Source organism: Halorhodospira sp. 9628 (assembly GCF_022228075.1).
GTDB classification, from domain to species: Bacteria; Pseudomonadota; Gammaproteobacteria; order Nitrococcales; family Halorhodospiraceae; genus Halorhodospira; species Halorhodospira halophila_A.
Genome location: NZ_JAJNRF010000009.1, coordinates 1 through 57,671, shown reverse-complemented (window position 1 = coordinate 57,671; position 57,671 = coordinate 1). Strand labels below are relative to the sequence as shown.

Sequence of the window (57,671 nt, the reverse complement as noted above, 5' to 3'; positions counted from 1 at the left end):
ACCTGGTCGCCGATCTGGCGCCGGCCCGCCTGGATTACGTCGGCTCCGCCGATCTGGTGGAGAACTACGACGCCCTGAGCCTCCCCGAGGCGGCACGCGCGGCCCTGGAGGACGTCGCCGATCCCCACTACCGCGAGCTGCTGCGCGACTACGCGGTGAACCGGGTATTCCGCCGGGACGTCTTCATCAAGGGCAGCCGCCGTGGCACGCCGGCGCAGCAGGACGCCGCCGTGCTCCAGACCGCGGTGGCGCCGCTGCTCACCCGCGCCGAGATGACCCCGGTCTTCCACACCCACCTCGGCGAGCTGACCGGGCAGGCGCGGATCTACCAGCCGCTGATGGATCGCATCGCCCGCGGTCCGACCACCCTCGGCGACCTGCGCCAGGCCACCGGGGTCGAGCTGCCGGCGCTGATCCAGGCGTGCGCCGTGCTGGTCGCCACCGGACAGGCCCACCCGGCGCAGCCACCGGCTGATCCCGGGCCCGCGGGGCGGTTGGCCGAGCTGCTCGCCGAGCGCATCCTCGAGGATGAAGCCCACGGCCATCTGCCCGCGCCGGCCATCGGCAGCGCCGTGGCCGCCTCGGACACCGAGATCGTCGCCCTGGCGGCGCTGCGCCAGGGGGCCCCGCAGCGTGCGGAGCGGCTGGCCGAGGCCGTCTGGTCGCGTTTTCGTCCAGTGGGTCGGCGCATGGTGCGCGATGGCCAGGTGTTGGAAGGCGAGCGGGCCAACCTGCGCGAGCTCCAGGAGCGCGCCCGGGGGGTCCTGCGCGAGCGCCTGCCGGTCTGGCAGGGCCTGGGGCTGATCGACGCCGGAAGCGACCGGCGCGGCGACTGAGGCGGCCGCGACACGGTGTCGCGCAGCCACACGAAACGCAAGGCAATGGTATGGTGCATCGGAGTTGAAACCGGTGGGCGGCAGCGCTGGCAGGGACTGTCATGAACGGATCGGAGCAGACCGAGGCGCAGCGGCTCTACGCCCGCATGTTCGCCGACAATACCGCGGTCAAACTGCTCATCGACCCGGAATCCGGGGCCATCCTCGACGCCAACCCCAGTGCCGTGCGCTTCTACGGGTACCCCCGGGCGGAGCTCTGCGGCATGCGCATCCAGGACATCAATACCCTCGATGATGCGCAGGTGCACGCCGAGATGGCCCGGGCACGGGCCGAGCAGCGTCGCTACTTCCGCTTCCAGCACCGCGTGCAGGGTGGCGAGGTCCGCGACGTCGAGGTCTACAGCGGGCCGCTGGAGCTCGGCGGCCGGCAGTACCTCTACTCCATCGTCCACGACATCAGCGAGCATGTGCGCCTGCAGGGCGAGCGCGACCGGCTGCTCGAGGCCATCAATGAGGGCGTCTGCGGGCTCGACCGGGCCGGGCGCTTCACCTTCCTCAATCCCGCGGCCCGGCAGCTGCTCGGCTTTCCCTCGGAGGAGGCAGCCCTCGGCCGGGACGCCCACGCACTGACCCACCACAGCCACCCGGACGGCAGCCCGTACCCCGCGCAGGCGTGCCCGATCTTCCGGGTGATTCGCACCGGCGAACCCCTGGAGGCGTGGCAGGACTACTTCTGGCGGATGGACGGCCGCGGTTTCGACGTGCTCGTCTACGCCGCGCCCCTGCGCGACGAGGACGATGGGATCACCGGCGCGGTGATCTCCTTCCAGGACATCAGCCGGCGCAAGCGCCTCCAGCGCGAGCGCGACCAGATGCTGGAGATTCTCGATTACCATCCCCATCTGATCCAGCGTTTTCTGCCGGATACCACGCTGCTCTACGCCAACCGCATGGTGGCGGAATTGTTCGGAGTGCCGGCGCCAGAGATGGATGGTCGGCGCTGGATCGAATGGCTGGCGCCGGAGCAGCGCGAGCAGCTCGAGGCCTTCCTGTGCCGTTTCAACCGCTCCGAGCCGGTGGGTACCTTGGAGCTGCCGGTTACCGCCGCCACCGGCGAGCAGCGCTGGGTGCAGTGGACCTGCCAGGCCTTCTTCGACGAGGACGGCCTGATCAGCCACTTCCAGGCCGTGGGCATCGACAACACCGAACGGGTCGCGGCCGAGCGGGCCCGCGCCCAGGCCGACCGCGACCGCCAGACCTTCCTCGCCGCGGTCAGCCACGACCTGCGCACGCCGCTCAACGCCATCTACGGCTTCACCGACCTGCTCCAGGCCACCGAGCTGACCGGGCAGCAGCGCGAGTACCTCGACCTGTGCCGCAGCGCCAGCGAGAAGCTGCTGGCGCTGATCGACACGCTGATGGATCTCTCGCGGATGGAGTCGGGGCGGTTGACCCTGCGCGACGAGCCCTTCGAGCTTGCCGAGGTGATCGAGCGGCAGGTGGCGGTCCTGCGCGCCGTCGCCGAGGAGGCCGGGCTGGCGCTTCGCGTCCGCGAGGCGCCGGGTACCCCGCAGTGGGTGCGCGGCGACGCCACCCGCTTCGGGCAGGTCGTGCACAACCTGGTCAGCAACGCCATCCAGTTCACCGAGCGCGGCGAGGTGGTGCTGGAGGTTGCGCCGGAGGGGACCGGACGGCTCTACGTCGCCGTCCACGATACCGGCGTGGGCATCGCCCCCGAGGATCGCGAGCACATCTTCAAGGCGTTCGCCCAGGGCAACCCGTCCTTCCGGCGCCAGCCCGGCAACGGCCTGGGCCTGCGCATCTGCCACGAGTTGGTGCGACTGATGGACGGGCGCCTGGCGGTGGCCAGCGAGCCGGGGCAGGGGTCCACGTTCTCCTTCACGGCGCGGCTGCCCCGCGCGGAGCCACCCCGCGCCGAAGGCCCCGGCGCAGCGGTCTCCGGGCAGGCCGCCGGCCTGCGCGTGCTGGTCGCCGAGGACGACGCCACCAACGCCCTGCTCATCCAGGCGCAGCTGGAGCTGGCCGGCGTCCATCCGACGCTGGTGGAGGATGGCCGCCAGGCGGTGGCCGCCTGGCGGGAGCAGGACTGGGACCTGGTGCTCATGGACGTGCAGATGCCCGGGCTCAACGGACCCGATGCGGTGCGGGCCATCCGCGCCGAGGAGGCCGAGCAAGCCTGTGCGCGCACCCCCATCGTCGCCCTGAGCGCCCACGCCGTGGACCAGGTCCGCGAGGAGTGTCTGGCCGCCGGCTGTGACGACTACCTGACCAAGCCGGTGGACCGGCAACGGCTGGCGGCCCTGCTGTCGGGGATCGCCGGCGACGGCTGACCCCGGCGCCGCGCGTTATCCTTGGCGGCAGGGGAGGCGGGGCCGAGGAGCAGCCATGTACTACGAGACCTACCGCGAGCCCGACGGGCGCTGGGCCTTCGAGCTCTTCCACCAGGACGGCACCCGGATCGCCCACGGCAGCGGCTACGAGCAGCAGCGCCAGGCCGAGGCCCACGCCGAGGAGCTGATGCGCCGGACCTACGAGCAGCAGTCCATGGGGCTGCCCTGGTAGGTCACCGGGCGTGGCGGTCAGCCGCCGCGGATGGCCAGAAAACCGCCGACCACCAACGGCAGGGTGGCCACCGCGGTGACGGTCTGCACGGTGAGGATCGAGGCCATCAGCGGGGCGTCGCCGCCGAGCTGGCGGGCGAGGATGTAGCACGACGCCGAGGCCGGTACCCCGGCGAAGAGCACGAGCACCGCCCCGGTGGTCGCGTCCAGGCCGGCGGCCAGGACTACGGCGCCGACACCGGCAGGCAGGAGCAGGAGCTTGATGGCCGATGATGCGATCAGCAGCCGCGGATGGCGTCCGATCTGCCCCCAGTACAGCCCGGCGCCCACCGCCATCAGGCCCAGCGGCAGCGCGGCCTGGCCCAGCGCATCGAGGAAGGCGGCCAGCGGTGCCGGCAAGCCCACCGGCAGCAGGCTGAGTGCGACGCCGAGCAGACAGGCGAGGATTAACGGGTTGCGCGCCAGGCTCGCCCAGAAGCCGGGTGCCTGACGTCCGGTGCGCCGGCCGTAGCGGATCAGGGCCGCCACCGCCAGCAGGTTCACCAGGGGGACGAGGACCGCCAGGCTGATCGCCGCCAGGGTCACCCCCTCGGTGCCGAACAGTGCCGCCGCCGTGGCCAGTCCCACGTAGGTGTTGGGCCGGAAGGTGCCCTGCAGCGCCGAGGTGAACCCGGGGCCGTCCGGCTCCAGCAGCGGCCGGGCGAGAAGCAGCAGGGCGCCGGCGACCGCCACGCCGCCGGCGAGGATGGCCACTACGGGCAGTAGTGGCATCTCGCGCAGCGGTGCCTCGGCCAGTCGTACCACCAGCAGCGCCGGCAGGGCGAAGTAGTAGGTCAGCCGCTCCGCCCCGTCCCAGAACAGGGGCGGAACGACCTCCTGACGGCGCAGCACGTGGCCCAGGGCGATGAGTCCGAAGACCGCCGCCAGGGCGCTGGCCAGGGCGCCCGCCAAGCCGGCCTAGCCGCCCTGGCTCGGCACCAGCGGCTGCCGTGAGGCGAAGCGGTACTGCCAGGCCATCAGCACCGCGCCTACCGCGATCCCGGCCAGGTCGCTGTAGATCCCGCCGTAGATCATCGAGATGGCACCGGCGAGCAGCACGCCGCGCAGCAGCCACGAGACGTGGCCGAACAGCCAGCCCTGCACCGCGGCGGCCAGCAGGAAGATGCCCACCGAGGCGGTCACGCCCACCCGGGCGATCTCCGTCCAGGTCCCTTCACCGAGCATGGCCGGGCTGTAGAAGAACATGAACGGCACGATGAACGCCGCCAGCCCGATCTTGAACGCCGTCACCGAGGTGCGCAGCGGATCGGTGCCGGCAATGCCGGCGGCGGCGTAGGCGGCCAGCGCCACCGGCGGGGTGATCGCCGAGATGACTGCGTAGTAGAAGACGAAGAAGTGGGCGATCAGCGGCTCCACGCCGAGCTGCTGCAGCCCGGGCGCCACCACCGAGGCGGCCACGGCGTAGGCGGCGGTCGTCGGCATGCCCATCCCCAGCATGATGGAGATGCACATGGCGAAGAACATCGCCAGCAGCATGGAGGCGTCCGCCACCCCCAGCAGCATGGACGAGAAGCGCGTACCCACGCCGGTGAGGCTGATCACGCCGACGATGATGCCGGCGCAGGCGCACACCGCCACCAGCGGGATGACCATGCGCCCGCCCATCTCCAGGGCGCGGAGGATGCGGCGGATGCCCATCGCCTCCGGGGTCAGCCAGCTGACCACCACCGCCGAGATCATCGCTACGGTGCCGGCCCGGATCACCGAGTAGCCCTGGAAGAGGGTGAAGATCAGCACCAGGATGGGGATGAACAGGTAGACCTGCCGCAGCATCCGCCCCAGCCCGGGCAGCTGCGCCCGCGGCAGCCCGCGCATGCCCATCTTGGCCGCCTCGTTGTCGACCATGAAGTAGACCGACAGGAAGTAGAGGGCGGCCGGCAGGATGGCGGCGGCGATGATCTCCACGTAGGGGATGCCGGTGATCTCCGCCATGATGAAGGCGCCGGCGCCCATGATCGGCGGCACCAGCTGCCCGCCGGTGGAGGCGGTCGCCTCGATGGCACCGGCGCTCTTGGCCGGGTAGCCGACCTTGCGCATCAGCGGGATGGTCAGGCTGCCGGTGGCCACCACGTTGCCGGCGGAGGTGCCGTTGATCATCCCCATCAGCCCGGAGGCGAAGATCGACACCTTGGCCGGGCCGCCGCGGGCCCAGCCGGCCACGGCGAAGGCGAAGTTGACGAAGTAATCGCCGACCCGGGAGACCTGCAGGAAGGCGGCGAAGGTGATGAACAGGATGATGTACGTCGAGGAGACCGCGGTTGTCGGGCCGAGGATCCCGCTGTCGGTGTAGAGGTAGGTGAAGAAGCGGGTGAAGGAGTAGCCGCGGTGCTCCAGGAAGCCGGGCAGCCACGGCCCGACGAAGGAGTAGACGAGGAAGATGGCGGTGATGATCACCAGCGCCAGGCCGGCGATGCGTCGGGTCAGCTCCAGGATCAGCAGCACGCCGGCGGCCGAGATCCACAGCTCCTGGGCCCCGGCAAAGGGGGTTCCGGCCGCTAGCTGCCAGCGGGTTAGCGCCAGGATGATGTAGGTACCGACCATCAGCGCGCCGAAGCCGAGGATCCAGTCCGGCCAGTGGACACGGTTGTCCGGACTGCGCAGGAACCAGCCGGCCAGGGTGGCGACGGCCACGCTGGCGAACAGGGTGTAGCCGAACTGCTGGGCCAGCCACGGCGGGAGCTGGGTGGAGGACATGCCATCCACCTGCAGCAGGTAGGCGATGTAGCCGAGTGCGCCCAGGGCCCATAGCATCAGGGCGGTACTGGCTAGCATCACCAGCCACTGGAGCATCCCGGTGGGCGCGGCCGGCGCGTCGCGGTCCAGGGTCCGCGCCGAGGTCAGCGCAAAGCCGATGAACAGGCCGCCGGCGATGTGCAGGATCCGGAAGGTCCAGGTCTCCAGCGGGATCACGTTCAGGGTGAAGATGTGGAATGCGGTATAGAGCGCGCACGCCCAGAAGAACAGCTGCTTCTGCCAGCCGGTGAGGGCGCGCTCGTTGCTGCCGAGGGGAATCTCCGTTTCGCCCTGGGTCTCGATCGTTGGCTCCGGATTCGTGGATCGATCGCTCATCGATGGGGATGCCTCGGCCTCGGTGATACCGGTGCGGGACCTGCTACCGGGCAGGCCCCCTGACACAGCCCGCCCCCGGTCGCACGGATGCGGCTCGGGGGCGGGGGATCAATGGGCTGTCCCGCTCGGGGTCAGCCGCGCAGGTCCTCGGGGATCTCGTAGCCGTTCTCCTCGAACCAGCGCACGGCGCCCGGGTGCCAGGGCATCCAGTCGTTGTACTGGTGGTTCTCCGGCAGGGTCTCGCGCGAGGCCCGGTGGATGTCCATCATCCGGTCGTGGTTCTCCATGACCGCCCGGGTGACCTCGTAGACCAGCGACTCGGGCATGTCCTGGTGGGTGATGGCGAAGTTCCAGATGGAGATCGCCGGGATGTCCGCGTCCAGGGAGCTGTAGAGGTCCGCCTCGATGTCCGCCGGGGAGAGCGCCGGGAATGCCTCGAGCAGCTGCTCCTGCTGCGCCTCGGTGACCGAGAAGATGTTGGCGTCGATCTCCGCCTCGAGCTGCGAGAAGGCCGAGATCGGGGTGCCGGCCGCGAAGGCGAAGGCGTCGATCAGGCCGTCCTGCAGCTGGCCGGCCAGATCCGAGGCGCCGCCGTTGCGGACGCGCACATCGATGCCGAGCTCATCGAAGAACTGCGGGAAGTACATATCCGCAGTGCCGCCGGAGGGGCCGACCCCGACACGCTTGCCCTCCAGATCCTCCATGGAGGTGAGTTCGTCGCCCTCGCGGGTGATGATGTGGAAGGTGGTCTGGTACATGGGGAAGACCGCGCGGATGTTGCGGTGCTCCATGCCCGGAGCCAGCTCGCTCTCGCCGTCCCAGGCGGCGCGGGCCGGTCCCATGGTGACCAGGCCGAACTCGTGGTCGCCGGTCTCGACCAGGGTGGCGTTCTGCACCGGCCCGCCGGTGACCTCGCCGCCGGCGCGGATGTCGAGCATCCCGGCGACCATGTCGGCCCAGCCGCTGCCGTAGATGTAGTAGGTGCCGCCCTGGCTGGCGGTGCCCACGGTGAAGCTGCGGGGCCAGTCGTCGCGGTCGGCCAGTGCCGGTGCCGACAGGGCCAGCGCCGAGGTGGCGCAGATGGCGAGTTGCCAGGTTTTCATTCTCATTCTGTTTGCTCCTCCTCCAGAGCCCGGGGAAGCCCTTTGGCGGGCGTTTCGGTGGTTGGCATAACCCGCACCCGTGACCGGGGCGCAGTGCGCTTTATCGCAGGGGGCACCGCTATTGTCAATTCCCAATCCGCCGTGCGGCGACCGGCGCGCCCCCGGTGAGCGGGGTGGTCAGTGAGTGGCCGGCCGCTGCGGAGCCGCATCACGCCAGGGGCTGCGGTGTTTCTCCGCAGGGTTTTCCACAGGTTTTGTGAACAAGCCCATCCCGGTCTATCTTGCCGGGGAGGACCGGCAACCAGAACCAGAAAGGAGGAGACCGGTATGGCCGACGATGATCAGAACCGCAAGGAGCAGCATGTCGAGGACATGAAGGCGCGCCTGTCCGAGTGGCAGGAGCAGATCGACCGCGTCCGTGCCCAGGCCGAGGAGGCCGGCGAGGAGATGCGCGAGCGCTATCAGGAGCAGCTCCAGGAGCTGGAGGAGAAGTACGAGGAAGGCAAGCAGCGCCTGCGCGAGATGCAGGACGCCAGCGAGGAGGCCTTCCGCGACATGCGCGAGGGCTCGGAGAGCGCGTGGGAGGCGATGACGCGGGCCTTCCGCGATGCGCTGAACCGTTTCCGCTCCTGATGACCCTGCCCGGGCGGGCCCGGTGGCCCGCCCGCACTGCTCCCGCTCACCCCCGCCCCCCAGGTAAACTGGCGCCATGCCAGACTCCGACATCACCGACGCCATCGCCACGGCCTACCGCCGCGTCCGGGACGAGATGCCCGGCTTCCGCGAGCGGGCCGCGCAGAAACGCATGATCTGGGAGGTGGCCAAGGCCCTCGCAGGGGAGCAGGACCACCGCCTGCTTGCCATCGAGGCGCCCACCGGCACCGGCAAGAGCCTCAGCTACCTGCTCGGCGGGGTCCCGGCGGCGCGCAGCCGCGGGCTGCCGCTGGTCATCGCCACGGCCACCGTGGGGCTGCAGGAGCAGATCCTGCACCAGGATCTGCCCAAGCTGGCCCGCTACGCCGGCATCGAGGTGGATGCCACGGTGGCCAAGGGGCGTGGTCGTTACCTGTGCCCGCGCAACCTGGGTGAGCTGGTCGGGCAGTCGGCCAGTGTCGAGGCCGGGGCGCAGCAGGCGTTGGCCGCCGACATCCTGGGCAGCGCCCGCTGGCCGCGCCCGCCTCAGCCGGGCGAGCCCGAGCAGCTGGAGTCCATGGCCGAGGCCCTAACCGAGGGGCGCTGGGGCGGTGACCTGGACGAGTGGGCCGACGGCGTGGCCGACGACCTGCGCCCGATGGTCACCTCCACCAGTCACTCCTGCTCAGGACGGCGGTGTGCCCACTTTGAGGGATGTCCCGTCTACGCCGCCCGCGACCGGGTGTCCCGCGCCGAGGTGGTGATCACCAACCACGACCTGCTGCTCGCCGACCTGCAGCTCGGCGAGGAGGAGGGCGGGGTCCTGCTGCCAGCGCCCGAGCAGGCGCTTTACGTCATCGACGAGGGCCACCACCTGGCCGCCAAGGCGGTGCAGCGCTTCGCTGCCAGTGCCCGCGTCCAGGCGGCGCGGACGTGGCTGGAGGAGGGCGAAGGCGTTGCTACGGACACCGCGGCGGTGCTACCGGACGATGCGGTCGGCGAGCCGCCGGACGCCGAGGCGCAACGGCTGCAGGAGCGTCTGGGCGAGGTAGCCACCGCGCTGCAGGAGGCGGATACCTTCCTGCAGCACAACTACCGGGCCGATGCCGAGGGTGAACGCTGGCGTTTCCGCGCCGGTCATGCCCCCGAGCCGGTGCGTGAGCTGGCCGGGCGCGTGGCCGGCCCGGCGCGGGGGCTGCACGACGCCCTGCAGGGGTTCTCGGACCGGGTTTACGCCGCCCTGGAGGCGCAGCGGGGCGACACCCAGGAGCTGGAGCGCCAGCTGCCGCGGCTTGGCTTCCTGCGTGAGCGGGCGGCGAACCTGGCCACCACCTGGGAGCTCCTCGCCGAGCAGGACAGTGCCGGAACGCCGCCGGTGGCCCGCTGGGTGGAACGCCAGGCGGAGTCCGACGGTGCCGTGGACCATCGGGTCTCGGTCTCGCCGGTCTCGGTGGCCGGCGAGCTCGCCCGGCGCCTGTGGGACCGGTGCGCCGGTGCGGTGATCACCAGCGCCACGCTGACTGCCCTGGGGCGCTTCGATCATCTGCGCAGTGACCTGGGCCTGCCCGACGGGGAGGCCATCCGCCAGGGCTGCCTGCCGTCGCCCTTCGACTACAGCCGATCCCTGCTGCACGTGCCGGCGCTGCGCAGCGATCCGCGCGACGCCGAGGCGCACCTGGCCGAGGTCTGCCAGTGGCTGCCCGAGCTCCTCGACCCCTACGAGGCGGCGCTGGTGCTGTTCACCAGCCGTCAGCGCATGGAGCGGGTGGCCCAGGCGCTGCCCGAGGGCCTGCGGGAGCGGCTGCAGTGCCAGGGTGAGCGCTCCCGCGAGGCGATGCTCCAGCGCCACCGCGAGGCCGTGGATGCCGGGCAGGGCAGTATCCTCTTCGGACTGGCGGGTATGGCCGAGGGGGTGGATCTGCCCGGGCGCTACTGCGATCATGTGGTCATCGAGCGCATCCCCTTCGGGGTGCCCACCGAACCGGTGACCGCCACCCTCAGCGAGTGGCTGGAGGATCAGCAGCGCTCCTCGTTCCATACCCTGAGCCTGCCGCGGGCATCGCTGCGCCTGACCCAGGCCTGCGGACGGCTGGTCCGCTCCGAGGATGACCGCGGGCGGATCACCATCCTCGACCGGCGGGTGGTGACCCAGCGCTACGGCCGCCAACTCCTCGACGCCCTGCCGCCGTTCCGGCGCCGTCTCGACTAAGGCAGGCATCCCGCAACGAAAAAGGCCGCCGATCCGGTGGATCGGCGGCCCGTTGCCGTGGGGATGGCGGAACGATCCCCTTGGGGTTACTGCTTCTCGATGACCGTGGTCAGCTCCACGCCGAGGGCCACCGGCAGCAGGAAGTAGACGAACACCGTGGTCAGCACGATGGTGACCAGGTTCAGCAGCAGCCCGGCGCGCGCCATATCCGGCACGGTCAGGGCCCGGCTGCCGAAGACGACGGCGTTCGGCGGCGTGGCCACCGGCAGCATGAAGGCGCAGGAGGCAGCGACGGCCACGGCGGCCATCAGCACCAGCGGGTTGAAGTTGGTGGCCACGGCCAGCGCGCCCATCAGCGGGATGAACACCGTCGCCGTGGCGGTGTTGGAGGTCACCTCGGTGAGGAAGACCACCAGGGCCACGCAGGCGGCGATGATCAGGAAGATGGAGACGCCGTCGAGCACCTGCAGGGCCTCGGCCAGGCTCTCGGACAGGCCGCTGGCGCCAAAGCCCGCCGCCAGGGCGAAGCCGCCGCCGAAGAGCAGGACGATGTCCCAGGGGATCTTCACGGCGGTGTCCCAGTCGAGCAGCCGCTGCCCCTTCTCCTTGCCCGAGGGCAGCAGGAACAGCGCCAGGGCACCGGCCATGGCGATGCTGGCGTCGCCGAACTCATCGAGCACGCCCTCGGGCAGGAAACCGCGCAGGACCCAGGCCAGGGCCACCAGCACGAAGACGCTCAGCACGCGGCGCTCGGCGGGGTCCATGCGGCCGATCTCGGCCAGCTCCTGGCGGATGGTCTCGCGGCCACTGACCAGATGCCCGATGCCGCGGCAGTGGCGGCTGAAAGCCAGATAGACCCAGGCGATGCCGAGAAAGAGCAGGGACAAGGGCAGGCCGAAGGCCATCCAGCTGGCGAAGGTGATCTCGATGTCGTAGAGCTCCTGGGCCTGACCGGCGAGCACCGCGTTCGGTGGCGTGCCGATCAGCGTGGCGATGCCGCCGATTGACGCGGCGTAGGCGACACCGAGCATGAGCACCACGCCAAAGCCGCGGGGCAGCTCCTGTCCGTTCTGCTCGGCTTCCTCCTGGCTCTGCTTGAGCACCGCCAGGGCGATGGGCAGCATCATCATCGCCGTGGCCGTGTTGCTGATCCACATGGACAGCCCGGCGGTGGCCAGCATGAAGCCGAGGATGATGCGCCGGGGCGAGGGACCGACGAGGTTGATGGTGTGCAGGGCGATGCGCCGATGGAGGTTCCAGCGCTGCATGGTCACGGCGATGAAGAAACCACCCAGGAACAGGTAGATCAGGTGGTTGCCGTAGGCCTCGGTGACATCGCCGACCTCCATGACCCCGAGCAGCGGGAAGGCGACGATGGGGACCAGCGCCGTGGCGGCAAGGGGCAGCGCCTCACTGATCCACCAGATGGCCATCAGGATGGCGACCAGGGCGACGTTCCACTCGGCCTGGGTCAATTCGCCGGGCGGGCCGACCAGCAAGCCGGCCAGGGCCACCAATGGCCCCAGGAACAGTCCAATGCGCTGCCGATAAGACTCCATGGATACCTCCATCAGCGTTCGAAGAGCGCATAAGGTGGACCACAAGCCCCCTCCCCCTCAATAGGTCAATAAAAACGGGGTCCGAGCATTGACCCGAACCCCGGCTCGGGTTCACGGCCGCCGCCCGGAAGGGCCTGCCGCTCGCCGTCAGGCCTCGGCGTCGTCGAGCCGTGCGCCGACCGGGGCGTCCACCGGGCGGACGATGGCCCGCGTGCCTTCCAGCCGGACGATGCGCACGGCACTGCCCGGGGCGATCTCGGGGTCGTCGGCGGGGTCGGGGATGGCCATCAGGTGGTCGCCGAAGGCGCGCACGCGCAGGTGGCCGCGCAGGTCGTAGTAGGCCTCGAAGGCGGTGCGGCGCAGGGCACTGTCATCCGCTGAGGGCGGGCCGCCGCCGCGGCCCATGCGCCGGAAGACCCAGACCATGAACGGCAGCGAGGCCAGCCCGGCGAGGATGGCCACGGCGATCTGCGCGACCAGCGGCGCGCCGAGCAGGGCCATGGCCATGCCGGCGAAGGCCATTACCGCCAGGGCCAGCAGCACCCCGGCGCCGCCGCCGGCGAGCAGGATCTCGACGCCGAGCAGCACCACCGCCAGGGTGAGCCATACCGTCCACACCGATTGCGGGTCGTTCATCGGGTCCATGGGGCCTCCGCGCAGGGTCCGGATCCCCAAGGTAGCGAGCCGGGCGGCGGGAGGCCAGCCCCGCCGCCATCAGCGCTGGTAGGCCAGCTCCAGGGTCTCGCCCTGGTGCAGGTCGTGGATCTCGTTGCGGTAGCCGATGCGCACCGGCGGCCACGGCCCCTCCTCCAGGCGCAGGGTGAGTCGGGTGTGATTGACCACCAGGTGGATCCAGTGGCCGCGATAATGGATCTTGTGCTCCACCTCGTGGAGCCCATCGGGCAGCATGGGATCGAGCCACAGGACGCCGTCCCGCGGTTCCATGCCGGTGTAGCCGCGCAGCGCCAGGTCCACGGTGCCGGCCATGGCCCCGAGGTGGATGCCCTCCTTGGTGGTGCCGCCCTGGATGTCGCCCAGGTCGCTGATCAGCGCGTTGCCGAACAGATCCCAGGAGCGCTGCCGGTCGGAGCGCGCCAGCACCCACGAGTGGACGATGTTGCTCAGCGTCGAGCCGTGGGAGGTGCGCGCCTCGTAGTAGGCGATGTTGCGCGGGATGGCCTCGGCGTCGAGCTCGTAGCCCATGTCGGCGAACAGGGTTTCGATCTGCTGCCGGGAGAACAGGTAGAAGAGCATCAGCAGGTCGGCCTGCTTGCTCGCCTGGTAGCGGTTGACGTCATCGCCCTCGGCCTCAAGGATCCGGTCGAGCCGCTGGATGTTGCCGTAATGCTCGCGGTAGCCGGCCCAGTCCAGTTCCTCGAGCTGGTCGTAGCCCTCGAACTGGCTGATGATGCCGTCGCCGTGGAAGGGGATGAACATCCGCTGGCTGATCTCCTGCCAGCGGGTGAGTTCCGCCTCGTCGATCGCCAGCCGGTCGAGGAGCTCGCTGCGTGGCGTCGGGCCGATGACCTCCAGGGCCTGGCGGGCGATGCGCAGGCACCAGGCGGCCATGACGTTGGTGTAGGCGTTGTTGGCCAGCCCGATCTCGTCGCTGCCCGGATAGCGCGTGTGGAACTCATCGGGGCCGACGATGCCGCGGATCTCGTAGCGCTGGCGCTGTGGGTTGTAGGTGGCCAGGCTGGCCCAGAACTGGGCGATGCTCAGGATCATCTCGGCGCCGGCGAAGGCCATGAAGTCGGTGTCGCCGGAGACCTCATAGTAGCGCCAGATGTTGTGGGCGATGGCGGCGTTGACGTGGCGCTGGCGGTGGGTGTTGTCCGGCAGCCAGCGCCCCGAGGCCGGGTTGAGGTGCAGGGTCTGCGTCTCCTCGCGGCCGCTGCTGCCGCTCTGCCACGGGTACATGGCCCCACGCAGCCCCTCGGCGGCAGCCGCCCGGCGCGCCTCGGGCAGGCGGCGGTAGCGGTACATCAGCAGGGCGCGGCTGATCTCCGGGCTGTGCAGATTGAGCAGCGGCAGGATGAACAGCTCGTCCCAGAAGATGTGCCCGCGGTAGGCCTCGCCGTGCAGGCCGCGCGCCGGAACGCCCACGTCCAGATCGGTGGTGTGCAGCGAGGTGGTCTGCAGCAGATGGAAGATGTGCAGGCGCAGGACCGTCTGCTCCTCGGCCTCGCCGTTGTTGTCGGTATGCAGCGTCACGTCCCAGCCGCGCCAGTAGCGTTCCCACGCCTTGGCGTGGGTGCGCAGCAGCTCGTCGAAGGCCGGGGCGCGCTCCACCGCGGAAGCCGCATCGATGCCCGGCTCGCAGATGGCCCGGTCCCGGCCGCTGTAGAAGGCGGCGACCTTCTCGACGCGGATCGGCTGCCCCGGCTCGGCCTGCAGGGTCAGGTCGTCACCGATGTAGTCGTCGGTCTCCAGCCGCTCGCGGTGCTCCGGCCCGCGGCCGTCGGCCTGCCAGGCCCGGGTGCGCACTGCGTGGGCCAGGTCGATGCGCGACTGATTGGTCATGCTGCGCAGCATGACCGCCTCGTCGCTGCAGCGTTCGGTGGCGAGGACATCCAGGTGGCGGGTCTCCAGGGCCCGGTAACGGGCCACGCCGAGGTTCTCGACGCCGCCGTCGATCCCTGAGCGGATGTGCAGCGCGCCGGTCCAGTTCACCGGTTCCAGCTCCCAGTGCAGCGCGGCCAGGTGGCTGTCGCCCATATGCACCAGCCGCCGGCTGGTCAGCCGCGTCTCACGCCCGTGCGGGTCGCGAAAGTGCAGGTGCCAGGTCAGCACCCCGTGGCGCATGTCCAGGGTCTGCCGGTGGTCCAGCCACTCCACGCCGTCGAAGTCGAACCAGTCGCCCTCGGCCGGGCGGAAGTTCAGGCAGAGCCAGTTGGGCAGATTGGCCAGATCCTCGTTCTCCACCTCGCGGCCGGAGACCAGGCTGGTGCGCCGGTTGTAGCCGCCGGCCATGTAGGTGCCGGGGTAGTGGATGTCGCCGGCGGCGGCTCCCTCGAAGGCGCCGCGGGTCGCGAAACGGCCATTGCCCAGCACGCAGATCGCCTCGCGATGCTGCTGCTCCTCGGGCAGCCAGCCCTGGTAGGTCAGTTGCCAGCCTTCGGTCTCCGGTAGCGTCATCGCTGAAGCCCCTTCACAGCATCTGCTCGAAGAATTGGCGGACGGCGGCCACGTCGGCCAGCCGGTAGTCGGCGGCGGTGGCGCGGTCGGGCTCGCCGACGAAGATGCCCACGCCGCGGCCCTCCAGGGCCCGGAAGGCGTGCTCATCGGTCCAGTCGTCGCCGATGTAGATGGGCAGGGTGTCGCCGTTGTTCAGCGACAGCGCCTCAAGCAGCCAGAGCACCGCGCGGCCCTTGTCCCAGGCGACGTCCGGCTGCAGCTCGAAGACGCACTTGCCCGGCCCGCAGCGCAGCTGCGGGTGGCGCTCAAGCACCCCGTCCACGGCGGCCCGGACGCGCTCGACCTGATCCTCCGGCGTATTCCGGTAGTGCACGGCGAGGGCGAAGCGCTTGCGCTCGAGCAGGGTGCCCTCGACCGCCGCGAGGGCGTCGTCGAGTTCCTCGGCCGCCGCGGCCAGGGCGTCCAGGCCGGCCTCGGCCTCTTCGTTGCAGCGGTGTACGCCGCCGGGGCCGACGATCTCGAAGCCATGGCTGCCCGCGTAATAGACCGACTCCAGACCGACGAACGCCTGCAGCGCCTGCAGGTCGCGGCCGCTGACCAGGGCCACGGTGTGGCGGGCGGCCAGCTGCTCCAGCGCCGCGTGCATGGCCGGATCCAGCCGCGCCTCGGCCGGGTCGTCGACGATCGGCGTCAGGGTGCCGTCGTAGTCGAGGAACAGCGGCGTGCTCCGCCCCTCCATGCGCGTGCGCAGTTCATCGAGCACCGCCGGTTCGAACAGCTCCGGGGGGGATTGCATCGCTTGCGCCTCCTGTGGCTCAGCTCAGTTCGGTCAGCGCCGCCACGGCGACGTCGGCGCCGTGGGCGCGCAGGACGTCGTGATTGTCGTGGCGGGCCACGCCCACCACCAGGGCGAAGGGGCCGGCGGCACCGGCCTGCACGCCGGAGATGGCATCCTCGAAGACCACGCTGCGCTCCGGGGCTACCCCCAGGCGCTCGGCGGCAACCAGGAAGATGTCGGCATCCGGCTTGCCACGCAGGCCCAGCTCGCGGGCGGTCTCGCCGTCCACCCGGGCGTCGAACAGGGTCTCGATTCCGGCGGCCTGGATCATCCGACGGCAGTTGCGGCTCGAGGAGACGATGGCCGTGCGCACCCCGGCGGCCCGCCACTGCCGGACCCGCTCCAGCCAGTCCGGGAAGACCTCCACGCCGTCGCGCTCGATGACCGCCTGGATCAGTGCGTCCTTGCGGCGGCCCAGGCCGTGGATGGTGTCGTGTTCCGGTGGGTCGTCCTCTTCGCCCTCGGGCAGGTCGATGCCGCGCGCGGCCAGGAAACGGCGCACGCCCTCCTGGCGCGGCAGGCCGTCGACGTGCTCCCAGTACTCGGTCTCTTCGTCGAAGGGGGCGAAGGGGGTGCCGGTTCGCTCGGCATGCGCCTGCAGGAAGGCGTCGAACATCTCCTTCCACGCCCGGGCGTGCACCGTGGCGGTACGGGTGACCACGCCGTCCATGTCGAAGATGGCGGCCTGGTAATCGGCGATGTCAACGGCTGACGGATCCATTAGGTTCACTTTGGCGCACCTCCTTCGGGTTGTGCAAGGCCTTATGCGTGACCCAGTCGTCATCCCCGTCCGGTGCCGCGAACCGTGGACCGGAAGCCTAGGAGGGCGGGTCGGGCGGGGTGAGCTGTTCCAGCGGCGCCGGTCGCGCCAGCAGGTAGCCCTGGCCCTGGAGGCAGCCGGCCTCCAGCAGGGCGTCGCGCTGGGCCACGATCTCGATGCCCTCGGCGATCACCTCCAGCTCCAGGCTGTGGCCGAGGGCGAGGATGGCCCGGGTGATCGTCGCCCCGCGGGAGGGCTGGTCGACGTTGTCGACAAAGGAGCGGTCGATCTTCAGCCGGTCCACGGGTAGATCCTTGAGGTAACTGAGCGCCGAGTAGCCGGTGCCGAAATCGTCCACGGCCACGCGAACGCCGTGGTGGCGCAGTTCGTCGAGGCGGGCGATGACCCGCGTGTCGGTGTTCACCAGCAGGCTCTCGGTGATCTCCAGCTCCAGGCGCTCGGGCGGCAGCCCGGTCTCGTCCAGGGTGCTCAGCACGCGGCCGACGAAACTGGGATCGGCGAGCTCGGGGGCGGTGATGTTGACCGCCAGGCGCCCCCAGTCCCGCCCGTTGCGGAGCAGGGCCTGGTACTGCCGGCAGGCACGGCGCAGAACCCAGGCGCCGAGCTGGCCCATCAGACCGGCGTGCTCGGCCACCGGGATAAATCGCGCCGGCGAGATCGGACCGCGTTCCGGGTGCGGCCAGCGCAGCAGCGCCTCGAGCCCGATCCATTGCCCGCTGGCCAGGTCCGCCTGGGGCTGGAAGTGCAGGTCCAGGGCGTCGCTGGCCAGGGCCTGGCGCAGTTCGGCGCCGAGCTCGATGCGCTCGCGGGCGCGCTCGGTCAGCTCCTCGCTGAAGAAGCGGTAGCCCACGCCCTCGCCCTTGGCCTCGTACATGGCGGCGTCGGCCTGCTCGAGCAGTACGCTGGCGCCCTGGGCCTGGTCCGGGAAGGTGCTCAGGCCGACGCGCAGGGTGATGGGGATCTGGTGGCCCTCGATCTCCAGCGGTGCCTCGGCGGCGGCGATCAGCCGCTCGGCGGTGCCGGCGGCATCGTCGGTGCTGACCAGCTGGGGCAGCAGCACGCCGAACTCGTCGCCGCTGAGCCGTGCCACCGTGGCCGAGTCGCCCACGGCGGCGTCGAGCCGCTCGCCAATGATCCGCAGGGTGCGGTCGCCGATGGCGTGGCCGAGGCTGTCGTTGACGGCGCGGAAATCACTCAGATCGACGATCAGCACCGCCACCGTGCTATCGCCGCCGCGCCGGCGCTGGCGCTGGTGCTGGCGCAGGGCCTGCTCCAGGCGGTCCTGGAAGAGCAGGCGGTTGGGCAGCTCGGTGAGCGGATCCAGATGCATGACCCGCTCGAGCTGGCTCTGGTACTCCTTGATCCGCGAGATGTCCGAGAACACCCCGATGTAGTGGGTGGGGTGGTCGGATTCGTCGCGCAGCTCGCGGATGGTGGCCAGCTCGGCGTAGGTGGTGCCGTCGTTGCGGCGGTTCCAGATCTCGCCGGTCCAGTAGCCGTGGCTGCGGATTGCCTCCCACATGGCCTCGTAGAAGGCCTGGCTGTGGAAGCCGGAGGCGAGGAAGCGGGGGTTGCGGCCGAGGGCCTGGTCCTCCTCGTAGCCGGTGATGCGGGTGAAGGCCCGGTTGACGGCGACGATGTTGGCCTCGGCGTCGGTGATGATCACCCCCTCGCGGGCCTCCTCGAAGACGATGGCCGCCTGGCGCAGCTCGCGCTCGACGCGCTTGCGCTCGGTCACGTCGTGGAGGTTGAGGACGAAGGCCGGATCGCCCTGCCAGCGCATGGTCCGCGCCCGCATCTCGACGATCCGGCTGCCGCCTTCGCCGGTCCGCAGTTCGATCTCCTGGGGCGCTCCGGTCGCCACCGGGAAGCCGAAGACCTGGCCGATCAGCTCGGCGGGCGGGTGGCCGGTGAGGGTGCCGGCGGTGGCGTTGGCGTAGACGATCCGCCCGTGGTCATCCACCACCAGGATGCCCTCGGCGGTGTTGCTCAGGACCCGGTCGAGCTGGTGCTCGCGCTCGTGGGCGCGGGACTCGGCGACGCTCAGCCGGTGCTCGCGCCGGCGCTGCTCGGTGATGTCCTCGAGGATGTGCACCGACTGTCTGTAGCGGCCATCGGCATCGGTGACGGCGAACGAGCGCGAAATGAGGATCTCGCCGGTGGGCAGGGCCAGCTCCTCGGTGATCTCGCCGCTGCCCCGGCGTTCGCCGCAGCGGCCCTGCTCCATGGCGGCGCGGCAGCTGGGCAAGGGGCCGTCCCGGCGGGGGAAGACCTCCCAGTAGGGCCGCAGCCGGAACTCCTCCGGGGCCAGCCCGGCCCGCTCGGCGTAGGCCCGGTTGGCGGCGAGGATGCGGCAGTGCTCGTCGTGGATGAACACCGGCTCGGAGAGGGCGTCCAGGGCGCGCAGCCAGTCGCACGCCTCCGCCCCCTGGGCGGCGATGGTCACCGGGGTTGCCAGGACGGCACTGCGTTGATGCTGGGGGTCGCGACCGCTCGGCAAGGGCGGTTCCTCGCTGGTGCCAGTGCCGGGCCAGGAACCCGGCGATCCGTGATGTTGATACGCTATCACATCGACGAAACAGGGGAATGCCCGGGTGCGGCAATCCGATCGCTGCGGTTGTCTTGACACGGTCTCCGGGGCGGGGCGCTGCCGCGTGCCACCGCCGCAGCGGAATATGCATAGGCCGAAGCGTCCTTTCACGGCGCTGTTGCGCGCGGCGTAGCCTCTCGACTCAGACGGCCCCGGATCCGGCGGGGCCGGTACCTATCGAGACGGGAGGCAACCATGTCGTCATCCATCACCCTGACCGCGCGGGGCAGTGCGGCCCCGATCGCCGGCTGGGCCAGCCTCGGCCTGCTTGCCGTCGGGGCGCTCTACCTTGGGGCATTCATCAGCCCCACGCAGGCCGCGCTGCTCATCGTCGGCGGTGCGCTGGGCGTGGTGCTCTACCACGCCGCCTTCGGGTTCACCGCCGCCTGGCGGGTGTTCATCAACGAGCGCCGCGGTCGCGGGCTGCGGGCGCAGATGATCATGCTGGCGGTGGCGGTCCTGCTCTTTTTCCCGCTGCTCGATGCCGGGTCGGCGTTCGGCAACGAGCTCAGCGGCTACGTCTTCCCGGTGGGCGTGGCCGTCGTGGTGGGGTCGTTCCTCTTCGGCCTCGGCATGCAGATCGGCGGCGGTTGCGCCTCGGGGACGCTGTTCACCGTCGGCGGTGGCAATGCCCGGATGGTCATCACGCTGCTCGGGTTCATCCTGGGCTCGGTGATCGCCACCCATCACGTGGACTGGTGGTGGGATCTGCCGGCCTTCGAGGCGGTCTCGGTGGTCGAGGGGCTGGGCGTGACCGGCGGCCTGGCCCTGAGCCTGGCGCTGTTCGCCACCATCTACGCCGGCACCGTGTACTTCGAACGCCGCCGCCACGGCGCGCTGGAACAGCCGGCGGCCGCTGGGCGCGCCGGCTGGCAACGGTTCCTGCGTGGCCCCTGGCCGCTGATCTGGGGGGCGGTGGCGCTGGCCGTGCTCAACGCGCTGACGCTGATCCTCTCCGGGCGGCCCTGGGGGATCACCGCCGCCTTCGCCCTTTGGGGTGCCAAGGGCTTCGAGGCGGTGGGCATCGAGGTGGCGCAGTGGGGCTACTGGCAGCTGCCGGGCAACGCCCGGGCGCTGGAGGCCAGCGTGCTGGCTGACGCCACCTCGGTGGTGAACTTCGGCATCATCCTCGGCGCGCTGCTCGCCGCGGTGCTCGCCGGGCGGCTGGCGCCGAGCCTGCGCATCCCGCCGCGGGCCCTGGCGGCATCGATCATCGGCGGGTTGCTGCTCGGCTACGGCGCGCGGCTGGCCTTCGGCTGCAACATCGGCGCCTATTTCGGCGGTATCGCCTCGGGCAGCCTGCACGGCTGGGTGTGGCTGATCTTCGCCTTCCTCGGCAACGTGGTCGGGGTGCGCCTGCGGCCCTGGTTCTTCGGCGAGGAGTCGCGGCAGCCGCGCCAGCCCGCCTCCTGCTGAGCGGAGTCCGCGGGTGTACGCTGGGAAGGGGCCGGCCCGGTGCCGACGCGGGGCCGGCCCGCGATCATCAGGCGCCACGAGGGACGGCCATGAAGCTCAGGCAACTGCAGTTCATCCACGAGGTGGTCCACCGCAACCTGAACATCTCGGCGGCGGCGGACGCCCTGTACACGTCGCAGTCCGGGGTGAGCAAGCAGATCCAGGCCCTCGAGGATGAGCTCGGCGTCCAGATCTTCGTGCGCAGCGGCAAGAGCCTCTCCCACCTGACGCCGGCCGGCGAGCGCATCATCGAGGCCACCGCCCGGCTGCTTGAGGAAGCCCGCAACATCCGCGCCATCGCCGCCGACTACGCCGGCCAGGAGCGCGGCCAGCTGACCATCGCCACCACCCAGACCCAGGCCAAGTACGCCCTGCCGCGGGTCATCCAGCGCTTCCGCGCCCGCTATCCCAATGTCAGCCTGCACATGCACCAGGGCACGCCCATGCAGATCGCCGAGCTCGCCGCCCGGGGCGAGGCGGATTTCGCCATCGCCACCGAGGCCATGGAGCACTTCGAGGATCTGGTCATGATGCCCTGCTACCGCTGGAACCGGAGCGTGGTGGTCCCCGCCGACCACCCGCTGGCCGAGGCGGAGCCGCTGACCCTGGAGGCCCTGGCGGCCCACCCGCTGGTCACCTACGTCTTCGGTTTCACCGGGCGCTCGCAGCTCGATGAGGCCTTTCAGGGCGCCGGGCTGGCGCCGGAGGTGGCCTTCACCGCCACCGACGCCGAGGTGATCAAGACCTACGTGCAGCTGGGGGTCGGGGTGGGGATCATCGCCAGCATGGCCTTCGACCCCGATGCCGACGAGGGGCTGGTGGCCCGCGACGCCAGCCACCTCTTCGCCCCGAGCACCACGAGCATCGGCTTCCGCCGCGGCAGCCACCTGCGCGGCTTCATGTACGCCTTCATCCACCTCTTCGCGCCGCACCTGACCGAAGAGGTGGTCGAGCAGGCGATCCGGGCGCGCACGCCGGAGGCCCGCCGGGCGCTGCTCGAGGCGCTGGATCCCGCGCTGGACGCGGGTTCACCCTGAAGTCGGCTCAGGCCTCGTCGGCGAACCCCGCGCCGACCGTCCGGATCAGCCGCTCGAGATCCTGGATCCGGAACGGCTTGACCAGGTAATCGCTGAAGCCCAGCTCCGCGGCGCGCTCACGCTGGGCGGGCAGGGCGTCGGCGCTGACCGCGACCACCGGCACCGCCGGAGCGATCCCCTGCCCACGCAGTGACTCCATGACCTGGAAGCCGTCCATGTCCGGCAGGTGCAGGTCGAGCAGGATCAGATCGAAGGCCTGCTCCGCCGCGATGCCCAGCGCCGAGGCGCCGTCCTCCGCCTCGGTGAGTTCGGCGTCGCTGCGGTTGTCGATCAGACCGCGCACGAGCAGGCGATTGAGGAACTGATCCTCCACGTAGAGGATGCGCACCGGTCGGATAGGGGGATGGTCCGCCATGGGCGACTCCGCCGCACGGGACGGCCTGGCGGCCTCTTCGGTCGGCGGGTCCGCCGCGGGCAGGCGCAGCTGGAAGCGGCTGCCCCGCTCGGGGCTGGAGTCCAGCAGCGCAAGGGTCCCCGCCATGAATGTCGCCAGGCGCTGGGCGATCAGCAGGCCGATGCCCGTCCCCTCGATGGTACCGCGGTCCTGGTCCAGCCGGTCGAAGGGCAGGAAGAGCCGTTCGCGCTTCTCCGGCGGGATGCCGATGCCGCTGTCGCTGATCACCACGGAGACCGCGTCGCCGTCCGCCTCCGGGCGGGCATCGAGGTGCACGGTGCCGCCGGGGCGGTTGTACTTGATGCCGTTGGTGAGCAGATTGAGCAGGATCTGCTTCAGTCGCATGGGGTCGGCCTGCACCCAGAGATCGTCCGGGACCTCGACGGTCAGGGCGATCCGGTGCTCGCTGGCGTCCCCGCTGCACACCGCCAGGCAGTCCTCCGCCACGCTACACAGCTGCACGGCGGTGGGCGCGACGTGCATCTCCCCGGCCTCGATCCGCGCCAGATCCAGGACATCGTTGATCAGATCCCGCAGGTACCAGCCCGCCCTGAGGATGTCGCCGTAGTAGCGCTGCCGCGACTCGGCGGAGGGCTCCGAGTGCTCGGCGAGCAGCTGCGTGAAGCCGACGATGGCGTTGAGCGGCGTGCGCAGCTCGTGGCTCATCGAGGAGAGGAACACCGTCTTCGCCTGGCTGGCCTGCTCGGCCTCCGCCTTGGCGGCGAGGAGTTCCGACTGGTAGGCCTCCTGACGGGTGACGTCGCCCTGGATGCCGATGAAGTGGGTCACCGTCCCGGCGGCGTTGCGGACCGGGTCGATACGCAGGTAATTGCGGAACGGGGAGCCGTCCTTGCGGTAGTTGGTCAGGACCACGCTCACCGGTTCCTGGCGGGAGAGGGCCGCGCGCAGGGTGTCCACGTCCGCGGGGTCCGTGTCCGGCCCCTGCAGGAAGCGGCAGTTGTGGCCGATCGCCTCTTCCGGCTCGTAGCCGGTGAGGGTCTTGAACGATCGGTTGCAGTAGGTCACCGGCAGCCCGGGGACCTGGGCATCGGCGACGACCACGCCCTCGGAAGTCGCATCGAGGGCCTGGGCCTGGAGGCGGACCTGGGTCTCGGCGCGTACGACGCTGGTGTAGTTGACCAGCAGCAGGATGCAGCCCTGCAGCCGGCTTGCGCGGCTCCAGTAGGGCAGCAGCCGCAGCAGGTGGTGCTCCCCCTGGCAATCCAGCCACTCCTCCAGCGTGTCGCCCTCGCGCAGGACGCGCTGGACGCGGTCGCCCCAGTCGTAGAGCCCGAGCTGCCCGGAGAGGATGCTCACCGGCTGCTCCAGCCAGTCCTCCTGCAGCTCCAGCAGGGACTGCGCCGCGGCGTTGAAGCGCTTGATCCGTGCGTGGGCGTCGAAGACCACCAGCCCCTCGCTGAGGCTGTCCATCACCGAGGCGAGGTCGTCGTACGCCTCGCTGAGTTCCTCGCTGCGCCGGTTCAGCTCCTCGTTGACGGTGGTCAGCTCTTCGTTGGTGGACTGCAGCTCCTCGTTGCTCGTCTCCAGCTCTTCGTTGGTCGACTGGAGTTCCTCGTTGGAGGACTGCAGCTCCTCATTGGTCGACTGCAGCTCCTCATTGGCCCGTTCCAGCTCCTCGGTGACGACGCTCAGGTGCTCCCGCGTGGCCGTCAGCTCGCCGCGCAGGGTGTCGACGGTCCGCTGCGTCCGCTCGTCTCCCTCGGCGATCTCCGGCGGCGGCTCCTCGTAGGCACCGCGCTCGAAGAGGATCAGGTAGCAGACCGAGCCCTCGTCGGTGGCCGCCGGCAGCGGGGTGATCCGCAGGCGCACCCACTCAAGCTCCGGGCGCAGGCGCAGGGCCGTGCCCATCTGCGGGTGGCCCTCGCGGTGGCAGCGATTGAGCAGGGTGATCAGTTCCGAGCGCAGCTCCTCGCGGATCAGGGCCTGGACGCTCAGGCTGGCGTCGCCGTCGGGCAAGTGCATGTAGTTGCCCGCACCGCGGCTGCGCAGCACCGTCCCGGCGGCGGTGACCACGACGTGCTCCGGCGCGAAGAGCTCCTGCAGCCCCTCGGCGATGCGCTGATCCATCTGCGTGCGCCTGGACGCGGCCGGCGGTGGGGGGCTGCTGCGCTCCGGGGCTGGGCCGCCGTTGCCGAACTTCGGCGGGGTGGCACGGACATCGTTGCGCTTGCGGTAGAGCCGCTGCGCCCCGTCGATGGCGGTGTAGAGGTATTCCCGCCCGCTGATCCCCTCGGCCCGCCCCAGGAACAGGTGCCCGCCCGGGCGCAGCCCGTAGTGGAACAGCTCCAGGATCCGTTTCTGCGTATCGGGGCGCAGGTAGATCAGCAGGTTGCGGCAGCTGATCAGATCCAGGCGGGTGAAGGGCGGGTCGTTGAGCAGGTCCTGCCGGGCGAACACCATCATGTCGCGCAGCGGCTTGGCGGCGCGCACCCGATCGCCCTCGCGCACGAAGTAGCGCTCGAGCCAGGCGCCGGGCAGGTCGGCCACCGCCCCGGCGGGGTAGATCCCGCTGCGGGCCTCGGTCAGCGCCTCCTCGTCGAGGTCCGTGGCGAAGATCTGAACCGGGCGCGTGATCTCGTGCTGCGCCAGGGCTTCCTGGACCAGGATGGCGATGGAGTAGGCCTCCTCGCCGGTGGCGCAGCCGGGTACCCAGATGCGCAGCTCGGCGTCCTCGGAGCGCTGCCGGGCCAGCTCGCCGATGACGGTTTCCAGAGCCTGGAACGCCTCGCGGTCCCGGAAGAAGGCGGTCACTGAGATGAGCAGCTCGCGGATCAGCCGGTCCACCTCGCCCGGGTCCGTCTGGAGCAGCTGCTCGTAGTGTGCGGCGTCCCGTGCCCCGGTGGCCACCAGCCGTCGCTGCAGCCGGCGCTGCACCGTGGCCTCCCGGTAGGCACCGAGGTCCATCTGGCGCTCGCGGTAGACGCGCTGGCCGATGCGCTCCAGGGCGTCGCCGAGCGCCGGCTCCCGGTCGTCGGCCGGCTCGCCACGGGCCAGGCGCGCCAGGCGCTCGGCCAGCCCGCGGCTGTCCGGAACGCTGTCCGCGCACCCGGTCTGCAGCGCGGCCCGCGGCATGCCGTCGTAGGCGGCGCTGGCCGGCTCCTGGGCAAACACCGCACCGCCGGCGGCCTTGATGGCGCGGGTGCCGGCGGCGCCGTCGGTACCGGTGCCCGACAGGACCACCCCGGCGCACAGCTCGTGGTACGCCTCGGCCATGGAGTGGAAGAGGCGGTCCGCCGAGGGCTTCGGTCGCACCGGGTCCGGGGGCTCGGTGAGCTGAATGCGCCCCCTGGCGATGGTGATGTCCTTATTGGCCGGGGTGACGTAAACGGTGTCCGGGGCCAGCTGATCGCCGTCTTCGGCGGTGTGGACGCTGAGCGCGGTCTCGCGGCTGAGCAGGTCGGTGAGGATGCTTCGGTGGTGGGGGGAGAGGTGCTGGGCGATGACGATGCTCAGACCCAGATCGCCCGGGAGCTCGCGGAGCAGGCCGCGGAGGGGGTCCAGCCCCCCGGCCGAGGCCGCAACGCCCACGATAAAGGGCGCGGGAGGGGACTCGGCGGGCGGCAGTCCTTGCGCACGCACGTCGGGCGACCTCTTTGTAAGCAGTTCCGTTCAATTAAGCACACCGGGGTGCAAAACCGCAACCGTCGAAAGGGAAGCAGGGCGCGAGGGCCCGGGGCCGGCGGCTAAAGCTGCGACTCGATGGGCAGCAGGCGCGCGAAACCGGCCACGAAGCGCCGCCACCATCCCGCCTTGGGGTCGCGCCGGTACGTGCGGGTGTCGTCCTCCCAGCGCAGGGCCCCGCGCTCGGAGAGGCGCACCCGGTAGGCGAAGCGCGGGTCGGTGGCCTGCTCGAAGATGGTCTCCAGCGCCGTGGCCATTTCGGAGTCGCGGACGAAGACGCCGAGCTCGGTGTTGATGTGCGCCGAGCGCGGATCGAGATTGAACGACCCCAGGAAGATCTCGTCGCCGTCGAAGACCGCCCCCTTGGTGTGCAGGCTCGCCCGCGAGGCGCCCAGGCCGAAGGCGGCGTCGGCCTGGTAGTGCTGCCAGGCGCTGGGGCGCAGCTCGTAGAGCGCCACGCCAGCCTCCAGCAGGGCGTGGCGGCGGCGGGCGTAGCCGCTGTGGGCCAGGGCCACATCGGTGGCGGCCAGCGAGTTGGTGAGCACCGAGACCGTCACGCCGCGCTGCGCCAGGCCGGTGAGTCCCGCCGTGCCCTCGGCGCCGGGCACGAAGTAGGGCGAGGCCAGCGTCACGCGTTGGCGCAGCCGGCCAGGGCGGCCAACAAAACCAGCGCGAGCGCCACGTGCAGCGCCCGTCGCCGGCGGAGCGCATGGATCATGTTGGTCTCCCGGCGCCGAGCACGGCGTAGCGCGAGAAGCGGGCGTTGATCCACAGCGCGGCGACGATGATGCCCCCACCAACGGCCAGCCGCAGCAGGTCGGCATCCGCGTCCCAGAGCAGCAGGTTGACCAGCAAGCCGGCGGGGACCAGCAGGTTGTTCATCACTGCCAGCGTGCCACCGTCCACCACGCGAGCACCCTGATTCCACAGATAGAGGCCTAGCCCCGAGGCCGCCAGGCCCAGCCAGAGCAGCACGCCCCACTGCAGCCCACTGTCGGGCATCAGGCCCGGGTCACCGAATACGGCGAAGCTCGGGGCGGCGACCAGCAGTGCGCCCAGGAAGAAGAAAAAGAAGACCCGGTAGGCCGGGGCGTCGATGGGGTGGCGCAGCAGCAGGTGCTTGTAGCCCACCTGTCCGGCGGCGAAGGCGGCGTTGGCCACCTGCAGCAGCAGGAAGCCGAGCAGGAACTCATCGGTGATGCCGTCGTAGCGAATCACCCCGGCGCCGAGCACCGCCAGACCCGCGGCGAGCAGCGCCACCGGCGCGAAGCGTCGGTGCAGTGCGTCGTCGAGCAGGGCGACGTACAGCGGCGTGGTGATGGTGAACAGCAGCACCTCCGGCACCGTCAGATAGGCGAAGGAGCGGTACAGGCACAGGTAGGTCACCCCGAACTGCAGGGCGCCGAGGAGCATCAGCCCGCCGGCGAGCGACGGTGACAGGCCGCGAAAACGTGCCAGGGGCAGGAAGACCAGCGCGGCCAGCGCCACCCGGCTGAGGACGGCGAAGTCGTCATCCACCTGCCCGGAGAGGTACTCGCCAATCAGGCTGAACGAGAAGGCCCAGAGCAGGGTGACCAGGAGCAGGTACGGCATCGATCGCGGTTGTCGGGTCTGTGTGTGCGGCCGGCGTAGTGTTGGCGACGACGGCGGGCGTGGCAAGGGCCGCGTCGCGGCGGGGTTGGGGTGATACAGCGCGCCCGGGCGTGTTAAATGCACCCACGCAAGGGGTGGACTTGGTCGATCGGCGCGGCAGAATAGGGCGTTCACCGCCTGTTAACCGCCGCTGCGCTCGGAGGCGCACACCCTGGAGGCTCAGATTGGATAAGGCGACCCTCGGCGGGCTGCTGGTCGGGATCACCATCATCCTCGTGGCCATCGCCGCCAGCGGCGACGCAGCGCAGTTTTTCTATCTGCCGGCGGTGCTCATCGTCTTCGGCGGCACCTTCTCGGCGACGCTGATCAAGTTCTCGCTCCACCAGGTTGTCAACTCGGTGCGGGTAGCCGGCCAGGCCTTCAAGCGGCGCCAGGACGATCCGGCCGCGCTGATCGCCCAGACCAAGGAGCTGGCCACTCAGGTCCGCAAGCACGGCTTTCTGGTTCTGGAGGACGCCGAGGTCAACAGCCCCTTCTTCCGCAAGGCACTCGACTTGACGGTGGACGGCGTTGAGCCGGAGCTGGTCCAGCGCATCCTGCGTGAGGAGCTGGAGCTGTCCATGCAGCGCCACGAGGTGGGGCAGCGCATCTTCCGTAGCATCGGTGAGCAGGCCCCCGCCTTCGGCATGATCGGCACCCTGGTCGGGCTGGTGCAGATGCTCGGCAACCTGGAGGACCCGGAGGCGATCGGACCGGGCATGGCGGTGGCCCTGCTGACCACGCTCTACGGGGCGCTCTTCGCCCAGCTCGTTGCCCTGCCCATCGCGGATAACCTGGAGGTCCGGGCGCAGCAGGAACACACCAACAACCTGCTGATCATCGACGCCGTGACCTGCATCCACAAGCGCTACAACTCGCGGCTGATCGATGAGGTGCTGTCCAACTACCTGCCGCCGAGCCAGCGCGGGGCCGTGGCCGCCCCCGCCGGGCAGACGGCCGCGGAGGGTTCCGGGAACCAGGGATGAGATACCGCAGTAAGGCCACCGCGCGCGGCTCGCCCGCCTGGATGACCACCTTCGCCGACCTCATGGCGGTGCTGGTGGTCTTCTTCGTCATGCTCTACAGCATGTCTGTGATCGACAACGAACGCTACCAGCAGCTCGCCGAGTCCCTGCGCCAGGTCCTCGGGCCTTCGGTGGTCCAGGAGGACACCCCCCAGGCCGCGCCGACGGTGGTCGACCTGGAGGGGCCGGCACCGACCCCGGAGCAGGAGCCGGACGATGACCTGCAGCCCGTCGATCCGGCCCACGAGAAGACGGCCGAAATCCTCGAGGCGCTGCAGGACGCGCTGGCCGAGGAACTCGCCGCCGGCGAGGTGGAGATGGGTGAGGGCGAGGACGGCGTGCTCCTGCGCTTCCCCGAGCGGGCGGCCTTCGCCCTGGGCAGCAAGGAGATCAGCGACCCCTTCGTGCCGGTGCTCGAGCGGGTCGCCGGCGTGCTGTCGGATACCCCGGGGTTGATCCGGGTGACCGGACACACCGACGACATCCCCATCCGCAGCGACCGCTTTCGCTCCAACTTTGAGCTCTCCACCGCCCGGGCGATCTCGGTGGTGCACGTGTTCAAGGACGCGGGGATCACGCCGGAACGGCTGATCGCCCAGGGCCACGGCGAGACGCGGCCGCTGGAGCCCAACGACACCCCCGAGCAGCGCGCCCGCAACCGGCGTGTGGACGTGCACCTGATCGAAGCGGACGACTGACCCGCGCGGGGCCGCCGGCGCCGGGTGGGCCCCGGGGCGTGGTACCTTTGAATGCTTTGAGCAAGCGGAGTCTCGGATGGCCAGTGGCAATGGTGGGGGCGTGGAGCGCGGCATCGGCGGACACGACATCGCGCCGGCGGAGCTGCTGGAGATGGTCGAGGCCGCCCCCGAGCTGGTCGGCGTCGCGGACCTGCGCGGTGGCTGCGAGCTTTACCGAAACCCGGCCATGCGCCGGATCATGGGCGAGCCGCGCCCGGACACGCCCTTGGAGCAGCGCATCGCCGACTCGCACCCGGAGTGGGCGACCCGGCGCGTCCTCGATGAGGGGCTTCCGGCGGCGCGGCGCGACGGGGTCTGGCAGGGCGAGACTGCGGTGCTCTGCGTGGAGGACGGCCGCTCGATCCCGGTGCTGCAGACGCTGATCGTCCACAGGGATGAGCACGGTGAGGCGCAGCGCTGTTCGACCATCATCCGCGAGCTGACCGAACAGAAAGAGACCGAGCACGCGCTGCGCAAGAGTGAGGAGCGCTACCGCCGCTTCCTCGAGGGCTTTCTGGGGATTGCCTATCAGATCGATCCGGAGGACTACCGGATTCTTCTGCTTAGCGGGGCCGTGGAGTCGATCACCGGCTACGACCGCGCCTACCTGCTGGATCGGACGAGCCGTTGGTCGGATCTGATCCACCCGGATGACCGCGAGCGCGTCGATGTCGAGGACGCCGCCATCCGGAGCCGGGGGGAACGGGTGGGGGATCTGCGCTATCGGATCCGCCACCGGGATGGCTCCACCCGCTGGGTCCGGGATATCTGGCAGATGGTGGAGCTGCCGGCCAACGGGCGCCAGGTCTTCCAGGGCGCGCTCTACGACATCACCGAACGCATGGAGCTTGAGCGGGCGCGCAAGCAGGCGGACCGAGACCGCAGCACCTTCCTCGCTGCGGTCAGCCACGACCTGCGCACGCCGCTCAACGCCGTGGTTGGCTTCACCGGGCTGCTCGAGGATACCCGGCTCGACGACGAGCAGCGCCGCTACGTGGAGCTGTGCCGCACCGCCAGCCAGACCCTGCTCGGGCTGGTGGACACCCTGCTCAGCCTGTCGCGGCTCGAGGCCGGCGAACTCCGGCTCGAGCGCGAGCCGTTCGAGCTGCGCGCCTACCTGGCCGACGAGAGCAAGCTGCTGGAGGCCCTGGCCGCTGAGCAGGGCCTGGCGCTGACGCTGACCGTCGATCCGGCGGTCCCGGAGTGGGTCGAGGGGGACGCCGTACGCTTCGGTCAGGTGCTCTACAACCTCGCGAATAACGCCATCAAGTTCACCGAGCAGGGCAGTGTGACCATCACCGTGGCCCCGGCGGACGGCGATGACCGGCTGCTGGTGGCGGTTACCGACACCGGGCCGGGGATCTCCGAGACAGATCAGCAGCGCATCTTCCGCGCCTTCACCCAGGGCGACGATGTCTTCCGCCGGCAGGAGGGCAGCGGGCTGGGTCTGACCATCTGCAAGGAGCTGGTTCGCCTGATGGGCGGTGAGCTCGGGGTGCAGAGCACCCCGGGGGCCGGGGCGACCTTCCACTTCACCGCCCGTCTGCCGGCAGCCGATCCCCCGGCCGATGGTGACGCTGCGCCGGCCGCAGCCCCGACGGCCAAGGGAGCCGCGACGGACGCGCCGCTGCAGGTGCTGGTGGCCGAGGACGAGCCAACCAACGCCCTGTTGATCCGAACCCTGCTGGAGCAGCAGACGTGCCGGGTCACGGTGGTCGAAGACGGCGAGGCGGTGGTTGCGCAGTGGGAGCGGGAGCGCCCCGATCTGCTCCTGCTGGACGTCCAGATGCCCGGCATGGATGGGTGCCAGGCCCTCGGGATCCTGCGCGAGCGTGAGGCGCAGCGCGGCTGGTCCCGCACGCCGGTGGTGATGTGCACCGCCCACGCCGTGGAGCAGGTCTGGGAGGACTGCGCCCGCCAGGGCAGTGATGCCACCCTGACGAAGCCCCTCGACCGCGACGAACTCGCGCGTGTGCTCGAGTGGGTCCGCCGGGGCGGCACCGGCCGCGGCTGACGGCGGTGCAGGGCCCGGGGCGCCCGAGAGCCCCGTGTGGCGCCGCTCTCGGTGGCCAACGGCCCGGTTTCCCTGGGGCTGGTGCCTTGAAATTGTGCAATCGAAGCGGTACCGTTCAGCGCCTTTCCCCCGGGGCTGCCCCAGTTTTGTGCGTCCGAGCCCGTGCAGGCGGGGTGGTCGTGGCCCTTCGCACGACGAAACGGAGCCTGATTCCCCATGTCCCAACCCGAAACGGCGGGTAACCGCCAGGCTGTGCCCGAACGCGAGATTCGCGGCAACGAGCGCACCGTGATGGTGCTCTCGGGTGGCTTCGTCCTGGCCTTCATCGCCATGGCGGCGCTGGATCTGGACTGGCTGAGCGCCGCGGTGGACACCACCTTCGGTTACGCCACGCAGTACTTCGGGGCGTACTGGCAGCTGCTGATGCTCGCCACCTTCCTGATCGCCCTGGTCATGGCCTTCAGTCCGCTGGGCCGGCTGCGGGTCGGCAACGACCAGCCGGATTACAGCAACTTCTCCTGGCTGGCCATGATCATGGCCACGCTGCTCGCCGGCGGCGGCGTGTTCTGGGCGGCCGCCGAGCCCATCGCCCACTTCATGGACCCGGCGCCGCTGTTCGCCGCCGAGCTGGGCATCGAGGGCGGCGAGGAGGGGGCGGCCGTCCCCGCGCTGGCGCAGAGCTTCATGCACTGGGGCTTCCTGGCCTGGTCGATCCTCGGCGCGCTGACCGGCGGCATGCTCATGCAGCTCCACTACCACCGGGGCTGGCCGCTGAAGCCGCGCACGCTGCTCTACCCGCTCTTCGGCGAGCGCATCATGCACGGCACGCCGGGGGCGATCGTCGACACCTTCTGCGTGATCGCCGTGGTGGCCGGTACGGTGGGGCCGCTCGGCTTCCTCGGCCTGCAGGTGGCCTACGGGCTGAGCGATCTCTTCGGCCTGCCGGATAGCGTGTGGCTGCCGGCGGCGGTGCTGCTGGCGGTGATCCCCATCTACCTGTTCTCGGCGATCACCGGGCTGAACCGCGGCATCCGCATGCTCAGCCGCTTCAACGTGATGCTGGCGCTGTTCCTGGCCGCCTTCATCCTGCTCTTCGGCCCGACGGCGTTCATCATCGACGGCTTCGTCCAGGGCATGGGCGCCTACGTGGACAACCTGGTGCCCATGGCCACCTTCCGCGAGGATCCGGCCTGGCTGGACTGGTGGACGGTCTTCTTCTGGGGGTGGTTCATGGGTTACGGGCCGCTGATGGCGATCTTCGTCGCCCGGATCTCGCGCGGGCGCACCATCCGCCAGATCGTGCTGGCCATGTCGGTGCTCGCCCCTGTGGCCACCTGCTTCTGGTTCGCCATCGTCGGTGGCTCCGGGATCGCCTTCGAGCTGGCCACGCCCGGCGCCGTCTCCGAGCCGTACCACGAGGCCGGGCTGCCCGCGGCGATGATGGCGATCGCGCAGCAGCTGCCCTTCGGTGCGATCATCGCCGTCCTCTTCCTGGTGCTGACCACCATCTTCGTCGCCACCACCTCGGACTCGATGACCTACACCATCTCGCTGACCATGAGCGAGGGCGACGAGCCGGCCACCTGGCTGCGGGTCTTCTGGGGCCTGGTGCTCGGCGTGATGGCGATGATCCTCATGCTCATGGGCGAGGGCAGCATCACCGCCCTGCAGTCGTTCATCGTGGTCACCGCCGTGCCAGTGTCGCTGATCCTGCTGCCGTCGCTGTGGTACGCGCCGCGGATGGCGATGCACCTGGCTGACGGTGAGGAGCCGGCCATCGACGGTGAACCGGCAGACTCGCAGAAGCCGGCCGGGCGCTGAACGGCGCCCGACTCCGGCACGGAGTCCACCCACCCACCGGAACGGAGGGAGGTATCGCGGCCGTGGCAGGCGGATCCGAATACCTGCGGTTCATTTTGGAGAACCGCCGCTTCCTCGGATTCGGCCTGCTGGCCGCGGCCCTCTCCGGCTTCGGGCAGACCTTCTTCGTCTCGCTGTTCAGCGAGCCGATCCGCGCCACCTTCGACCTGGGCCACGGCGGCTTCGGCCTCTACTACGGCATCGCCACCCTGGGCAGTGCCGCGGCGGTGGTCTGGCTGGGTCGGGCGCTGGATCGTATCGACCTGCGCGTCTTTGCCGCCGCCACCGTAATCGGCCTGGCCGCTGGGGCGTTGCTGCTTGGTGTGGCGGAGCACGCGGCCGTTCTCCTGCTGGCACTCCTGCTGCTGCGACTCAGCGGCCAGGGGCTGATGACCCACATGGCCTTCAGCAGCATGGCGCGCTACTTCGACGCCCGGCGCGGCCGCGCCCTGGGCGTGGCCGCCCTGGGCCTGCCGGCGGCCGAGGCAGTGCTGCCGGCCAGTGCCGTGGTGCTGATGGCCTTCTTGGCGTGGCAGCAGGTGTGGCTGCTGGTGGCCGCATTACTGCTGTTCACCGGGCTGCCGGCGCTGCTGGTTCTACTGCGCGGGCACGGCACCCGGCGCCGACGCATCGAGCGCCTGGCCGATGAGCAGCCGGCCGGCGCCGGCTGGCGGCGCCGCGACGTGCTCCGCGACCGGCGGATGTGGTTCTACCTGCCCGGGGTGCTGGCCGCCCCCACGGCGGTGACCTTCCTCTTCTTCCATCAGGTCCACATCGCCGACACCCGCGGGTGGCCGCTGGAGCTGATGGCCGCCTCGTTCCTCGGTTTCGCCGCCGCCCACGTGGTGGGACTGCTCTTCGGCGGGCCGTGGGTGGATCGAATCACCGCCCGCCGCGCCCTGCCGCTGGCCCTGCTGCCGCTGCTCACCGGCCTGACGCTGGCTGCACTGTTCACCGGGGCCTGGGTGGTGCCGACCTACATGGTGCTCGCCGGCCTCTCCGCCGGCGTCGGTGCCCCGGCCATCAACGCCCTGTGGGCGGAGCTCTACGGCATCCACAACCTCGGCGGCATCCGCGCCCTGGCCCACGCCGCCATGTCCTTCGCCACCGCGCTCTCGCCGCCGGCAACGGGGCTGTTGCTCGACTGGGGGGTGCCGGTGGGTGTGGTCATCGGCGGGCTGGCGGTGCTGACGGCGGGGGCGGGGGTGTTGGCGGCCGCGGGGCGGAGGCGGGGTGCGACCATTTGAGCTGTCCAAATCGGCAGACAACCCCGCCCCGGAGCTTTTCCCTCACAGTGACCTGGGTTAACCTCAGATTTACTCGCCAGCTTAGTCGGATTTCTGGCTCAGGCGCGCCACCATTCAGCGCAGGAATGCTCGCATGAAGGGAAAGCAGCTGGTTCAGGGAGGAGAGGAGCCGCGCAGCAGCGGGCTCAGTGGCCTGTTGGCGCGCCTGCGTTCCGGCAGGCAGGCCCCCCGGGTTGGCGTCCAGATTCTCCGCACCGGGCAGGTCACGTTGGCCGCGTGCTCGCCCGATGGTGAGCGTCTGCTCGGCTGCGAGCGGCGCACCTGCGGGCCGGAGCAGGTCGGCGACACCCTCGCCGCCATGGTCGAGGCCCACGGCTTGCGCGGGGATCCGGCCTACATCGTCCTCGACGGCGAGGACTACGAGATCCAGCAGGTGGATGCCCCGGGCATCCCCGACGCCGAGCTGAACCAGGCGCTTCGATTCCGCCTGCGCGACGTCTCCTCGGTGCCCGTCTCCGACATGGCCGTCGCCGGCCAGCGTCAGTACGCCAACCGGCGCCAGCAGCCGGATCGCCTGGCCCTGGCCATGGTGGCCCGGCGCAGCCGTGTCCAGGAGCTGGTGGACCTGGTGGCGTACGCCGATCTCGAGCCGCGCGCCGTGCTTGGCCGGGAGACCGTGCTCCACGACGTCGCCACCCATGTGCCCGGGTCCGGGCATCCGATGCTGATGGTCCACCTGGGCGAGGACGACACGGTGATGACCTTCAGCCGCGCCGGGCAGCTGGTGTTGGCGCGTTCCCAGGGGGTCGGCCTGCGCCGCTTGCGCGAGGAGGGCGACGAGGCGGTCCAGGCCCTGCTCCGGGAACTGCAGCGTACGCTGGACTACCACGACTCGCAGCTTTCCCAGCAACCGATTGACCGGATCCTGATGGTTCCCGCCGGTGGGCAGGCGGAGCTGGGCGAACTGCTCGAGCAGCTGAGCCAGTCGCTCCCCGTACCGGTGGCCCGGCTCCAGCTCCAGCAGGTGCTTGAGACGCAGGTGGACGGGGCGACGCGGCTCGACGACGCCACCCAGGGCCACTGCCTGCTCGCTGCCGGGGCCGCGCTGCCACGCGCCAGCCAGAGCGACGTCTCGCTCTACCAGCCCCCGGTACGGCAGTTCGACCCGCTCGCCCCGGCCTCGATCATCGGCTACGCCGCGGCGGCGGCCGTGCTCCTCGGTGTGGTCAGCCTGGTCCAGGGGCGGGTGCTGAGCGGTGCCGAGGACCGTCTGGCCGAAGTCGAGGCCGAGCAGGAGGCGCTGCTCGAGCAGGTTCAGGCCCTGGAGCAGGAAGTGGAAGAGGCCCGGGCGCCTTCGGAGGCCCTGGTCGAGCGCCGGGATACGCTGGAGGCGCAGCTCGGCACGCAGCGACAGTTCCTGGAGGAGCTGCGCGGGATCCACCCCGAAGCCATGGCCGGCTTCTCGGAGACGCTCGAGGGGGTGGGACGCCAGGAGCAGGAGGCGCTGTGGCTGACGCGCATGCACTTTTCGCCGCAGGCGGGCGAGTTCCAGGGGTACGCGCTGGACGCCGCCGAAGTCACGCAGTTCTTCGAGCACCTCGGGATGCAGCGTGAGTTCCAGGGGTGGAGTTTCGACCACCTTGCGCTCGACCGGGTCACCGGTCGCAACGGCGAGGCGGCCGGCATGCGGGCCTACCGCTTCGACGCCGCGGCGCAGCGGGGAGGTGAGCCATGAAGAGGGCGCTGGCGCGCAGCCCGGTGGTGGCGCAGGTCACGGGTGCATGGGATCGGCTGAACCAGGCGCTCTGGCAGCGCACCGTCCGCGAGCGGGTGCTGGTCGGCGTGGCGCTGTTCGCGGTGATTGCCGCGCTCTGGTACTTCTACCTCCATGAGCCGCAGCGTCAGGCGCTGGAACAGGCGCGGAGTTCGGTGGAGAACGCCGAGAACCAGCTCCCGCAGCTGCGGGCGCAGATCGAGGAGCTGGAAGCCGAGCGCGACGCCGACCCCGATGAGGCCATTGAGCGGGAGATCGCCTCGCTGGAGGAAGAGCTCGAGGCGGTTCAGCGCCGGATGGCTGAGGACATGCCCGATTTCATCGAGCCCGGTGACATGCGCGGCGTGCTCGAGGCACTGCTGGCGCGCCGCGACGATACCGAACTGCGGGCGTTCGAGCGCCTGCCCGCCGAAGTGGCCATGGAGGCCGAAGATGAGAACGGCGAGACGCTGAAGGCGTATCGGCACCCGGTGCGGATGGTCTTCGAGGGCGACTACGAGGCCACGCTCCGGTTGCTCGAGGAGGTGGAGAACCTGCAGTGGCAGTTTGCGTGGGAGGAGCTGACCTATGAGGTCGAAGAGTACCCGCTCGGGCGGGTGGAAGTCCGCCTGCACACGCTCAGCGGGCACGAGGCCTGGCTGGATCTCTAGGCTCGCCGGGTCGGTGCTGGGGCTTGTCATCCTCGGCGCCGGCACAACCGCGGCGACGGCCGGGCCGTTCGATCCGACCCAGCCGCCGGCGATGACGCCGGGTCAGCTGCCCCCGCACCTGCGCGACCGTGTGCAGATGCCCGGCGCCGCCGCGGGCGCGCAGGAGGAGCCGGCCACGCCGGTCCACGAGGATCTGCGCATGGTCATCCAGAGCGGAACGTATCACCCGGAGGTGAACGGATCGGCGGCGTTCTTCCGCGATGCCTGGTACGTGCCCGGCCAGGCCGTGGGCGAGGCCGATCTGTTCGGCACGCGTCGCCACGGCGCCGATGTGGATTACGAGGACGGGCGGCACTACGTGCCGGTGGTCGATCACGGGGTCGAGAAGACCCGGCGCCTGCCCAGGGATTTGCCAGGAGAGAAAGCCAAATGAGCGCAGGGAACCTTCTTCGCCACGCGGCCCCGGTCGCCGCCACCCTGGTGTTGATCACCGGATGTGCCAGCACCAGCGTGCATGACGACGAGGAGCGCGCCGCGGAACGCAGCCAGCAGGCCCAGGAGCGCCTCGATCCACAGGATCGCAGCGAACCCCAGGCCGATGACGGTGAGGCGGTGCCGGAAGAGATCGAGGCCGCGCTCTCCGAGGCGCCGCCGATCCATCCCCTCGACCTCCAGGCCGAGGAGCCGCGCTTCGACATCACCGCCGATGAGGTTCCCGCGCGGGCCTTCTTCCACGGCCTGGTCGAGGACACCCCGTATAACGTCGTCGTCCATCCGGAGGTGGAGGGCGAGATCTCGCTGAGCCTGGACGACGTCTCGGTCCCCGAGGTGATGGATACCCTGCGCGAGTCCTACGGCTACGAGTACCAGCGTACCCAGGTCGCCTATCTGGTCCTGCCGGCGCGCCTCGAGTCGCGGATGTTCAACCTCGACTACCTCAACGTCGACCGCGAGGGCGACTCGGGCACCCGCATCTCGGCCGGGGACATCACCGATGATGACGATGACGTCGCCGGCAGCCAGCTGCGCACCCGGTCGCATTCCAAGCTCTGGAAGGACATCGAATCGGTGATTGAGCGCATGATCGCCGATGAGGAAGAGGAAGGCGCCTCGGTGGTGGCGAGTTCCGAGGCCGGCTCGCTGGTGGTGCGCGCCAAGCCGAGCACCCTGGGCCAGGTGGAGCGGTTCATGGACCGCCTGCAGACCAGCCTCAATCGCCAGGTGGTGCTCGAGGCGCGGATCCTGGAGGTGGAACTCCGCGACGAGTTCCAGGCCGGGATCGATTGGGGGTTCGTCGGGCGCATGAGCGGAGAGAACCTGAATATCGGTGTCTCGCCCGGCTCAGGTTTCGGGCTGGATGCCGATGACAACTTCGGAATCGATGTTGCGCGCGATACGCGCGGCTTCGACGGCCTACTGCGGGCCCTGGATCAGCAGGGCGACCTGCAGGTCCTCTCCTCGCCGCGGGTGTCGACGCTGAACAATCAGAAAGCGCTGATCAAGGTCGGGACCGACGCCTACTTCCAGACCGACGTGGACATCGATACCCGAATCCGCGACAACCAGGCGCTGACCGAGGTGGATCCGGAGTTCGAGCCCTTCTTCTCGGGGATCTCCCTCGACGTCACCCCCAACATCACCGAGGAGGGGTGGATCACCCTGCACGTCCAGCCGGCGGTCACCGATGTGGACCAGGTGACGCGCAGCGTCAGTCGCCCGACCGGAGATGGTGGCGATACCGAGGACATCTCCTTCGACCTCGCCCGGATTGATGTCCGGCAATCGGACTCCATCGTCCGGGCCCGGGATGGCGACGTGGTGGTCATTGGCGGTCTCATCGAGGAGCGCGACCGGCAGGTGACCTCGCAGGTGCCGCTGCTCGGCAGCATCCCCTTGTTGGGCTGGTTCTTTACGCAGGAGGAGCAGCGCACGAGCAAGTACGAATTGGTCATCCTGCTCCGCCCGCGCCTGGTGGAAGAAGGGGCCTGGAGCGGCGAAGTCGACAGCCAGATGGAGCGCCTCGATGAGTTCTACAGGCTTCAATAGCAAGCGGCGGATGCGCCGCCGGGGCGCCCGGCTTACCGCCGCCGTGTTAGGCCTGGCCGGCGCCAGCGCGGTCCTGGCGGAGAGCGCGGCGGTTCCCGCCCCGGCAGAGGGGTTGGACCCGGCCGAGGCCGGGTTCATCGAGGAGCTGGCCGACGAAATCCCCGAGGACGAGCTCGACGCGCTGGTTGAGGACGCTCCGGACGGCGCGGCCCGCACCGCAGACGAAGGTGCAGCGGCCGAGCTGGACGAGGCTGTATCCGAAGGGGGCGCCGAAGCGGACGTCGAAGCGGAGGAACAAGCGGGCGCGTTCAGTCGCCGCCCCACCGAGCGCAACCCCGGCGAGCGGGCGCGGGTGCTGGTCGATCAGGCCCGGGAGCACCTGCAGGCCGGGGAGGTCTACGACGCCGCTCGTACCTACCGCCGCGCCCTAGATCTGGACCCGGAGCAGCACGTGGCGCGGCAGGGGTATGCACGCATCCTTGCCGCGAGCGGCCGGCAGGAGCGCGCCCGTGAGGTGCTCCGGGCGGGGATTGAGATCGCGCCCGGGGATCAGGCCATGGCGCGCTTCTACGCCGCTCTGGCCCACGAACTGGGCGACCCCGGGTCAGCCATCGCGGCGCTGGAGCAGGTGCGCGAGGCCGCAGACCGCCCGCCGGGCAGCGTTGAGGCGCAGCTGGCCGGGGTGCACCGCAGCGTCGGGCAGCACGAGCAGGCGCTGGCGCTTTACGAGGAACTGCTCGAGCACGAGCCCGGGAACCTGCGCTGGCAGCTGGGCGTGGCCGTGACCGCCGACGCCGCGGGGCGCACGGACCGCGCACGGGCGGCCTGGCAGGCGGTGGTGGATGCCGGCCCGGATCGCGACGAGGTGGCGGGGCACGCACGTTCGCGGCTCGAAGCGCTGGAAACGGAAACCGACGCCGAATCGTAGCGGCAGGAGGGCGCTATGCTGCGCAGGAAGATCCGCCTCGGGGATCTGCTCGTCGAGCAGGGTCTGATCAGCCAGAAACAGCTGCAGACCGCCCTCGAGCAACAGCGCCAGAGCGGTGAAAAGCTCGGCCGGCAGCTCATCGACCTGGAGTTCGTCAGCGAGGATCAGATCCTGCGAGTGCTCTCCGAGCAGCTCGAGGTGCCCTGGGTCAATCCCAACGACTACTTCCTGGACGCGGATGTCTCCGGCCAGCTGCCGGAGAACTACGCCCGGCGTTTTGCAGCCCTCCTGCTTGAGGAGACGGCGCAGGACTTCCTCGTCGCCATGGCCGACCCGAGCGACCTGATCGCCTACGACGAACTCCAGCGGGTGCTGCACAAGCCGGTCCGGGTGGCGGTGGCCCGGGAGTCCTCGATCCGCGAGCTGATCAACCTCGTCTACCGCCGTACTGAAGAGATCAGCAACATCGCCGAGGAGCTCGGCCGCGAGTTCAGCAGCGCCGATGATATCGACCTCTCCACCCTGCCGGTGGGCGAGGGCGGCGCCAGCGCGCCAGTGGTGCGCCTGCTCCAGTCGCTGTTCGAGGACGCGGTCCAGGTGGGGGCCTCGGACATCCACATCGAGCCCGAGGAGCGCTCGCTGCGCATCCGCACCCGGCGCGACGGCGTCCTTCAGGAGCAGATCTTCCGCCAGCAGAACATCCACGCCGCGCTCGTCTCGCTGCTCAAGCTCATGTGCGGGCTGAACATCACCGAGCGGCGCCTGCCCCAGGACGGCCGCTTCCAGGTCCGCGTCCACGGCCGCAGCATCGACGTCCGCCTGTCCACGCTGCCGCTGCAGCACGGTGAGGGCGTGGTGATGCGCCTGCTCGACCAGACCGGCGGCGTGAGCTCTTTGGGTGAAACCGGCATGCCGGAGGACCTGCTCCAGCGCCTGCGGCGACTGATCCATATGCCGTACGGCATGGTGCTGGTCACCGGGCCGACCGGTTCCGGCAAGTCGACGACGCTCTACGGGGCTTTGTCGGAGATCAACCGGCCCGGCGTCAAGATCATCACCGTCGAGGATCCGGTGGAGTATCGGGTGCCGCGGATCAACCAGGTCCAGGTCCGCGAGAGCATCGGTCTGACCTTCGCGCGGGTGCTACGCACGACCCTGCGCCAGGACCCGGATATCGTCATGGTCGGCGAGATGCGTGACGAGGAGACCGTGGACATCGGCATGCGGGCGGCGATCACCGGCCACCTGGTCTTCTCCACCCTGCACACCAATGACGCCGTCTCCACCGCCAACCGCCTGCTGGACATGGGCGCCGAGCCGTACATGCTCGTCGCCGCGCTGCGCGCCATCCTGGCCCAGCGCCTGCTGCGCCGGATCTGCACCAAGTGCCGGCAGCCCTACACGCCCAACGATCAGGAACACGCCTGGCTGCAGAGCGTCTTTGGCGAGGACGCCAGCCGGGTCCAGCTCTACCACGGGCGGGGGTGTCCCTCCTGCAGTCAGACCGGCTACAGCGGGCGGATCGGCGTGTTCGAGCTGCTGGAACTCAACGCCGACATGATCGAGGCCCTGCGCCAGGGCGACCAGTCGGGCTTTGCCGCCGCCTGCGCCGCGGACCCGGGGTACCGGCCCATGAGCCATGTCGCCCTGGACTACGCGCAGCAGGGGGTGACCACCCTCGAGGAGGTCTTCCGCGTGCTCGGCGAGATGGACGAGAGCACCATGCGCGACGAGAACCGGGCGGTTCAGGTGCAGGCCGCCGAGGAGAACGCCCACGGGGCGAGCAGCGCCGCCGGGACGGGGGCCGCGCCCCAGGCGCGCCCCTCGGAGACCACTGCAGGGGACTGATCGGGAGGGGGCATGCCGAATTTCCGGTACCGGGGCCGCGCACAGGACGGCCGCGAGGTGCAGGGCCGTATCGAGGCCCCGAACCGCGACGGCGCCATTGACGAGGTGCTCTCACGCGGCGTGACCCCGATCTCGGTGGAAGCCGCCGGCGGTGACGGGGGCGGCGGCAGTGGCCTCAACATGGACCTCACCGAGCTGCTTGAGCAGTACAACATCGGGCAGAAGGTCACGCTCGAGGAGCTGGTTACGTTCGTCCGCCAGCTCAGCGCGCTCCTCCACGCCGGGGTGCCCATCATCCGCTGCCTGCGCGGGCTGGCCGAGAGCGGCAGCAACAAGCGCCTGAACCGGGCGCTGGAGGAGATCGCCGCCAGCCTGGAGAGCGGCCAGTCGCTCAGCCAGGCGATGGGGCGGCACGACGACATCTTCCCGACCCTGCTCATCGCCATGGTGCGCGTCGGCGAGGACTCCGGCCAGCTGGAGGAGTCGCTCAACCGCATGGCCGAGAACCTGGAGCAGGAGCGTGTCACCCGGCAGCGGGTCAAGCAGGCGCTGCGCTACCCCACGTTTGTCTTTATCGCCATCGCCATCGCCCTGGTGGTGGTCAATATCTTCGTCATCCCCGCCTTCAGCGACATCTTCGAGCAGATGGGGGCGGATCTGCCCGCGGCCACGGTGGCGCTGATCACCACCTCCGAGTTCATGGAGGAGCAGTGGCTCTACCTGCTCATCGGGGCCGTTGGGGCCTACTTCGCCGCGCGGGCCTACCTGCGCTCGGAAAACGGCCGCTACCTCTGGGACCGATTCAAGCTCCGCTTGCCGGGCATCGGCAAGATCCTGCAGCTGGCGCTGCTCGCCCGCTTCGGCCGGACCTTCTCGATGGCCGTGCGCTCCGGCGTGCCGTTGCTGCAGGCGATGGACTCCGTGGCAGAAGCCACGGATAACGCCTATATCGGAAGGGGCATTCGGACGCTGCGCGACGGCATCGAGCAGGGCGAGAGCCTCCACCAGGTGTCGGTGCGCAGCGGGCTGTTCACCCCCCTGGTGCTGCAGATGCTCGCCGTGGGCGAAGAGACCGGCCAGGTTGCGGACATGATGGACCACGTGGCCGATTTCTACGAGCGCGAGGTCGAGGCGGACCTGGAGAAACTCTCCTCCTACATCGAGCCGTTCGTCATCGGCTTCATCGCCCTGCTGGTGCTGGTCCTGGCCGCAGGCATCTTCCTGCCCATGTGGCAGTTGGGGACCGAAGCCCTTTAGGGGGCCGTAGTCCCGTCAGCGCAAAGACAGTCCGCCCCCCGGGCAAGCCGGGGGGAATGAGGTAGACCATGAAAAACGAAGTGCCGCGCCTTCCATCGGCTCCGCGTGCCCCGGCCCTCCGCCGGCGCCAGCGGGGCGTCACGCTTGTTGAAATCACCCTAGTTCTCATCATCGCGAGCGTACTCGTCGCCATCGCTGTGCCGAATTTTGGTGGGGCGCAGGAGCAGCTCGACCTAGAAGAAGTACAGAGCCGTCTGGCATCGGATCTACGGATTATGCGGCAGGATGCCATGCGGTGTGGAAACCCTGATAATGACCCGCCGTCGATCAGTTTTGATGGCAAGGTTAACGGGAACGAATACGATTGGCGAATAAATAGTTCTGGATGCCCCGGCGGGATAGATGTACAGCGTAGATGCGAGGACTTTTCAGCCGATTTTAATTGCAAAAATAATTTTACTATCGACTATGATGAGACTATCGAATTTAAATATCCATATGGCGAGGTGGATAGCGAGCACGAAATAACCATTAGCTCAGGAGATGAAGAGGTGAGCATCTGTCTTGACGGCGACTCCAGCGCGGTGCAATCCGATGAATGTTCGTAAGATTAAGAGTGGGCCAAAGAAGCAGTCAGGATTAACCCTGCTGGAAACGATTGTAGCAATCCTCGTCTTGGGGTTCGCTATGGCCGGTCTTGCCGCTGTGGTGCCCCTTTTCCAGTCGCTGGATGATGTTGATGACATCGATCGCTTCGCACGGAAAGCCCAGGGTTGTGCCGAGGTCATCCTCGCTTGTCACCGTGCCGTAGGAGAGGATGCTTTTGACGGTTCAAATGTTGAAGGGTTAGATGAATGCGGCGGTTTAGACGATGACGATGAAGATATCACTGTTGACGATCTTCTCGATACCGGTACCGGTAATGACTGTGACATTGACGTAGATTTAGACGCCTATTGCGGTAATAACGATCTTGGCATTGAGGTGTACTGTAATGTTGTAGGTGATGATTACACTGAGTTTATGATCACCAGCGATGTGGATGGAGCATCGCCGGTTTACTTTGGGTTGCCGGTTACAGACTAAGGGCGGTCAATAAGATGAAAGATACGCAGACACCGTTGCCTAAAAGACTTTGCAGCCAGCGAGGAACAGCGGGTTTTACCCTCCTGGAGCTAGTCATTGTCCTTGCTCTTTCATCTTTGTTGGCCGTTCTGATAGCGCGACCTTTAGCTTCTGTGTTTGAGGTGCGAACAGTTTTTCAGGACGAGGTCACCACGAAAGAAGAGCTGAATTATGCGCTTCAAAGAATGAGTCGCGAGGTAATGGTGGAAGCATCAGGTCCGGGGAAATGCCCAGATTATGATGAGGATATATTGGTCGGGGTTGGTGAAGAGTGGCGGCCAGATGATTTGACCTGCGAGGAGTATCAAATCGAAGCCCCTGATCGTGATGGTGATATATATCTCTACGAATTGATTTTTGAATTTGATGCTGGCGAGAACGTGAAGACGGTTGTTGGGACACGGAACTACTAGATTTGTGATCCTTTCGGAGAGGGGTAAGGCTATTATGTTAAGACAACAAAAAGCTCGAGAAGCGTCCGTGCGGGGCGACCAGGGCGGGGGAGTACTAATCATATCGGTCTTTGTCCTGCTCGCCGTCGGCGCGATATCAGCCACGATGGCGGCTCTGTTGACGGGTAGGGCAGAGACGAGCTCGGTGCTCCTTGATGATGTTCGTGCATTCTACGCCGCTGAGACGGGCTCGTTACTCGGGGTTCAGATGGAGGACCGGGACGCCGTACACGCTTTCGGGGATAGGGAGCCGGTGGGATTCCATTTCGACGGTGCACCGGTTGGCGTGGAAGACGATGATCCGGTGTTCAGGTTCACGGGGCTGGATGCGGCGTCGCGAGATCAAGCCCGAGCCGAGCATGTGCTCGATGTCGGGCTCCCCATCAACCGCCTGTCCACCGATGCCATCACACAGCATCTAGCGGATCAGCAGGCGTGCCTCGAGGATCTCGATTTTGGCTGGTTCGAGGTAGACGAGATATGCCCGGGGGATCCGCTCTTCTACTGGATTGCCCACCTGGTCGATCCCGCGGGGTATGAGTCGGACGTGGGCCTGGAGCTGTACGGCAACCGCCTGGATATCCCCCAGGGCGCTGATGAGGTCCATTTCCAGCGGCCTGTGCTTTTCGAGGACTCGGTGACCATCAGTATCGATTCGGCCGCGGCAACGCGGGCGGATATTTACTTTGACGAAGGCGTGGTGTTTGGCGGGGACGCCACCCTGCTGGTCGAGGGACAGGCGCAGCAGCAGAGCGGCTGGACCGATTTCGAGTTCCGGGATACGGCCGTCTTCCGCGGTGATGTCCACCTCTTCAGCGGTGACGATAGCCTGTTGGCGCTGGGTGAGCCACCAACGGAGTACTGTGCCGAGTGGGGGTTGTTGGGGTGGTGTGCTCGGTCCGAGGACTATGATCCCCCGCGCGACTTCGATCGCCTGCGTTACTCGACGCTATCGTTCGGGGGCGACGTCTATTTCGGCCACGATAACGCCCCGGAGCTGCCGCTCGTCCATGATACCGGGCGCGCAGGGAGTATGGATTCTGGTATCTCTTTCGACGGAGATGTGTTCACTAAAGATAAGGACGGCTGGGCCAGCTATGCGGACAATGACATCGACTATGTGCGTGGGGGACCTGAGATAACGGGCAATGTTATCTGCACGGATGAAGAACTCCCCGTGAGCTGCGATCCGGAGTTCGCGGTGGGTGACGTGGATGGTATAGTCCAGAGTTGGTCGTACCGCGAGTGAGCTTGTAAATTGCTCATTCGCCGTTGCCTATCGCGGTAACAGTGAGAGGCGGGCCGCTCCATTCATGCCTGAATTACGATGAAAAGGGACAATGAGCGGTCCACCGCAGTTGACCCTATGGTCCGCGCCCAGGATCCGGCTGGGGTGCGGACACAACTCGCCTGGACGCCAGCTACTTGAGTCTCGGGCCGGGAGACCGTGAGCACTTCTCCGATGAGCCTCGTTATGCCGGAGTCTCCGCGACGGTCGCGCCGTAGAGCCCCGGCATGGCGGAGTCTGATCGCTCCCACTGTAGGTGGTCACCTTAGCGGTCCGGAGGTGAGGCAGCGGCAGTGATGAAGGCCGAGGGTCCGTGGGGCGGTGGCCATTCGACACCTAAGGCACGTCGGCCTGAAGGCCCGCAACGAAGGGGGTCTGAGAGACAGATGTCGAGGATCCACGGACCCCAGACCCCCCAAGAAATGCTCCTCATCCATGAGCGCATCCCAGCGCTGCGCCTAGAGCTCGGTCTCCGCCGGGATCCAGGACAGCCGCCCGAGCTCATCAAGCAAGCGCGGCCACGGCCAGCCCGTGATCGAGGCGGGCACATGCTGCCCAATGACATGGCCCTCCGTATCCATGCCGAAGCATGCTACGCCCCCTCAAAGCGGGTGTCCAGACGAGATTTGTCCGCATCCCAGGTACATTAAGAGCTGCTAATACTCGCCCCATGGTGTACTGGCTTCCACGTCGATAGGGTTCTGGTCAGCCGACAGTCGCGAGTGGCGCTGGCAATCTTCTTCCGTGCCTAGGCATAGGTAATCCAGCTCAATGGAGTCCCCTTCCCATGCAATGGTGAACCTGGCGCTCGGGTGGTTGATTTGCTCTTTGGTAACCCCTGTCATCTCGACGGCGTAGTCGTACCCAAGCTCTTTCAGATCTGCTGTGCGTGCGTGTGAAGAGACGAACATTCTTTCTCGGTTTGCGTCTTCGCTGTCTTTTTCGTTTTTTTTGACCTTGCCCAATTGTCGCAAACCGAAATCTTTGACGACTCCCTCGGAGCGGGCGCTGAGACTCAAAAAGAGGTACCAACTCTGGTCGGCAGGAAAGTCCTCCTTAATTAAGCTATCAACCGGTTGGTTGCGATTGAAAGAATCTCGTCCGGAGCCGCTGCTTAACCAAAGGCGGGGGGGGTCGAGATCGGTATTAAAGTCCCGCGGGTTGCCAGCGGAAAGGTTGGTCCAATAGTTTTCGCCGAGGAGGGATCCAGCCGGGGCATGCCCTCTGTTTTCGAGTAGTGCGTCCGTGAACACCACCTCCACCGTTCTTTGGGCGCGAGCGTTTTCCTTGTCGCCTTCCGGAGTCCAGCCGGTAATGGTGACGAGGCAATTTTCGTCGGGAGAGAGCCCAGCTGATACGGAGAAGTTTCCACCTTCGTCTCCCTCGAATGCGGGCGTATGTTCAGAGGTCCAGTCGTCGAGCGTTCCGCACATCTGCTCGACGTCCGAGAGGTCCGGGTTGTCGCGCAAGAAACCACTGGTTCGTTCCAAACCGCTCTCGGCCGCGTACAGGGCGCGAACACCATCCCGTTGTGTGTCGCTGGTGACAATGTCGGTAAGGAGGGTGGTGGTCAGTGCCGCGACCCCGGCACCGACGAGGACGAGGAGGAAGATGAGCGACACGAGGAAAGCCCCGTGCTGCCGCGGGTGCCCGGTGAAGCGAGTGCCGTGATTGTCCATGTCGGGCCCTGCCTTGTTGCTACTGGCGGGGGAATACAGAGGCGCTGATTGACGTTTCGCCGCCGCGCCTACCGTCGTTGAGTTCCATGCGCCACACATATCCTCGGTCGTGCTCGTTCTCGAGGGGATCTTCATTCAGTGTTAGGTCGACAGAGGCAAAGTCGCAGGAGCCGCCATCATCGAGTTTCGCCAAGGGGACTCCATTGCGCCGCAAGTACCCATCGGCCGTGCGGTACTCGTAAATGACCTCGCGGGTCGCGCCGTTAAGGATCTTCTTGGTGAACACCAAACGGCACTCGCCAGCGGCGAGATCGTCGGCCTGGTGGGGCTTCTCGGTAGCCATTCGCATGTCCCGAACCCAGCGTTCCGTCGCCAAGGTCAGCTGTCGGGAGATATCGGCCTCTCGTTGCGCGTCGGTCCAGACGCCGAGCGCTCCGCTGAAGATCCCAGCCAGCACGCCGGAGAGGATGCCCGCAAGGATCAGCACCAAGACAAGCTCTAACAGCGTGAAGCCGCGCTGGTCACGTTTCCGGGGAGGCACAGTAGGCGCTACGTCCACTTCCCGTTCCTCTTTCATGGCCGTTGCTCGAAGTCCACGACCGTCATCCGGAGGGGCTCAGTGCCCCAGCGCGATGTCACCGGTTCCACCTCGAAGACGTAGAAGTTGTCTTTAGGTCCCTCCAGCACTTCAAGGCGTACCTTTTCTTTCAAGCCATCGGCCAACTTAATACGATTGGCCAGCTCGTCCGAGCTGAGCCCGACGAGAGCCTCCCGCGGGTCATCAGAGAACAGGTCACCATAGCGCTTTGCCGCGAGCATATGCTCCATGGCCGTCTGCATGAGCTGGGTATTCTGGGCGTAATCACGATCAAGGCCGATCTGCGGCAGCAGCGCGCGCCACCAGTTGGCAAGAGCCGTTACGACGATGCCCAGAATGACGAGCGTGACGATCAGCTCGAGGAGGGTGAATCCTCGGGTTCGAGTCGGCGGACCGGTGCGTCTTAGGACTCGCATGGGCGAGTCTCCACATAGCCAGTTTCCACGTAGATACAAAGGCGGCTCTCATCGCCGTTGCGTCGGAGGCTAAGAGTCACCGACTCCCCACCGCGTACCACACGCCCGTAAGCGGATTCGAAGCACAAGGGCTCGCCCCCGAGGTCGAGTGAGACACCGTCGAGCGGGCGGGCGGTTGAGCCGTCCGCCCAGGAGCTCGAGGTACCGTCGATTTCCAGGTGGTAGGCGTCGTCCTCCGAGGGCATCACGCAGGCGCGTGCGCCGCGGTTCATTGCCTGGGCCTGGGCGTAGCGAAGATCCGCTGCCAGCCGGTCCTTCTGCCCCAGCCCGACGCCCTGTGGCCAGGCCCCGACCGCCACTGAGGCCAGGATGCTGAGAATGACCAGAACGGTGACCAACTCAATCAAGGTCATCCCCTGGCAGTTGCCTGGGACCATGCGGAGGGGGTGCGGCAATCGCTGCCATCCAGACGCTGTACGATCCTGTCCGCTCATGTGTTGTGCCCGTCCCCACCCTAGAAGCGGCGCACCCCTGAGTCCCAGCCAGAAGCCGCTCGATCTCGATCAACCTTCAGCATAGCATAAGCAATGGAGAAATCATGGGAATTTTGTTCCGTCAAAGCTGACTCGTAGGTGTTGAGCATCCAAGTCCGCGTCGACCTCTGGGTTCTAGCTGCGTAGATGATTGTTGGAAGGAGGCGCGATCAAGTAACGAAAGGCTTACGATACTCCTGAAAGCAATAAAGCACGGCAGCAAGAAGCAATGTGGCTGCGATGAGTTCTATGGATTCTTCGACGAGGCCATCCATGAACTCGAAGGAAGAGATGGCGGTGCAGGTGTAGACCTCGTCACTCCAGGGTAGAGAGATTGTGCGGCCTTCTATGAGGCGTTCCTGGATCCAGGAACCAACAACTCTGTACCAGTCGCCAATGTTCCGTGTGGCCGATGCAAAGGCGATGAGGCCATAGATGGGGTAGCCGATCAGTAGAAGGCGTCTGGCGAGCTTGGGCAGCGTTCCTGAGCGTAGAATAAGGAAGAGAGCCAGGAGCATCACGCTGGCTAAGAAGACGTAGTAGCTAAGCTCTACGGTAGCTTGAAGAACAGGGGTAGTGCTGTCGATCTCCAAGATGTTGCGGGTTATGTAGTGGCGGGTGTTATGAGCGTCTTCAAGGTATAAAAGAAGGAAACCTGCGGCGAGAACCCACCAGCCTGCTGTAGGTTGGTGGCTTTTGGCTTGGTAGGCGAGGCAACCAGCGCTGAAGACGAAGCCTAGAGCGAGGTAAGCATGTTGAAGAATCTCGACCGGTCCGGCTTCTGTGAAAAAATAAAATGTTGTAAATGTATCGAAGTGGCTAACAAGGTTAATATTATGGCAGAAGTCGGATAGGAACGCTCCGGTGTAACCAATGATTAAAAAGAAGGTGGTGAACCAGAAGAGGATCTGAGGTTTGTAATAGCTCATGCGAATATTAGAGGTCAATAATATTGCGGGCCACCCGAAGGTGGCCCGCAATATTATAATTACTCATAAAAGGTAGGTGTTTTTACGAATCTTCAACAACGGCGCATCGGGCCTCGTTATTATCCGGATCATCTAGAGCATTCTGAGGAATACGAAAATCCGCAACGAGGTCGTCATTATCGGTGTCGTCGTTCCAATCCCTGATAGTGTAGTTGTCTAAGTCGGGCATGCTAATCGTAGCAATCCCCAGATCGTCGCCGCTGTACCAGCCGGAGGGATCAAGACTGTCACCCGCTGCATCATTAAAAATGTCACAACGCAAGTCGTCGTTCCAAGTTGTACCACTACGCGTGCGGACACCGACGTCTACTTCAGACAATGCACTATTAATGGAGCTGATGGCTGAGGTGACCTCAGCTCGCTCCTGAACACCCAGAAACTGCGGCACCGCAATCGCGGCGAGAACACCAAGCACTGCCAACACGATAACCAGCTCAATCTTAATTAAATTATGACCGTTCGAAAAAGCTTGCAGGTTCAGACACCTATGCTCGCGGGCAGAGCCGTGTGAAGCCGCACCTATCCTATGCCTAACAGTAGGCCCTCCTATCGCGTCGACCGAATGCAACCTTGATTTCAATCATGAGGCGGACAAAGTATTTTGTAAACTGAGCTATAGAGGGAAAAGGCAGCCGACGCATTAGGTCAAAACCACCTATCATGTGCATATGCGACCGAGAAAAGAATATCATTATTAAAAATAATCAGCGATAAGTCGCCTTGTTTCTATTAACGTTCCGGTAGAGATTATTATAAAGAATCTTCGGCATTTGTTTTAAAGAAACATAAGCAAAACAAAAAATAAAAGACGGCAACTAACGGAAATAGCGAGTTCATCTTGAAAACCGGAACACTGCCTCTATAATGGACCTTCGTCACGCCATAATGACGTAGCCGAAGCCAGTGGGGGTGCGCCGTGTCATCGAAATTAACGGAGACGTTTATTAAAAAGAAAATTCAAGAGGTCCAGAAAGGATCGAAGAAAAAAATAATTTCCGATGAAAGAATCAAAAACCTGATCGTAGAGATCAGACCTAGTGGTAGTGCCAGTTATTTTTATCGATACCGAGATGCAGACAACAACATTAGGCACGTAAAGATCGCGCGGTTTGAAGAAATAAAACTAAAAGATGCTAGGAGCGCAGCCCAAGCGAAGGCGGCCAAAATAGTTAGCGGGGAAAACCCGAACCCCCAAGATGAAAAAATAAAAAGACGACAATGTCCAACGCTAAAAGATTTCTTCAATGAAGTCTACATGCCTTATTCAAGGGCGAACAAGAGAAGCTTTGTCACGGACCAACAGTTAGTAGGAAAACACGTTCTTCCTTATCTTGGAGATCGCAAACTAATTAATATTTCGAAGAAAGACGTTGAGAAGTTTTTGGACGTGTTAGCGGAAAAGGGACTAAAGCCATCCACCAGGAAAAGAATTGTGGCAACGTTGTCACATGTCTACACCATAGCTATGGAACAAGAAATACCTATGGTTACCGGTAACCCGGTCAAAAAAGCCAAGAAGCCAAAGGTTTACAATGAAAAAGAGAGGATTTTGTCGAAGGACGAAATCGAGAAACTTTTAAAAACCGCTAAAAAGCACAAGCACCCTCACCTACACAATATAATAAAGCTTTTAATTTTGACAGGAGCGAGAAGGTCTGAGGTGCTTAATGCCCGGTTTAGTCAGTTCAATTTGCAAGAACAGGTCTGGTATGTAAACGGAAAATCTGGACCACGAAAGGTGATGTTACCTAATTCCGCTGTAGACCTTGTTTGCAACATTACGAGAAAGGATGGGACTGATTTGCTGTTTCCAAAGCCAGGAACTCGCGAGCCATATAAGTGTATCAATGATCCTTTTAAGCGGGTTTTGCGTAAAGCAGGCTTGGATGAAAATATTCGAGTGCATGACCTTCGCCACACTTTTGCTTCATTAACTTTAAAGAGTGGCGCTGGGCTTCCGGAAGTGCAAAGACTTCTTGGGCATTCTTCGATAAACACCACCATGAGGTATATACATCTGCTAGATAGCGATTTGAAAAAGTATAGCAATGCTGTTGCGGAGAAAATCAATGCGTAGGCAGGGTCAGCAAAATGACCCCTCATCTCAAAGTCAGAAGAAGATGAGGGGTCTTTCCCCATGTTCTAGCAAAAGGGTCAACAAAACAACTTCGAGCAACTTTGCATCTCACCCTCATCATCTACTCAGAAGCTCTGTGCGGCTCTCTGTGGCTTCATTGCAGGGGAGGCAGTGCACCCCTACCGACCCCCTCCGTTAAACACAGCTATTGCCTTCTCTATCCATTCCCTAGGAAAAATAGAAGTCGTCCCAGACTTCATCACATCCAGAAAGTCATATCAGCTTATTATACCTCCCATCAAGATTCATCAAATCGAAGGCGAAAACTTCTGATCCAACAGAACCAAGCTGTTTCGTTAAGTACTGATAAAGAGCCTCGTCATTGTATATATGCTGGAAGCTTGATTCAAAAGAGTAAAAGTCTGGTTTCCCTGTTCTTTGATCAACATTGTTCCAAGTCTTTTCTAATATATATTTGAACAACTCTTCATTCCCGCATCTCCTTATTTGGCTATCCGTAGATAATTTTTCAAGGAAATCCCCAATTATCAAATGAACATGGTAACCATGATATTGTGACTTCTCTATAAAAACCAACCATTGAAGACTTTTCTTAGATCTTTTGCCGAAGATTTCATTATTGAGGTTCTTCAGGAATTTGCTAACAACATTTTTGGACTCTTCGTAGGATGTCATCTCATTCCTGAAAGTTAATGTTACGAAGTATTCCCATTTTATGTTGTTGAGGTTAGAGACCGTAGTTAACCAGTTTGTTATCTCTGATCTTGCAAATTTTTTCTTGTTAGCTTGAACAAGCTCCTGGTTAGGTAAGATCTCTGTGAAATCTTTTTTATTAACGATTTCATCAAATGCTTTATGTTGGCAGTGTTTTTTATTTTTAAGAAGGCTATATTGATGTGATTGCTGATGTATCATGTTTTATTCTCCTTTGTTCATTATTTCTTCATAGTTATCAATAATTTAGACACTATTAAACCAAGGAAAGCTCTCAAGTAGCTTTCGCGGTTTCATTTATTGTTGAGGCCCAACTAACGTCAACAACCAATCGCCTATAGCGTTAGAGGTTGCTCAACTTGTTAATAACATCGTTCAAAATCAAAAACAGGGAAGGTAAGCAAGACAGCAAAGAGGAAGGGAGCATCTATAAAATTATCTGGCTTGCTAAAAGAAAGTGATATCTAAATGGCCTTAAAAGACAGTAGGCGCCTATCTGTCATAAATATTTATAGCAAAAAGAAAATATACGAAATGAGCAAAGAAAATTTTTATATCATCATCGCTGGTGAAGAGATCGGGGCAGACGAGCTTGTAAACGGTCAAATGGCTGCAAAGATAACAGGCTTATCTGTCCGTCAGCTTCAGAGGCTTCGTCTTGAAGGGCGTCTTCCATATTACCAGTACTCAGACAACTGTATTCGCTACCTTGTGCGAGACATCGTTGAGTTCTCTGAATACTCAAGGCATGAGAAAAACTAATGATAATAAACTTCTATCATGGCTGCGTGCAGCAACTCATGCAAAGTATGGTTGGATAGCTCAATGTCTTCGTGGAAGCAATAGTACGATATATCAATAAAAGTTTGTTCCGGTGTAAGGCCGTGGTGCAATAAATCAACAAATTTCATATAAACAAACGCCCAGTCTTCAAATTTTTCTTTCATTGTTCCTCCTTTTGTTGTGCGTGTTCCAAAAAATTTATATTAATGTTATTCTGCTCCTTTTCCGCTCTAGAGATTCCAAGTATAATTGGTTCAGATTCTCGGTCAAGAGACGCAAGAGAAATTGACCAGGAAGGAATTTTGTTATAAAGATTTTCTGAACAAAAAGGGGAAGGTTTATATTAATACTATTGTTGGCCGCTTATGTTCTGGAATTTCGTGATAGCCCTTGGTGTTCCGTCAATGGCAAAAGGTGTTTGTATTAATAATTTCGGGTTCAGGTTGTCATCAAGATGTTTGTACGAAAGAGAGATAGAAGAGCGGGGCGAGAAAAGAGAGAATGGATTAATTATTTTATCGTAGAGAGGGAAGAGAGCGATAATAGGAAAGATCGAATCTCACGACGCTGAGATCTTTGAAGAACGAGTTTGAGATCAAGATACAAAAGGCTTACGATATTCCTGAAAGCAATAAAGCACGGCAGCAAGAAGCAATGTGGCTGCAATGAGTTCTATGGACTCCTCAACGAGGCCATCCATGAAGTGAAAGGAAGAGATGGCGGTGCAGGTGTAGACCTCATCACTCCAGGGTGGAGAGATTGTACGGCCTTCTATGAGGCGTTTCTGGATCCATGAGCCAACCACCCTGTACCAGTCGCCAACGTTCCGTGTGGCGGATGCAAAGGCGATCAGGCCATAGAGGGGATAGCCGATCAGAAAAAGCCGTCTGGCAAGCTGTGGTAGCGTTCCCGAGCGGAGAAGGAAGAACAGCGCCAGGAGCATCACGCTGGCTAAGAAGGCGTAGTAACTCAGCTCTATGGTAGCTTGAAGGAGCGGCGTTTCGCGGTCTATGTCAAGAAGGGTGCGGGCAATGTAGTGACGAGTGTTGTGGGCGTCTTCGAGGTATAAAAGCAGGAAGCCCGCGGCGAGGATCCACCATCCTGCTGATGGTTGGTGATTCTTGGTTTTATAGGCGACGCAACCAGCGCTAAAGACAGCGCCTAGGGCAAGATAGACGTGTTGAGCCCTTTCAACAATACCGGCTTCATCAAAAAAATAAGAAAAAACCCAGTCATGAAAGATATAATGAGATGTTAGGCCGCAAAAATCACTAATGATGGCGCCAAGGTAGCCCGCTAGTAGTATTACGATTGTGGTAAGGAGAGCGGGGCGGTGGAATGATATTGCGAACATTTTCATATTTTAATATATACGAAAAAAAAGTGGCCACCTAGAGTTAGGTAGCCACATTAAGCAGGACCAAACTAGTTGAGACTACGACGTACCGCCATCGTGGAGGTAGCAGGTCTCGGCATCGCCGCCGGTGGCAGTCCCGGGAATAGTTACGCTGCTCGCATAATCGCCATTGTTGTCGTCAGCATACCAATCCCAATCGTCGTCGGAAAGGTTCGGTTGTGGTATTACTGACAAGTCGTTGCCTTCGTACCAGCCATTTGGATCAAAATCGTCATTTGAATTAGGGTCGCCAAGTTGATCGCAGGGCTCACTTTCAAAGACAGTCTCCCAATCAAGATCTCTCCGCGTACGAACCTGGGAGTTCGCGTCAGTGATAGCACTGGCTACGGCGCTGCCAAAAGTAGCTGCGCTAGCTCGTTCCTGAATTCCCGTGAACTGAGGCACCGCAATCGCGGCGAGGATGCCCAAAACAGCTATGACTATGACCAGCTCAATCAACGTGAAGCCTTCTTCACGCTGACGGCGGCGGCGGGGCTCACTGCTCAGGCGGTGGACGTACTGCTTGGCCAGGTCGACGAGGCTGACCGTGCGGGAGTGGCTGGATCGCTCCATGCTTTCCTCCATCGGGCTACTCTCCTGCTTTGGTTCGGCCGCGTACGGCCGGTCGGTTACTGCATAGCGCCCGTGGGGGAGGCGGGCACGAGACTGCAGTAAACCTATAGTAAACGTGGGAACTGGCGATGTGAAGCGAGGCAAGCGCGCGATACCGCCCCGGAGCGTGTCAAACCGTCGCGGGAAGGGATGCCGGGTGGCTATCCGCCGGGGTGCGCAGTGGTCTATGCTGGACCGGTCGTGGGTCGGTCGGCTCGCGGCGCCCATGAAGGCTACGGAGAAGGCCGCCCATGGTACGGATTGACCGCTGGCTGGCGCTCGCCCTGACGCGCTGGCAACACCCCGCGGGGCTGCGGCGTTGGCTGGCGGTTGCGGGGATCGCTGGGCTCATCGCCGCGGCGACCTTCCTGGTCTGGGAGACCGGCGGTATCCGGTACGCGTTTTCCCACGTCATGTATGTGCCCGTGCTGCTCGGCGCCGCCCTCTTCGGCGCTGCCGGCGGCGTGGCCGCGGGGCTCGCCGGCGGGCTCGCTCTGGGGCCGGGGATGCCCATCGATACCGCCACCGGCGAGATGCAGGACCCGGTCAACTGGATCTACCGCACTGCCTTTTTTGTCTTTGTCGGCGGTGTGGTGGGCATGCTCGGTCAGGCGGTGGCCCGCCTGCTCGGCGAGGACCCGGTCAGCGGGGCGCCGAGCCAGCAGCCGCTACGCCAGGCGCTAGAGCGGACGCTGGAGCCGCCGGTGTCCGGACACGCCCCGCGGCGCCTCTCGGTGCTGGTGGCCATCTTCGACAACTACACCGAGCTGGTGAACACCTTCGGCCCGGAGGTGGGCGTGCGGCTGATTGGTGGCGTGGTGCAGCGGCTCCAGGCCTCGTGCCAGGGCGATGCCGGGGTCTACCACCTCCACGGGGAGCGGTTCGCGGTGGTCGTCGACGGGGAGCGGCTGGATGATGTCCGAGCGCGCATCCGCGCGCACTCTATGGAGCCCCTGGTCGCCGATGGGGTGCCGCTCTACGTGAACCTGACCTTCGGGCGGGCCGATCATCCGGAGCACGGCGCCAGCGCCGAGGAGCTGATCCAGCGCGCGACCATCGCCGCCGATCTGGCCAGCCGGCGGGGCGAGCGCGAGCGCGTTTACGATGCCGGCAGTGATCAGACCAGCCGCGAGAACCTGGTGCTGCTCAGCGGCTTCCGGCGTGCGGTCTCCCACGGTGAGCTCTGCCTCTACCACCAGCCCAAATGGCACCTGGAGCAGGAAAGGGTGGTGGGTACCGAGGCGCTGCTGCGCTGGCAGCATCCGGAGCACGGCCTGTTGACCCCGGTGCGCTTTATCCCGCAGCTGGAGAGCAGCCACCTGATCCACGAGCTGACGCCCTGGGTGGTCTCCGCCGCGCTGCGCGATCTGGCCGAGCTCCAGCGCGATGGTCGCCCCTGGCACGTGGCGTTGAACCTCTCCGCACGCAACCTCAACGACGACGGACTGATCGGCGATCTGGAGCGGGCCCTCGCGGAGACCGGCACCTCGCCAGAGCAGCTGGAGGTGGAGGTCACCGAGTCGGCGGTGCTCGCCGACCCGCAGCAGGCCCGCCGGGTGCTCGGGCGGCTGCGGGACTGGGGGGTGGGGGTGGCCATCGACGACTTCGGCGCCGGGCAGACGTCGCTGGGCTACCTGCGCCGTCTGCCGGCGACCAGCCTCAAGATCGACCGTGCCCTGATCCAGGAACTGGCGGGGCCGTCGTCCGACGGCCGGGTCGTGGAGTCGGTGGCCGGCCTGGGTCGTCGGTTGGGTATGGAGGTGGTCGCCGAGGGCGTGGAGGATCGCGCCACCCTGGCCATGGCGCGCAGCGCCGGGTGCGATATCGTTCAGGGGTACGGGATCTGCCCACCGCAGCCCATGGAGACCATTCGCGAGGCCTTTGCGCGGGAGCGCTCCGGCCAGGCGCAGGACTTTGCAGTGGGGTCATCGCCGGAAGCGTGACGGGCGGCGAGACCATGCCGAAGGAAAGCTGAAAAAAACTG

At 66.1% G+C, this 57,671-nt stretch carries 48 protein-coding genes (1 of these 48 running past the window's edge); 26 read left to right on the top strand and 22 right to left on the bottom strand.

The annotated features are described in order from the left end of the window. From LRG10_RS09815 to LRG10_RS09805, 3 genes are all read left to right on the top strand, one after another. Positions 1-836, top strand: the 3' portion of a protein-coding gene (locus tag LRG10_RS09815) for a class I SAM-dependent methyltransferase (protein ID WP_238635450.1). It extends 721 nt beyond the left edge of the window; only the last 836 of its 1,557 coding nucleotides appear in the window; its start codon lies off the left edge, out of view; the stop codon is at positions 834-836. Between the two features lie 101 nt (positions 837-937). Beyond that, positions 938-3,187 carry a PAS domain S-box protein gene (locus tag LRG10_RS09810; protein ID WP_238635448.1) on the top strand — a complete coding sequence of 750 codons (2,250 nt, stop codon included), beginning with the start codon at positions 938-940 and terminating at the stop codon, positions 3,185-3,187. 55 nt (positions 3,188-3,242) lie between these two features. Beyond that, on the top strand, positions 3,243-3,419 hold the full coding sequence (locus LRG10_RS09805) for a DUF1508 domain-containing protein (protein WP_201242743.1): 177 nt from the start codon (positions 3,243-3,245) through the stop codon (positions 3,417-3,419). Positions 3,420-3,436: 17 nt separating this feature from the next. On the opposite strand, the gene LRG10_RS09800 is transcribed toward LRG10_RS09805, so the two are convergent. From LRG10_RS09800 to LRG10_RS09790, 3 genes are all read right to left on the bottom strand, one after another. Next, complete coding sequence (locus LRG10_RS09800) at positions 3,437-4,369, bottom strand: AEC family transporter (protein ID WP_238635445.1); 933 nt, start codon at positions 4,367-4,369, stop codon at positions 3,437-3,439. A 6-nt stretch (positions 4,370-4,375) separates the two neighbouring features. After that, a complete protein-coding gene (locus LRG10_RS09795) occupies positions 4,376-6,547 on the bottom strand; it encodes a TRAP transporter fused permease subunit (protein ID WP_201169318.1) in 2,172 nt (723 codons plus the stop codon). A gap of 131 nt (positions 6,548-6,678) precedes the next feature. Further along, entirely contained in the window at positions 6,679-7,656 is a 978-nt protein-coding gene (locus tag LRG10_RS09790; RefSeq protein ID WP_201169317.1) for a TAXI family TRAP transporter solute-binding subunit, read from the bottom strand. Positions 7,657-7,977: 321 nt separating this feature from the next. On the opposite strand from LRG10_RS09790, the gene LRG10_RS09785 reads away from it, so the two are divergent. Then, a complete protein-coding gene (locus tag LRG10_RS09785) occupies positions 7,978-8,283 on the top strand; it encodes a hypothetical protein (protein ID WP_201169316.1) in 306 nt (101 codons plus the stop codon). A gap of 76 nt (positions 8,284-8,359) precedes the next feature. Next, entirely contained in the window at positions 8,360-10,492 is a 2,133-nt protein-coding gene (dinG, locus tag LRG10_RS09780; RefSeq protein ID WP_238635440.1) for an ATP-dependent DNA helicase DinG, read from the top strand. An 86-nt stretch (positions 10,493-10,578) separates the two neighbouring features. On the opposite strand, the gene LRG10_RS09775 is transcribed toward dinG, so the two are convergent. The 6 genes from LRG10_RS09775 to LRG10_RS09750 all read right to left on the bottom strand — a co-directional run bounded on the left by LRG10_RS09775 (position 10,579) and on the right by LRG10_RS09750 (position 19,308). Further along, a complete protein-coding gene (locus tag LRG10_RS09775; protein ID WP_201169312.1) occupies positions 10,579-12,051 on the bottom strand; it encodes a DASS family sodium-coupled anion symporter in 1,473 nt (490 codons plus the stop codon). Between the two features lie 147 nt (positions 12,052-12,198). Further along, a complete protein-coding gene (locus tag LRG10_RS09770; RefSeq protein WP_201169310.1) occupies positions 12,199-12,696 on the bottom strand; it encodes an NfeD family protein in 498 nt (165 codons plus the stop codon). Between the two features lie 69 nt (positions 12,697-12,765). After that, complete coding sequence (locus LRG10_RS09765) at positions 12,766-15,189, bottom strand: glycoside hydrolase family 65 protein (RefSeq protein WP_238635437.1); 2,424 nt, start codon at positions 15,187-15,189, stop codon at positions 12,766-12,768. Positions 15,190-15,202: 13 nt separating this feature from the next. Then, positions 15,203-15,985, bottom strand: coding sequence for a trehalose-phosphatase (gene otsB / locus LRG10_RS09760; protein WP_201169306.1), 783 nt, complete (start codon positions 15,983-15,985; stop codon positions 15,203-15,205). 19 nt (positions 15,986-16,004) lie between these two features. After that, positions 16,005-16,748 (bottom strand): beta-phosphoglucomutase family hydrolase, encoded by a 744-nt coding sequence (locus LRG10_RS09755; protein ID WP_238635435.1) that lies wholly within the window; start codon positions 16,746-16,748, stop codon positions 16,005-16,007. Positions 16,749-16,845: 97 nt separating this feature from the next. Then, entirely contained in the window at positions 16,846-19,308 is a 2,463-nt protein-coding gene (locus LRG10_RS09750; RefSeq protein ID WP_238635429.1) for an EAL domain-containing protein, read from the bottom strand. A 285-nt stretch (positions 19,309-19,593) separates the two neighbouring features. On the opposite strand from LRG10_RS09750, the gene LRG10_RS09745 reads away from it, so the two are divergent. Continuing rightward, a complete protein-coding gene (locus LRG10_RS09745) occupies positions 19,594-20,814 on the top strand; it encodes a YeeE/YedE family protein (RefSeq protein WP_201169291.1) in 1,221 nt (406 codons plus the stop codon). Between the two features lie 89 nt (positions 20,815-20,903). Then, positions 20,904-21,890 carry an HTH-type transcriptional regulator CysB gene (gene cysB / locus LRG10_RS09740; RefSeq protein WP_201169288.1) on the top strand — a complete coding sequence of 329 codons (987 nt, stop codon included), beginning with the start codon at positions 20,904-20,906 and terminating at the stop codon, positions 21,888-21,890. A gap of 7 nt (positions 21,891-21,897) precedes the next feature. Here cysB and LRG10_RS09735 read toward each other — a convergent pair whose 3' ends face one another. The 3 genes from LRG10_RS09735 to LRG10_RS09725 all read right to left on the bottom strand — a co-directional run bounded on the left by LRG10_RS09735 (position 21,898) and on the right by LRG10_RS09725 (position 27,579). After that, on the bottom strand, positions 21,898-25,944 hold the full coding sequence (locus LRG10_RS09735) for a chemotaxis protein CheB (protein ID WP_238635427.1): 4,047 nt from the start codon (positions 25,942-25,944) through the stop codon (positions 21,898-21,900). A gap of 104 nt (positions 25,945-26,048) precedes the next feature. Continuing rightward, positions 26,049-26,618 (bottom strand): phospholipase D-like domain-containing protein, encoded by a 570-nt coding sequence (locus LRG10_RS09730; RefSeq protein WP_238635420.1) that lies wholly within the window; start codon positions 26,616-26,618, stop codon positions 26,049-26,051. Positions 26,619-26,700: 82 nt separating this feature from the next. Then, on the bottom strand, positions 26,701-27,579 hold the full coding sequence (locus LRG10_RS09725) for an EamA family transporter (protein WP_201169276.1): 879 nt from the start codon (positions 27,577-27,579) through the stop codon (positions 26,701-26,703). A gap of 224 nt (positions 27,580-27,803) precedes the next feature. On the opposite strand from LRG10_RS09725, the gene LRG10_RS09720 reads away from it, so the two are divergent. The 16 genes from LRG10_RS09720 to LRG10_RS09645 all read left to right on the top strand — a co-directional run bounded on the left by LRG10_RS09720 (position 27,804) and on the right by LRG10_RS09645 (position 45,830). Continuing rightward, positions 27,804-28,604 (top strand): MotA/TolQ/ExbB proton channel family protein, encoded by an 801-nt coding sequence (locus LRG10_RS09720; protein ID WP_238635418.1) that lies wholly within the window; start codon positions 27,804-27,806, stop codon positions 28,602-28,604. Continuing rightward, positions 28,601-29,341 carry a flagellar motor protein MotB gene (locus LRG10_RS09715; protein WP_238635412.1) on the top strand — a complete coding sequence of 247 codons (741 nt, stop codon included), beginning with the start codon at positions 28,601-28,603 and terminating at the stop codon, positions 29,339-29,341. Before LRG10_RS09720 ends, LRG10_RS09715 begins: the two co-directional genes overlap by 4 nt. 76 nt (positions 29,342-29,417) lie before the next feature. Further along, on the top strand, positions 29,418-31,394 hold the full coding sequence (locus LRG10_RS09710; protein ID WP_238635410.1) for an ATP-binding protein: 1,977 nt from the start codon (positions 29,418-29,420) through the stop codon (positions 31,392-31,394). 216 nt (positions 31,395-31,610) lie between these two features. Beyond that, positions 31,611-33,215 carry a BCCT family transporter gene (locus LRG10_RS09705; protein ID WP_238635408.1) on the top strand — a complete coding sequence of 535 codons (1,605 nt, stop codon included), beginning with the start codon at positions 31,611-31,613 and terminating at the stop codon, positions 33,213-33,215. A gap of 62 nt (positions 33,216-33,277) precedes the next feature. After that, on the top strand, positions 33,278-34,501 hold the full coding sequence (locus LRG10_RS09700; RefSeq protein ID WP_238635406.1) for an MFS transporter: 1,224 nt from the start codon (positions 33,278-33,280) through the stop codon (positions 34,499-34,501). 133 nt (positions 34,502-34,634) lie between these two features. Then, positions 34,635-36,236: a hypothetical protein gene (locus LRG10_RS09695; RefSeq protein ID WP_238635404.1), complete on the top strand. Its 1,602-nt coding sequence runs from the start codon at positions 34,635-34,637 to the stop codon at positions 36,234-36,236. Beyond that, positions 36,233-36,925: a type II secretion system protein GspM gene (gene gspM / locus LRG10_RS09690; RefSeq protein ID WP_238635402.1), complete on the top strand. Its 693-nt coding sequence runs from the start codon at positions 36,233-36,235 to the stop codon at positions 36,923-36,925. Before LRG10_RS09695 ends, gspM begins: the two co-directional genes overlap by 4 nt. A 13-nt stretch (positions 36,926-36,938) precedes the next feature. Continuing rightward, a complete protein-coding gene (locus tag LRG10_RS09685) occupies positions 36,939-37,358 on the top strand; it encodes a hypothetical protein (RefSeq protein WP_238635401.1) in 420 nt (139 codons plus the stop codon). After that, on the top strand, positions 37,355-38,971 hold the full coding sequence (mshL, locus tag LRG10_RS09680; RefSeq protein WP_238635399.1) for a pilus (MSHA type) biogenesis protein MshL: 1,617 nt from the start codon (positions 37,355-37,357) through the stop codon (positions 38,969-38,971). The genes LRG10_RS09685 and mshL overlap by 4 nt, the downstream gene beginning before the upstream one ends. After that, a complete protein-coding gene (locus LRG10_RS09675; protein ID WP_238635397.1) occupies positions 38,949-39,899 on the top strand; it encodes a lipopolysaccharide assembly protein LapB in 951 nt (316 codons plus the stop codon). Before mshL ends, LRG10_RS09675 begins: the two co-directional genes overlap by 23 nt. A 15-nt stretch (positions 39,900-39,914) precedes the next feature. Further along, positions 39,915-41,747, top strand: a complete 1,833-nt coding sequence (locus LRG10_RS09670) for a GspE/PulE family protein (RefSeq protein ID WP_238635395.1) — start codon at positions 39,915-39,917, stop codon at positions 41,745-41,747. A 12-nt stretch (positions 41,748-41,759) separates the two neighbouring features. Further along, positions 41,760-43,004 carry a type II secretion system F family protein gene (locus LRG10_RS09665; RefSeq protein ID WP_238635394.1) on the top strand — a complete coding sequence of 415 codons (1,245 nt, stop codon included), beginning with the start codon at positions 41,760-41,762 and terminating at the stop codon, positions 43,002-43,004. A gap of 68 nt (positions 43,005-43,072) precedes the next feature. Beyond that, on the top strand, positions 43,073-43,612 hold the full coding sequence (locus LRG10_RS09660; protein WP_238635392.1) for a Tfp pilus assembly protein FimT/FimU: 540 nt from the start codon (positions 43,073-43,075) through the stop codon (positions 43,610-43,612). Then, positions 43,599-44,090 (top strand): prepilin-type N-terminal cleavage/methylation domain-containing protein, encoded by a 492-nt coding sequence (locus LRG10_RS09655; RefSeq protein WP_238635390.1) that lies wholly within the window; start codon positions 43,599-43,601, stop codon positions 44,088-44,090. Before LRG10_RS09660 ends, LRG10_RS09655 begins: the two co-directional genes overlap by 14 nt. Before the next feature lie 14 nt (positions 44,091-44,104). Continuing rightward, the gene (locus LRG10_RS09650; protein ID WP_238635388.1) at positions 44,105-44,542 is read left to right on the top strand and encodes a prepilin-type N-terminal cleavage/methylation domain-containing protein; all 438 of its coding nucleotides are present in this window, start codon (positions 44,105-44,107) and stop codon (positions 44,540-44,542) included. 4 nt (positions 44,543-44,546) lie between these two features. Continuing rightward, positions 44,547-45,830, top strand: coding sequence for a hypothetical protein (locus LRG10_RS09645; RefSeq protein ID WP_238635386.1), 1,284 nt, complete (start codon positions 44,547-44,549; stop codon positions 45,828-45,830). A gap of 695 nt (positions 45,831-46,525) precedes the next feature. Here the strand turns inward: LRG10_RS09645 and LRG10_RS09640 are convergent. The 6 genes from LRG10_RS09640 to LRG10_RS09615 all read right to left on the bottom strand — a co-directional run bounded on the left by LRG10_RS09640 (position 46,526) and on the right by LRG10_RS09615 (position 50,508). Further along, entirely contained in the window at positions 46,526-47,548 is a 1,023-nt protein-coding gene (locus LRG10_RS09640) for a pilus assembly PilX N-terminal domain-containing protein (protein ID WP_238635384.1), read from the bottom strand. A gap of 19 nt (positions 47,549-47,567) precedes the next feature. Beyond that, complete coding sequence (locus LRG10_RS09635) at positions 47,568-48,125, bottom strand: prepilin-type N-terminal cleavage/methylation domain-containing protein (RefSeq protein WP_238634186.1); 558 nt, start codon at positions 48,123-48,125, stop codon at positions 47,568-47,570. Beyond that, positions 48,122-48,562, bottom strand: coding sequence for a type II secretion system protein (locus tag LRG10_RS09630; RefSeq protein WP_238634187.1), 441 nt, complete (start codon positions 48,560-48,562; stop codon positions 48,122-48,124). Before LRG10_RS09630 ends, LRG10_RS09635 begins: the two co-directional genes overlap by 4 nt. Beyond that, positions 48,550-48,999 carry a Tfp pilus assembly protein FimT/FimU gene (locus LRG10_RS09625; protein WP_255772216.1) on the bottom strand — a complete coding sequence of 150 codons (450 nt, stop codon included), beginning with the start codon at positions 48,997-48,999 and terminating at the stop codon, positions 48,550-48,552. The genes LRG10_RS09630 and LRG10_RS09625 overlap by 13 nt, the downstream gene beginning before the upstream one ends. A 266-nt stretch (positions 49,000-49,265) precedes the next feature. Beyond that, positions 49,266-50,024, bottom strand: coding sequence for a hypothetical protein (locus tag LRG10_RS09620; RefSeq protein ID WP_238635379.1), 759 nt, complete (start codon positions 50,022-50,024; stop codon positions 49,266-49,268). An 82-nt stretch (positions 50,025-50,106) separates the two neighbouring features. Then, the gene (locus tag LRG10_RS09615) at positions 50,107-50,508 is read right to left on the bottom strand and encodes a hypothetical protein (protein WP_238635371.1); all 402 of its coding nucleotides are present in this window, start codon (positions 50,506-50,508) and stop codon (positions 50,107-50,109) included. Between the two features lie 492 nt (positions 50,509-51,000). Between LRG10_RS09615 and LRG10_RS09610 the strand changes: the two genes are divergently transcribed. Beyond that, positions 51,001-52,161 (top strand): tyrosine-type recombinase/integrase, encoded by a 1,161-nt coding sequence (locus LRG10_RS09610; RefSeq protein ID WP_238635369.1) that lies wholly within the window; start codon positions 51,001-51,003, stop codon positions 52,159-52,161. 273 nt (positions 52,162-52,434) lie between these two features. On the opposite strand, the gene LRG10_RS09605 is transcribed toward LRG10_RS09610, so the two are convergent. Continuing rightward, on the bottom strand, positions 52,435-53,097 hold the full coding sequence (locus LRG10_RS09605) for a hypothetical protein (protein ID WP_238635367.1): 663 nt from the start codon (positions 53,095-53,097) through the stop codon (positions 52,435-52,437). A gap of 333 nt (positions 53,098-53,430) precedes the next feature. Here LRG10_RS09605 and LRG10_RS09600 point away from each other — a divergent pair, with 333 nt between their 5' ends. Continuing rightward, positions 53,431-53,658 carry a helix-turn-helix domain-containing protein gene (locus LRG10_RS09600; RefSeq protein ID WP_162549336.1) on the top strand — a complete coding sequence of 76 codons (228 nt, stop codon included), beginning with the start codon at positions 53,431-53,433 and terminating at the stop codon, positions 53,656-53,658. Here LRG10_RS09600 and LRG10_RS09595 read toward each other — a convergent pair. From LRG10_RS09595 to LRG10_RS13170, 3 genes are all read right to left on the bottom strand, one after another. Continuing rightward, positions 53,655-53,843: a hypothetical protein gene (locus tag LRG10_RS09595; RefSeq protein ID WP_238635365.1), complete on the bottom strand. Its 189-nt coding sequence runs from the start codon at positions 53,841-53,843 to the stop codon at positions 53,655-53,657. The two genes, LRG10_RS09600 and LRG10_RS09595, sit on opposite strands and share 4 nt — an antisense overlap. Before the next feature lie 431 nt (positions 53,844-54,274). Beyond that, complete coding sequence (locus LRG10_RS09590) at positions 54,275-55,039, bottom strand: hypothetical protein (RefSeq protein ID WP_238635363.1); 765 nt, start codon at positions 55,037-55,039, stop codon at positions 54,275-54,277. Positions 55,040-55,114: 75 nt separating this feature from the next. Beyond that, positions 55,115-55,660 carry a Tfp pilus assembly protein FimT/FimU gene (locus tag LRG10_RS13170; protein ID WP_274519784.1) on the bottom strand — a complete coding sequence of 182 codons (546 nt, stop codon included), beginning with the start codon at positions 55,658-55,660 and terminating at the stop codon, positions 55,115-55,117. Between the two features lie 278 nt (positions 55,661-55,938). Here LRG10_RS13170 and LRG10_RS09580 point away from each other — a divergent pair, with 278 nt between their 5' ends. Next, entirely contained in the window at positions 55,939-57,630 is a 1,692-nt protein-coding gene (locus LRG10_RS09580) for a bifunctional diguanylate cyclase/phosphodiesterase (RefSeq protein WP_238635361.1), read from the top strand. Positions 57,631-57,671: the final 41 nt, after the last annotated feature.

Coding starts and splice junctions, on each gene's coding strand:
- LRG10_RS09810 (WP_238635448.1), top strand. CDS start 938: ATGAACGGATCGGAGCAGACCGAGGCGCAGCGGCTCTACGCCCGCATG.
- LRG10_RS09805 (WP_201242743.1), top strand. CDS start 3,243: ATGTACTACGAGACCTACCGCGAGCCCGACGGGCGCTGGGCCTTCGAG.
- LRG10_RS09795 (WP_201169318.1), bottom strand. CDS start 6,547: ATGAGCGATCGATCCACGAATCCGGAGCCAACGATCGAGACCCAGGGC.
- LRG10_RS09790 (WP_201169317.1), bottom strand. CDS start 7,656: ATGAGAATGAAAACCTGGCAACTCGCCATCTGCGCCACCTCGGCGCTG.
- LRG10_RS09785 (WP_201169316.1), top strand. CDS start 7,978: ATGGCCGACGATGATCAGAACCGCAAGGAGCAGCATGTCGAGGACATG.
- dinG (WP_238635440.1), top strand. CDS start 8,360: ATGCCAGACTCCGACATCACCGACGCCATCGCCACGGCCTACCGCCGC.
- LRG10_RS09775 (WP_201169312.1), bottom strand. CDS start 12,051: ATGGAGTCTTATCGGCAGCGCATTGGACTGTTCCTGGGGCCATTGGTG.
- LRG10_RS09770 (WP_201169310.1), bottom strand. CDS start 12,696: ATGGACCCGATGAACGACCCGCAATCGGTGTGGACGGTATGGCTCACC.
- LRG10_RS09765 (WP_238635437.1), bottom strand. CDS start 15,189: ATGACGCTACCGGAGACCGAAGGCTGGCAACTGACCTACCAGGGCTGG.
- otsB (WP_201169306.1), bottom strand. CDS start 15,985: ATGCAATCCCCCCCGGAGCTGTTCGAACCGGCGGTGCTCGATGAACTG.
- LRG10_RS09755 (WP_238635435.1), bottom strand. CDS start 16,748: ATGGATCCGTCAGCCGTTGACATCGCCGATTACCAGGCCGCCATCTTC.
- LRG10_RS09745 (WP_201169291.1), top strand. CDS start 19,594: ATGTCGTCATCCATCACCCTGACCGCGCGGGGCAGTGCGGCCCCGATC.
- cysB (WP_201169288.1), top strand. CDS start 20,904: ATGAAGCTCAGGCAACTGCAGTTCATCCACGAGGTGGTCCACCGCAAC.
- LRG10_RS09725 (WP_201169276.1), bottom strand. CDS start 27,579: ATGCCGTACCTGCTCCTGGTCACCCTGCTCTGGGCCTTCTCGTTCAGC.
- LRG10_RS09715 (WP_238635412.1), top strand. CDS start 28,601: ATGAGATACCGCAGTAAGGCCACCGCGCGCGGCTCGCCCGCCTGGATG.
- LRG10_RS09710 (WP_238635410.1), top strand. CDS start 29,418: ATGGCCAGTGGCAATGGTGGGGGCGTGGAGCGCGGCATCGGCGGACAC.
- LRG10_RS09705 (WP_238635408.1), top strand. CDS start 31,611: ATGTCCCAACCCGAAACGGCGGGTAACCGCCAGGCTGTGCCCGAACGC.
- LRG10_RS09695 (WP_238635404.1), top strand. CDS start 34,635: ATGAAGGGAAAGCAGCTGGTTCAGGGAGGAGAGGAGCCGCGCAGCAGC.
- gspM (WP_238635402.1), top strand. CDS start 36,233: ATGAAGAGGGCGCTGGCGCGCAGCCCGGTGGTGGCGCAGGTCACGGGT.
- mshL (WP_238635399.1), top strand. CDS start 37,355: ATGAGCGCAGGGAACCTTCTTCGCCACGCGGCCCCGGTCGCCGCCACC.
- LRG10_RS09675 (WP_238635397.1), top strand. CDS start 38,949: ATGAGTTCTACAGGCTTCAATAGCAAGCGGCGGATGCGCCGCCGGGGC.
- LRG10_RS09670 (WP_238635395.1), top strand. CDS start 39,915: ATGCTGCGCAGGAAGATCCGCCTCGGGGATCTGCTCGTCGAGCAGGGT.
- LRG10_RS09665 (WP_238635394.1), top strand. CDS start 41,760: ATGCCGAATTTCCGGTACCGGGGCCGCGCACAGGACGGCCGCGAGGTG.
- LRG10_RS09660 (WP_238635392.1), top strand. CDS start 43,073: ATGAAAAACGAAGTGCCGCGCCTTCCATCGGCTCCGCGTGCCCCGGCC.
- LRG10_RS09655 (WP_238635390.1), top strand. CDS start 43,599: ATGAATGTTCGTAAGATTAAGAGTGGGCCAAAGAAGCAGTCAGGATTA.
- LRG10_RS09650 (WP_238635388.1), top strand. CDS start 44,105: ATGAAAGATACGCAGACACCGTTGCCTAAAAGACTTTGCAGCCAGCGA.
- LRG10_RS09640 (WP_238635384.1), bottom strand. CDS start 47,548: ATGGACAATCACGGCACTCGCTTCACCGGGCACCCGCGGCAGCACGGG.
- LRG10_RS09635 (WP_238634186.1), bottom strand. CDS start 48,125: ATGAAAGAGGAACGGGAAGTGGACGTAGCGCCTACTGTGCCTCCCCGG.
- LRG10_RS09630 (WP_238634187.1), bottom strand. CDS start 48,562: ATGCGAGTCCTAAGACGCACCGGTCCGCCGACTCGAACCCGAGGATTC.
- LRG10_RS09625 (WP_255772216.1), bottom strand. CDS start 48,999: ATGGTCCCAGGCAACTGCCAGGGGATGACCTTGATTGAGTTGGTCACC.
- LRG10_RS09620 (WP_238635379.1), bottom strand. CDS start 50,024: ATGAGCTATTACAAACCTCAGATCCTCTTCTGGTTCACCACCTTCTTT.
- LRG10_RS09605 (WP_238635367.1), bottom strand. CDS start 53,097: ATGATACATCAGCAATCACATCAATATAGCCTTCTTAAAAATAAAAAA.
- LRG10_RS09600 (WP_162549336.1), top strand. CDS start 53,431: ATGAGCAAAGAAAATTTTTATATCATCATCGCTGGTGAAGAGATCGGG.
- LRG10_RS09595 (WP_238635365.1), bottom strand. CDS start 53,843: ATGAAAGAAAAATTTGAAGACTGGGCGTTTGTTTATATGAAATTTGTT.
- LRG10_RS09590 (WP_238635363.1), bottom strand. CDS start 55,039: ATGAAAATGTTCGCAATATCATTCCACCGCCCCGCTCTCCTTACCACA.
- LRG10_RS13170 (WP_274519784.1), bottom strand. CDS start 55,660: ATGGAGGAAAGCATGGAGCGATCCAGCCACTCCCGCACGGTCAGCCTC.
- LRG10_RS09580 (WP_238635361.1), top strand. CDS start 55,939: ATGGTACGGATTGACCGCTGGCTGGCGCTCGCCCTGACGCGCTGGCAA.